Origin of the sequence: Desulfovibrio sp. ZJ369, assembly GCF_011039085.1 — a bacterium.
Taxonomy (GTDB): domain Bacteria; phylum Desulfobacterota; class Desulfovibrionia; order Desulfovibrionales; family Desulfovibrionaceae; genus Desulfovibrio.
Window position 1 is genome coordinate 1 of record NZ_JAAKEI010000013.1, and the last position, 56,083, is coordinate 56,083.

The 56,083-nt window shown below is 62.6% G+C and carries 55 protein-coding genes and 1 tRNA gene (1 of these 56 cut by a window edge); 31 read left to right on the forward strand and 25 right to left on the reverse strand.

The genetic code is table 11. The annotated features are described in order from the left end of the window. Positions 1-301 precede the first annotated feature (301 nt). From G7Y51_RS06130 to G7Y51_RS06165, 6 genes are all read right to left on the reverse strand, one after another. Entirely contained in the window at positions 302-967 is a 666-nt protein-coding gene (locus tag G7Y51_RS06130) for a methyltransferase domain-containing protein (protein WP_165175611.1), read from the reverse strand. Positions 968-1,729: 762 nt separating this feature from the next. Then, positions 1,730-2,137 carry a thioesterase gene (locus G7Y51_RS06135; RefSeq protein WP_165175613.1) on the reverse strand — a complete coding sequence of 136 codons (408 nt, stop codon included), beginning with the start codon at positions 2,135-2,137 and terminating at the stop codon, positions 1,730-1,732. Between the two features lie 972 nt (positions 2,138-3,109). Beyond that, positions 3,110-3,199 (reverse strand) — tRNA-Ser (locus G7Y51_RS06145). Between the two features lie 130 nt (positions 3,200-3,329). Further along, positions 3,330-3,605, reverse strand: coding sequence for an HU family DNA-binding protein (locus G7Y51_RS06155; protein ID WP_008682784.1), 276 nt, complete (start codon positions 3,603-3,605; stop codon positions 3,330-3,332). Positions 3,606-3,929: 324 nt separating this feature from the next. Further along, positions 3,930-4,757: a glutamate racemase gene (murI, locus tag G7Y51_RS06160; protein WP_165175618.1), complete on the reverse strand. Its 828-nt coding sequence runs from the start codon at positions 4,755-4,757 to the stop codon at positions 3,930-3,932. Positions 4,758-4,835: 78 nt separating this feature from the next. Continuing rightward, the gene (locus tag G7Y51_RS06165; protein WP_165175619.1) at positions 4,836-5,783 is read right to left on the reverse strand and encodes a sulfite exporter TauE/SafE family protein; all 948 of its coding nucleotides are present in this window, start codon (positions 5,781-5,783) and stop codon (positions 4,836-4,838) included. 269 nt (positions 5,784-6,052) lie between these two features. Between G7Y51_RS06165 and hisH the strand changes: the two genes are divergently transcribed. The 17 genes from hisH (at position 6,053) to G7Y51_RS06250 (ending at position 22,841) form a co-directional block, all read left to right on the forward strand. Continuing rightward, positions 6,053-6,694 carry an imidazole glycerol phosphate synthase subunit HisH gene (gene hisH / locus G7Y51_RS06170; RefSeq protein ID WP_165175620.1) on the forward strand — a complete coding sequence of 214 codons (642 nt, stop codon included), beginning with the start codon at positions 6,053-6,055 and terminating at the stop codon, positions 6,692-6,694. Next, positions 6,684-7,463, forward strand: a complete 780-nt coding sequence (gene hisF, locus G7Y51_RS06175; protein ID WP_165175621.1) for an imidazole glycerol phosphate synthase subunit HisF — start codon at positions 6,684-6,686, stop codon at positions 7,461-7,463. The genes hisH and hisF overlap by 11 nt, the downstream gene beginning before the upstream one ends. Beyond that, positions 7,457-8,350, forward strand: a complete 894-nt coding sequence (locus tag G7Y51_RS06180) for a PP-loop family protein (protein ID WP_241160152.1) — start codon at positions 7,457-7,459, stop codon at positions 8,348-8,350. The genes hisF and G7Y51_RS06180 overlap by 7 nt, the downstream gene beginning before the upstream one ends. 522 nt (positions 8,351-8,872) lie before the next feature. Beyond that, on the forward strand, positions 8,873-9,256 hold the full coding sequence (locus tag G7Y51_RS06185; RefSeq protein ID WP_165175623.1) for a zinc ribbon domain-containing protein: 384 nt from the start codon (positions 8,873-8,875) through the stop codon (positions 9,254-9,256). 7 nt (positions 9,257-9,263) lie between these two features. Continuing rightward, positions 9,264-10,574 (forward strand): adenylosuccinate lyase, encoded by a 1,311-nt coding sequence (gene purB, locus G7Y51_RS06190; RefSeq protein WP_165175624.1) that lies wholly within the window; start codon positions 9,264-9,266, stop codon positions 10,572-10,574. 108 nt (positions 10,575-10,682) lie between these two features. After that, positions 10,683-11,240, forward strand: coding sequence for an orotate phosphoribosyltransferase (gene pyrE / locus G7Y51_RS06195; protein ID WP_165175625.1), 558 nt, complete (start codon positions 10,683-10,685; stop codon positions 11,238-11,240). Then, positions 11,164-13,446 carry a L,D-transpeptidase family protein gene (locus G7Y51_RS06200; protein WP_241160153.1) on the forward strand — a complete coding sequence of 761 codons (2,283 nt, stop codon included), beginning with the start codon at positions 11,164-11,166 and terminating at the stop codon, positions 13,444-13,446. The genes pyrE and G7Y51_RS06200 overlap by 77 nt, the downstream gene beginning before the upstream one ends. After that, the gene (locus G7Y51_RS06205) at positions 13,443-14,204 is read left to right on the forward strand and encodes a hypothetical protein (RefSeq protein ID WP_165175627.1); all 762 of its coding nucleotides are present in this window, start codon (positions 13,443-13,445) and stop codon (positions 14,202-14,204) included. Before G7Y51_RS06200 ends, G7Y51_RS06205 begins: the two co-directional genes overlap by 4 nt. A gap of 424 nt (positions 14,205-14,628) precedes the next feature. Beyond that, complete coding sequence (locus G7Y51_RS06210; RefSeq protein ID WP_165175629.1) at positions 14,629-15,429, forward strand: cytochrome c3 family protein; 801 nt, start codon at positions 14,629-14,631, stop codon at positions 15,427-15,429. 7 nt (positions 15,430-15,436) lie between these two features. After that, positions 15,437-16,729, forward strand: coding sequence for an electron transporter RnfC (locus G7Y51_RS06215; RefSeq protein WP_241160154.1), 1,293 nt, complete (start codon positions 15,437-15,439; stop codon positions 16,727-16,729). After that, a complete protein-coding gene (locus G7Y51_RS06220; RefSeq protein WP_165175631.1) occupies positions 16,726-17,688 on the forward strand; it encodes an RnfABCDGE type electron transport complex subunit D in 963 nt (320 codons plus the stop codon). The genes G7Y51_RS06215 and G7Y51_RS06220 overlap by 4 nt, the downstream gene beginning before the upstream one ends. Then, positions 17,685-18,260 carry an RnfABCDGE type electron transport complex subunit G gene (gene rnfG / locus G7Y51_RS06225; RefSeq protein WP_165175633.1) on the forward strand — a complete coding sequence of 192 codons (576 nt, stop codon included), beginning with the start codon at positions 17,685-17,687 and terminating at the stop codon, positions 18,258-18,260. The genes G7Y51_RS06220 and rnfG overlap by 4 nt, the downstream gene beginning before the upstream one ends. 64 nt (positions 18,261-18,324) lie before the next feature. Further along, positions 18,325-19,002 carry an electron transport complex subunit E gene (locus G7Y51_RS06230; protein WP_165175635.1) on the forward strand — a complete coding sequence of 226 codons (678 nt, stop codon included), beginning with the start codon at positions 18,325-18,327 and terminating at the stop codon, positions 19,000-19,002. Positions 19,003-19,402: 400 nt separating this feature from the next. Continuing rightward, on the forward strand, positions 19,403-19,978 hold the full coding sequence (locus G7Y51_RS06235) for an electron transport complex protein RnfA (RefSeq protein ID WP_165175637.1): 576 nt from the start codon (positions 19,403-19,405) through the stop codon (positions 19,976-19,978). A gap of 260 nt (positions 19,979-20,238) precedes the next feature. Further along, positions 20,239-21,165, forward strand: coding sequence for an RnfABCDGE type electron transport complex subunit B (gene rnfB / locus G7Y51_RS06240; RefSeq protein WP_165175639.1), 927 nt, complete (start codon positions 20,239-20,241; stop codon positions 21,163-21,165). A 12-nt stretch (positions 21,166-21,177) separates the two neighbouring features. Then, entirely contained in the window at positions 21,178-21,687 is a 510-nt protein-coding gene (locus tag G7Y51_RS06245; protein WP_165175641.1) for a hypothetical protein, read from the forward strand. 101 nt (positions 21,688-21,788) lie between these two features. After that, the gene (locus G7Y51_RS06250) at positions 21,789-22,841 is read left to right on the forward strand and encodes an FAD:protein FMN transferase (protein WP_165175643.1); all 1,053 of its coding nucleotides are present in this window, start codon (positions 21,789-21,791) and stop codon (positions 22,839-22,841) included. 66 nt (positions 22,842-22,907) lie between these two features. Here the strand turns inward: G7Y51_RS06250 and G7Y51_RS06255 are convergent, their stop codons facing one another. After that, a complete protein-coding gene (locus G7Y51_RS06255) occupies positions 22,908-24,257 on the reverse strand; it encodes a sugar transferase (RefSeq protein ID WP_165175645.1) in 1,350 nt (449 codons plus the stop codon). After that, positions 24,254-25,405, reverse strand: coding sequence for a glycosyltransferase family 4 protein (locus tag G7Y51_RS06260; protein WP_165175647.1), 1,152 nt, complete (start codon positions 25,403-25,405; stop codon positions 24,254-24,256). Before G7Y51_RS06260 ends, G7Y51_RS06255 begins: the two co-directional genes overlap by 4 nt. A 337-nt stretch (positions 25,406-25,742) precedes the next feature. On the opposite strand from G7Y51_RS06260, the gene G7Y51_RS06265 reads away from it, so the two are divergent. Beyond that, positions 25,743-26,765, forward strand: coding sequence for an NAD-dependent epimerase/dehydratase family protein (locus G7Y51_RS06265; RefSeq protein WP_165175649.1), 1,023 nt, complete (start codon positions 25,743-25,745; stop codon positions 26,763-26,765). A 177-nt stretch (positions 26,766-26,942) separates the two neighbouring features. Here G7Y51_RS06265 and G7Y51_RS06270 read toward each other — a convergent pair whose 3' ends face one another. Genes G7Y51_RS06270 through G7Y51_RS06280 form a run of 3 tightly spaced genes read right to left on the reverse strand, consistent with a single transcriptional unit; the run spans position 26,943 to position 28,824 of the window. Continuing rightward, positions 26,943-27,656 (reverse strand): septal ring lytic transglycosylase RlpA family protein, encoded by a 714-nt coding sequence (locus G7Y51_RS06270; RefSeq protein ID WP_165066095.1) that lies wholly within the window; start codon positions 27,654-27,656, stop codon positions 26,943-26,945. Further along, complete coding sequence (locus G7Y51_RS06275; RefSeq protein ID WP_241160155.1) at positions 27,653-28,558, reverse strand: hypothetical protein; 906 nt, start codon at positions 28,556-28,558, stop codon at positions 27,653-27,655. The genes G7Y51_RS06270 and G7Y51_RS06275 overlap by 4 nt, the downstream gene beginning before the upstream one ends. After that, positions 28,555-28,824, reverse strand: coding sequence for a hypothetical protein (locus G7Y51_RS06280; protein ID WP_165175651.1), 270 nt, complete (start codon positions 28,822-28,824; stop codon positions 28,555-28,557). The genes G7Y51_RS06275 and G7Y51_RS06280 overlap by 4 nt, the downstream gene beginning before the upstream one ends. Positions 28,825-29,612: 788 nt before the next feature. Between G7Y51_RS06280 and dsrA the strand changes: the two genes are divergently transcribed. The 4 genes from dsrA (at position 29,613) to amrA (ending at position 33,424) form a co-directional block, all read left to right on the forward strand. Continuing rightward, positions 29,613-30,926: a dissimilatory-type sulfite reductase subunit alpha gene (gene dsrA / locus G7Y51_RS06285; RefSeq protein WP_165175653.1), complete on the forward strand. Its 1,314-nt coding sequence runs from the start codon at positions 29,613-29,615 to the stop codon at positions 30,924-30,926. A 19-nt stretch (positions 30,927-30,945) separates the two neighbouring features. Further along, a complete protein-coding gene (gene dsrB, locus G7Y51_RS06290) occupies positions 30,946-32,091 on the forward strand; it encodes a dissimilatory-type sulfite reductase subunit beta (protein ID WP_165066104.1) in 1,146 nt (381 codons plus the stop codon). Positions 32,092-32,237: 146 nt separating this feature from the next. After that, the gene (locus G7Y51_RS06295; RefSeq protein ID WP_165066107.1) at positions 32,238-32,474 is read left to right on the forward strand and encodes a dissimilatory sulfite reductase D family protein; all 237 of its coding nucleotides are present in this window, start codon (positions 32,238-32,240) and stop codon (positions 32,472-32,474) included. 359 nt (positions 32,475-32,833) lie between these two features. After that, positions 32,834-33,424, forward strand: a complete 591-nt coding sequence (gene amrA / locus G7Y51_RS06300) for an AmmeMemoRadiSam system protein A (protein WP_165175655.1) — start codon at positions 32,834-32,836, stop codon at positions 33,422-33,424. A 303-nt stretch (positions 33,425-33,727) separates the two neighbouring features. Here amrA and G7Y51_RS06305 read toward each other — a convergent pair whose 3' ends face one another. The 5 genes from G7Y51_RS06305 to G7Y51_RS06325 form a co-directional block, all read right to left on the reverse strand. Beyond that, a complete protein-coding gene (locus tag G7Y51_RS06305; RefSeq protein WP_241160156.1) occupies positions 33,728-34,441 on the reverse strand; it encodes a lysine exporter LysO family protein in 714 nt (237 codons plus the stop codon). Further along, a complete protein-coding gene (locus G7Y51_RS06310; RefSeq protein WP_165175657.1) occupies positions 34,438-34,773 on the reverse strand; it encodes a LysO family transporter in 336 nt (111 codons plus the stop codon). The genes G7Y51_RS06305 and G7Y51_RS06310 overlap by 4 nt, the downstream gene beginning before the upstream one ends. 175 nt (positions 34,774-34,948) lie before the next feature. Next, a complete protein-coding gene (locus G7Y51_RS06315) occupies positions 34,949-35,905 on the reverse strand; it encodes a hypothetical protein (protein WP_165175659.1) in 957 nt (318 codons plus the stop codon). Then, positions 35,887-37,125 carry a bifunctional phosphopantothenoylcysteine decarboxylase/phosphopantothenate--cysteine ligase CoaBC gene (gene coaBC, locus G7Y51_RS06320; RefSeq protein ID WP_165175661.1) on the reverse strand — a complete coding sequence of 413 codons (1,239 nt, stop codon included), beginning with the start codon at positions 37,123-37,125 and terminating at the stop codon, positions 35,887-35,889. Before coaBC ends, G7Y51_RS06315 begins: the two co-directional genes overlap by 19 nt. Then, positions 37,122-37,742 carry a hypothetical protein gene (locus G7Y51_RS06325; RefSeq protein ID WP_165175663.1) on the reverse strand — a complete coding sequence of 207 codons (621 nt, stop codon included), beginning with the start codon at positions 37,740-37,742 and terminating at the stop codon, positions 37,122-37,124. The genes coaBC and G7Y51_RS06325 overlap by 4 nt, the downstream gene beginning before the upstream one ends. A gap of 175 nt (positions 37,743-37,917) precedes the next feature. Here G7Y51_RS06325 and queA point away from each other — a divergent pair, with 175 nt between their 5' ends. From queA to G7Y51_RS06355, 6 genes are all read left to right on the forward strand, one after another. Further along, positions 37,918-39,027 (forward strand): tRNA preQ1(34) S-adenosylmethionine ribosyltransferase-isomerase QueA, encoded by a 1,110-nt coding sequence (queA, locus tag G7Y51_RS06330; protein ID WP_165175665.1) that lies wholly within the window; start codon positions 37,918-37,920, stop codon positions 39,025-39,027. 32 nt (positions 39,028-39,059) lie between these two features. Beyond that, entirely contained in the window at positions 39,060-39,284 is a 225-nt protein-coding gene (locus G7Y51_RS06335) for a ferredoxin family protein (RefSeq protein WP_165066017.1), read from the forward strand. Beyond that, positions 39,281-40,387: a 3-methyl-2-oxobutanoate dehydrogenase subunit VorB gene (gene vorB, locus G7Y51_RS06340; RefSeq protein ID WP_165175667.1), complete on the forward strand. Its 1,107-nt coding sequence runs from the start codon at positions 39,281-39,283 to the stop codon at positions 40,385-40,387. The genes G7Y51_RS06335 and vorB overlap by 4 nt, the downstream gene beginning before the upstream one ends. A gap of 2 nt (positions 40,388-40,389) precedes the next feature. Beyond that, positions 40,390-41,211, forward strand: coding sequence for a thiamine pyrophosphate-dependent enzyme (locus G7Y51_RS06345; RefSeq protein ID WP_165175669.1), 822 nt, complete (start codon positions 40,390-40,392; stop codon positions 41,209-41,211). After that, positions 41,204-41,743: a 2-oxoacid:acceptor oxidoreductase family protein gene (locus G7Y51_RS06350; protein WP_165175671.1), complete on the forward strand. Its 540-nt coding sequence runs from the start codon at positions 41,204-41,206 to the stop codon at positions 41,741-41,743. The genes G7Y51_RS06345 and G7Y51_RS06350 overlap by 8 nt, the downstream gene beginning before the upstream one ends. A gap of 178 nt (positions 41,744-41,921) precedes the next feature. Then, complete coding sequence (locus G7Y51_RS06355; protein WP_165175674.1) at positions 41,922-42,842, forward strand: DUF2333 family protein; 921 nt, start codon at positions 41,922-41,924, stop codon at positions 42,840-42,842. A gap of 260 nt (positions 42,843-43,102) precedes the next feature. Here G7Y51_RS06355 and gap read toward each other — a convergent pair whose 3' ends face one another. The 9 genes from gap to G7Y51_RS06400 form a co-directional block, all read right to left on the reverse strand. Then, on the reverse strand, positions 43,103-44,119 hold the full coding sequence (gap, locus tag G7Y51_RS06360) for a type I glyceraldehyde-3-phosphate dehydrogenase (RefSeq protein ID WP_165175677.1): 1,017 nt from the start codon (positions 44,117-44,119) through the stop codon (positions 43,103-43,105). Beyond that, on the reverse strand, positions 44,116-44,283 hold the full coding sequence (locus G7Y51_RS06365) for a hypothetical protein (RefSeq protein ID WP_165175680.1): 168 nt from the start codon (positions 44,281-44,283) through the stop codon (positions 44,116-44,118). Before G7Y51_RS06365 ends, gap begins: the two co-directional genes overlap by 4 nt. Before the next feature lie 73 nt (positions 44,284-44,356). Continuing rightward, positions 44,357-44,911 (reverse strand): GAF domain-containing protein, encoded by a 555-nt coding sequence (locus G7Y51_RS06370; RefSeq protein WP_165066045.1) that lies wholly within the window; start codon positions 44,909-44,911, stop codon positions 44,357-44,359. 231 nt (positions 44,912-45,142) lie between these two features. Beyond that, positions 45,143-45,505 carry a polymer-forming cytoskeletal protein gene (locus G7Y51_RS06375; protein ID WP_165066048.1) on the reverse strand — a complete coding sequence of 121 codons (363 nt, stop codon included), beginning with the start codon at positions 45,503-45,505 and terminating at the stop codon, positions 45,143-45,145. Between the two features lie 29 nt (positions 45,506-45,534). Beyond that, positions 45,535-46,641 (reverse strand): rod shape-determining protein RodA, encoded by a 1,107-nt coding sequence (gene rodA / locus G7Y51_RS06380; RefSeq protein ID WP_165175683.1) that lies wholly within the window; start codon positions 46,639-46,641, stop codon positions 45,535-45,537. A gap of 94 nt (positions 46,642-46,735) precedes the next feature. Then, positions 46,736-48,664 carry a penicillin-binding protein 2 gene (gene mrdA / locus G7Y51_RS06385; protein WP_165175686.1) on the reverse strand — a complete coding sequence of 643 codons (1,929 nt, stop codon included), beginning with the start codon at positions 48,662-48,664 and terminating at the stop codon, positions 46,736-46,738. Beyond that, positions 48,651-49,118: a hypothetical protein gene (locus tag G7Y51_RS06390; RefSeq protein ID WP_165175689.1), complete on the reverse strand. Its 468-nt coding sequence runs from the start codon at positions 49,116-49,118 to the stop codon at positions 48,651-48,653. The genes mrdA and G7Y51_RS06390 overlap by 14 nt, the downstream gene beginning before the upstream one ends. Then, positions 49,115-50,011: a rod shape-determining protein MreC gene (mreC, locus tag G7Y51_RS06395; RefSeq protein WP_165175692.1), complete on the reverse strand. Its 897-nt coding sequence runs from the start codon at positions 50,009-50,011 to the stop codon at positions 49,115-49,117. The genes G7Y51_RS06390 and mreC overlap by 4 nt, the downstream gene beginning before the upstream one ends. 100 nt (positions 50,012-50,111) lie before the next feature. Continuing rightward, positions 50,112-51,152 (reverse strand): rod shape-determining protein, encoded by a 1,041-nt coding sequence (locus tag G7Y51_RS06400; RefSeq protein ID WP_165066061.1) that lies wholly within the window; start codon positions 51,150-51,152, stop codon positions 50,112-50,114. Between the two features lie 785 nt (positions 51,153-51,937). On the opposite strand from G7Y51_RS06400, the gene G7Y51_RS06405 reads away from it, so the two are divergent. From G7Y51_RS06405 to eno, 3 genes are all read left to right on the forward strand, one after another. Next, on the forward strand, positions 51,938-53,599 hold the full coding sequence (locus G7Y51_RS06405) for a translation initiation factor 2 (protein WP_165175695.1): 1,662 nt from the start codon (positions 51,938-51,940) through the stop codon (positions 53,597-53,599). A gap of 326 nt (positions 53,600-53,925) precedes the next feature. Further along, complete coding sequence (locus G7Y51_RS06410) at positions 53,926-54,717, forward strand: type III pantothenate kinase (protein ID WP_165175730.1); 792 nt, start codon at positions 53,926-53,928, stop codon at positions 54,715-54,717. 130 nt (positions 54,718-54,847) lie between these two features. After that, positions 54,848-56,083, forward strand: partial view of a phosphopyruvate hydratase gene (eno, locus tag G7Y51_RS06415; RefSeq protein ID WP_165175698.1) — the 5' portion only. The gene runs 66 nt beyond the window's last position; 1,236 of the gene's 1,302 nt are visible here — the first part of the coding sequence; it begins with the start codon at positions 54,848-54,850; its stop codon lies off the right edge, out of view.

Genomic DNA, 56,083 nt, shown 5'->3' on the forward strand with positions numbered 1-56,083 from the left:
AAAGCAAAAACATGTGATGAACTGTATAAATCCATTGGAAAAGCATTAAGTTGTATCACACAAAAAGACGCTGAAGGATGGTTTAAATCCTGTGGATATGTAAAAAGTTAAAAGCAAAATGCTCTAGTGGCAGCCCTCATTAGAGCATTTTGCTAAGGTAACTGCTTGAGCGGCGCACAGCTGCTGGGGTCATGAGGAGTCGCAGGCAAAGGCGCCAGATCCGTCTGCGTTTTTTGGGGGGCTTGAGGCCGATCACTCTACTGCGGGGCGGCTGGGTACAGCAATCCCGCAACGATTCGTTTCAAGGTCGGAAGCGCTCAACGCGCGCCGGGGGCAGGTTGCGGAGGACCATGACGCGTGTTTCCCGTGAACAACCGGCGCGGGCCAGCGTCGAGCGCCCCCACAGCGCGTAGGTAAACTGAATTATGCAGCCCTGCCCGGCAGTCACCTTGCGCATTTGCTCCACAATGGCGTTTTGAGTGGGCGCGGGCAGGCTCAACAGCGGCAGGGAGGAGACGACCGCGGTCACCGGGCGATCCGGGGGCAGATAGTCGCAAAGGCGCGCGGCGTCGCCCTGGATGATGGCAAGCTCCGGGAAACGCGTGCGCAGCAAACGGCAGAAAGCGGGCAGACGTTCAATAATGATCAGCCGTTCAGGGGCGATGCGGGCTCGCAAAGCTCTGGTCACGGCGCCGGTGCCCGCGCCCAGTTCCACCACCAGCCCATCGCCGGGCGGAACCATGTCCGCCATGCGCCGGGCAAGGCTGATGCCGCTCGGGCATACAGCTCCCACGGCGCGGGGCGCGTGCGCCCATTGCGCCACAAACGCGCCCGCGCGTTCAAAACGGGCCAGGAAAGGGGCCTTGGACAAACAGGGGGTCACTGCGTGCAGGGCCTGTCGGCTCAGAGCCTGGGTCAGAGCCAACAGGCGGCCCTGAGTCGCCTGCGCACGAGAGAGCATTTTCATCCGTTCCCCTTCCGCTGTTTTACAACATGAGAATGTTACAGAGCGTATGGGCTGGCGCGGCGTCAGCAATGCGTCAACCGGCTGCCGGCGGTATAGAGCATTTTCTCTTTGAAAATGCTCTAATACTGTCACTGTTGCTGTACTACGCTACCATTGTTCTTGTCGAAAGCCCAATACTTATTCGTGGATATTTTCAGACCGGATAGCGGAGCAGGCCCGGAGGAGGGCAAAACCGTCAGCCGAGTGTTGCGCGTCCAGCCTGAATCTTTTGAGATAGAAGAGAGCGGCGCGTTCATAGAGCAATTTCATTTTGAAATTGCTCTATGAACGCGGGAGCATCGACAGCCTGTCTGCGAAGCAATTTCAGACTGTGACGTATGAAGTGGATGACGCCGGCAGAGAGAGGCAGAAGCGCAGTTTATGGCGCGCTTGCCTTGCCCGTCAGCGAGCCTTCGAGCTGTACGGACAAGACTGGCAGAGCTGCATGCCGGACGTCTTCAAAACTTTGAGAGTATCAACGCTCAAAGTTGCAATGCTCTAACGACAACGACGCGACAAAAGAGCCTGCCGTTGTCGTTAGAGCGCAACACGCTGCAGTGTAACGTCCGCACAATGCATCACGATGTTTTTTGCGCAAGGCTGCCGCCTCGACACGCGCGCGTATCGGGCATGTCTCGACCGCGGGCGGCGGGCGCCTGTTCAGGCACGCCCTGGCGTCTGTTGCATGGGCACGCAAACACGAGAAGCGTAAAGCCGTCCGGTTCAGGGTTGGGACGCTTTGGCCCGGGTTCTGTTTTCAAATTTTTCCTTGTCGACCACCACGCGTTCATGGATGCCTTTGCCGATAAGACCCGCCTCGTCATGGGCTTCCACCCTGAAAGTCAGGCCTTTGCCGTTGGAAGACACGGCAATCAGCTCGGCAAAGAAGCGAACTTTCATGCCGCTGGGCGTTGCCGCCAGATGGGAAACGTCAACGCGCGTGCCCACCGTGGTCTGGCCTTGCTCAAGGGCGTCCTGCACGGTGGCCACGGCCGTGCCTTCCATGCCCGCGATCATCATGGCCGTGGAATACACGGACACCAGGCCGCTGCCGATCCTGTCGGCCAGCAAGGCCTCCGTGACAATTGCCTCCGAGTTGCCTTGCAGCCCGGTTTGCAGAGTCGTCTTCATGCGCACACCTCGTTTGCGGCACAGAGTTTGGCGCGCCGCTTTGCGCGGCGTCGCACCAGGGTCAGTCCTCATTACAACACCTGCTGCAGCGCTGCATTTTTCCGTGCGTCGGCGTTGCAAAACGAAAATTGACCTTGCGGCAGTTCCATACAGCTTGCCCACTTTCCGCTTTGCGCCTTGCCGCCCGAAAAAATGCAACTTTCGCGGACGGCATTGCAATGAGAGCCGACCCTAAGCTTTCCTTGTAAGCCGGGCAGTTGTCAAGAGTAAACCGCTTGCGCGCAGGGCTGATGCATCTTATGCGGCAGCCCTGGAACGGGTTTTACCAGGTTGCGTTCCGTCGGAACCTGTAGAATTCTCTGGACGAGCTGCAAACAGACCTGGATGCCTGGCTGAATGAGGACAACACGGAGCAAACCCACTCTCCGATCACGGCGCGTTTGCTTTCCTGTACAACCAACGCCACTGACGGTTTGCCGCAGCAACTGTCGGCCTTGTTGATCTCCTGACGTCGCGAGAGCGTCAAGCCTTCAAACATTTCTTTCAGTTCCTCATGTATTCGTTCCCTTTCGTCGTCAGCAACAGACGTCATCGTGTCTGACCTCCTGCCTGTCTGCTGGAATACAATCTCTGTTTGGGAAAACCCTGCCACAGCTTTTTTCTTCGGGAAGCCCTTTGGGAATTTTGGGCAATAAATTGCGAGAAACATATCTGTCATCCATGACGTGCCCGGCTTATTCTGCATTCATGCGACGTGGCCGTTTTCCATTTCCAAACCGGAATAAAAGGAATTCCCCGCGATCCGGGAGGTGTTTCATGGCGAAGGGTGATCACATGGTACGTTTTCAGGTTTTTTTCCTTGCGGCCCTGACGGCGCTTTCTTTTCTGGGGAACGCGCCTTCGGCGTGGGCCGCCCAATCCCTTGCCAGGAAAGACTTTTTGGACTGTACCGAACCAGGATGAAATGAAATCTGGCGGAAGGGGAGGGATTTGAACCCCCGGATGCCTCACGGCATCAACGGTTTTCAAGACCGCCGCATTAAACCGCTCTGCCACCCTTCCACACGGAAAAACCGCAAATCTTCACGCGCCACAGCATGAGGCGCTTCCTGCCCGACAGTCGCAAAAGGAAGACGGCGCCTTTCCCCAAAGGCAAAGACGCCGTCGAAAATAAACATGGCTGCCGCCGTGCTTACTTGATGGCGTCTTTGAGGCCCTTGCCGGGGGTGAACTTGGCAACTTTGCTGGCCGGAATGGTAATTTCTTTGCCGGTGCGGGGATTGCGGCCTTTACGGGCGGCGCGGGCCACAACCTTGAAACTGCCGAAACCGGTGAACGTAACGGATTCGCCGTCGGCGAGGGCTTCGCGCAGCGAGGCCACAACGGCGTCAAGGGCCTCTTCCGCCTTGGCTTTGGTGGGCAAACCGGCTTTGGCATGAATTTTTTCTACAAGCTCAGCTTTCGTCATGATACTTCTCCGTAGAGGATTTTCGGGTTTCCCCGTTTTGTGCCGAGCCTGACTGAGCCGGGTCCGGTCGGCATCGTGTGCGGTTCGGATTCGTTGCTCGGCAAGCTCAGCCACGGTTCGCGCCATTGAGTATATGCAGCGTGGCCGCGGGCAGGGCCCAGCGACCGTAACATTGCTTTCTCTAAGGAATGCGGCCTGCCGTGTCAATATAAAAAGCGCGGATTTGCCCGCCCGCTCTGGTTTTCTCGGCAAAAACCCGCATGTGCCCGTGTCCGCGGCAAGGCTTGGGGAAAGCGTGCGGTGGTGTTGCAAGATTCTGTATTGTTAAATGTCAACAAGCTCAACTTCCGCTGTTTTCAGCGGCCGCTCCAGAAAGAGGCTGCCGGTGCGCGCAAAGCGACTCTGATTATCTGTGGTCAAAAAACGGCAGTGCCCGACGCCGCCGCGGCGCAGCAGGTTCAGGCGGGTGAGCTCGGCCTCCACACTTTCCGCGGTGGTGGCCGCGGAGTCGACAATGCGCACCTGGGGGCCGACTACCTGCTGGAGGGCCGTTTGCAGCAGGGGAAAGTGCGTGCAGCCCAGCAGCAGGGTGTCGGGACGCGCAGCCGTGACCGCCGGGGAAAAGATGTCCGCCAGGTAACGCCGGGCTATGCCCTCAACCAGGGGGCCGTCCATCCAGCCCTCTTCGGCCAGAGGCACAAACAGGGTGCAGGCCCTGCCCAGGACATGCGCCTCAGGCCGGATACGGGCAATAGCCCGCTGGTATGCGCCGCCGGAGATTGTCGCTTCAGTGCCGATGACCACAATTTCCCCGTTGCGGCTGGCTCTGGCCGCGGCCAGCGCGCCGGGCTCCACCACGCCCAGCACGGGCAGGGGCCAGAACCGTTCGCGCAACTGGGGCAGGGCGGCGGCCGTGGCCGTATTGCAGGCCACCACCAGCATCTTCACGCCGCTGTCCACAAGTTTTTGCGCGGCTTTCAGCGTGTAGCGGACGATAGTTGCAGCGCCCTTGGTGCCGTAGGGCAGGCGAGCCGTATCGCCCAGGTAGAGCAGATCTTCGGCCGGAAGACGGCGGGACAGGGCCTTGAGTACAGTAAGGCCGCCCATGCCCGAATCAAAAAGGGCCACAGGCAGCGTGGAAACGTCTTTCATGAGCATCCTTCAGGGCAGCCGTAAAAGGCATCCGTTTTTCAACGGCCTGATTTTCTGTGCGCCGTTGCGCCGCAGGATTCAGAAAGTTTGGCCCAAATAGCGGATGGCTGTAAAGAGCAAAATAGCCGCCAGAAGATATTTCAAGGCTGCGGCAGGCACGAATTTTTGACAGCGCGCGCCCACATACATGCCCGCCATGCCGCCCAGGCCCAGCAAAAGCCCCAGCCGCCAGTCCGGCGCAATCGTCAGGCCGGGATAGAAAGGAGCCAGCAGGGCGTAAAAGCCGACGCCCGCCACGGAGGTCAGAAAGGTGGCGAAAAGCGAGGCCCCGGCCACGGCATAGACCGGCAGGCCGAAGAAGGAGACCAGAAAGGGAGCCATTATCGCGCCGCCGCCGATGCCGTAGATGCCGCCCACCAGACCCACGATCAGGCTGAGCAGGGCAATGCCCCGGCTGGAGACCGCAAATGTTTGCTCCTGGAAGCTGAAGATCAGTTCCCGGCTGTTCCAGACCTGTACCCGGCAGGAGCTCTCCAGGCCAGTGCTGCGATCCTTGCCGTCGCGGGCGGCGTGGAAGGCCCGCTCGGCCCTTGCGGCATTGTCCCGGCCCGGAGAAAGCGCGCCCCGCCGCTTGAGCCGCAAATCCCAAAGCATTCTGCCGCCCACATAAAGCAGCACGAGACCCGCAAAGATTTTAAAGTGACGCGGGTCAGGCAAGCAGTTGATCCGGATCAGAGCCCCGGCAAAAACGCCGGGCAGGGTGCCCAGGGCCACGGTCAGGGTCAGCGGCCAGAGCAGGCGGCCTTCGCGCCAGTAGCGCCATACCCCGGCGGGGCAGGCCAGCACGTTGAAAAACTGGTTGGTGGCGCTGACGCTGGGGTTGACGTAGCCGAGAACGCTCATCTGAAAGGGCAGAAGCAAAAACGCGCCGGAAACGCCGCCCATGGAAGTCACGAACGAAACGCCCAGGGCCACGGCAAAGGGCAGAAAAGGCGAGCAGTCAATGCCTGCGGTGGGAAAATACATGGCTCCTCCCGCGAGTCGCGCCGGAAGCCCGGCCGAGCTGCGCCCGTTGATGCCGCAACGGCGGCACGCAGAGTTATAATCACGATTGTCAGCATAACCGTGATTATTGTTTTTGTCATCCGGCCGCACGCACAGGGAATGCGCCAGGCCGCTTTGGCAAAACGGAGCGCGCCCGTCTCCTCCCGCATTGCCTGCCGGGCCCGAAATCGTTATATTCCTGGCGCACGGCCCGTGTTGGCGCAGGCCGCGCTGCAAACCGAGGGAGGACCATGCTGGCCATTTTGGATTACAAGGCAGGCAACCAGACAAGCGTGCGCCGCGCCCTGGATCATCTGGAAATACCCTGCGCCATTACGGCGGATGCCGCAATTCTGGAAAGCGCCCGGGGCATCATCTTTCCGGGCGTGGGCGCGGCGGGGCAGGCCATGCGGGCGCTGCGCGCCGCCGGGCTGGACACTGTCCTGCGCCGGGCTGTGGCCGCCGGGCAACCGCTTTTGGGCATCTGCCTGGGCTGCCAGATACTGCTGGAGCACAGCGAGGAAAACGCCACGCCCTGCCTGGGCGTCGTGCCCGGCATCTGCCGCCGCTTTGAGGATGATCTCCGGCAGGAGGACGGTTCCCCGGCCCCTGTGCCGCACATGGGCTGGAACAGCCTGCGCGCGCGCGCTTCCTGCCGTCTGCTGGCGGGCATAGAACCCGCAGCCGAGTTTTATTTTGTGCACAGCTATTATGCGCAGCCCGATCCCGCCTTTGTGATCGCCACCACGCGCTATGGCCGCGAATTCTGCTCCCTCTACGGCCGCGACGGGCTCTGGGCCGCGCAATTCCACCCGGAAAAGAGCGGACGGCCGGGGCTGGCCCTGTTGCGCAATTTTTATGACTATTGTCTGGAGGCGCGCCATGCTCAGTAAACGGGTCATCCCCTGCCTGGACGTGCGCGCCGGGCGGCTGACCAAGGGCATCAGATTCTCCGGCAACGAGGACATCGGCGATCCTGTGGAAAGCGCCCGGCGCTATTATGAGCAAGGCGCGGACGAGATAGTCTTTTACGACATTACCGCCTCGGCCGAGGCGCGCGGCATTTTTCTGGACGTGGTGGAGCGCGTGGCCGCGCAGATTTTCATCCCCTTTTGCGTGGGCGGCGGCATCGGCACAGTGGAGGATATGCGCGCCGTGCTTCTGGCCGGCGCTGAAAAAATCTCGGTCAATTCCGCGGCTGTGCAAAATCCCCGCATTATCGCCGAGGGCGCGGATGCCTTTGGCTCCCAGGCCATTGTGGTGGGCATGGACGTGCTGGCCGTGCCTGCCGGCGAGAACGTCCCCTCAGGATATGAAATCGTGATCCACGGCGGGCGCAAGCGCATGGGCCTGGATGCCGTGGCCTGGGCGCGCCGCTGCGAAGAGCTGGGCGCGGGCGAGCTTTGCGTCAACTCCATTGACGCGGACGGCACCAAAAACGGGTACGAGCTTACGCTGACCAGGGCCATAGCCGATGCCGTGTCCATCCCGGTGATCGCCTCCGGCGGCGCGGGCGAGCCCAGGCACATGCTTGAGGCCGTGCGCGAAGGCGGGGCCTCGGCCGCGCTGATCGCCTCCATTGTGCATTACGGCGAGTACAGCATCCGGGATTGCAAGGAATACATGGCCGCGGCCGGGGCCAAGGTGCGGCTGACATGGTAGACGCCCGGCAGGCGCAAGCGCTGGCGGCAAAGCTGCCCGCGGCATTGACGCGATTGTTGCGCGGCGCGCAAAATGCCGACGCAGGCGGCGGGTTGGGCCAAAAGCGCAACAACGGTCCGCGTCTGGCCGTGGCTTTTTCCGGCGGTCTGGACAGCCGTTTTCTCTGCCACGCGGCGCGGCTCTGTGGCGCCGACGTGCTGGCTCTGCACGCGACCGGGCCGCATATCCCGCAGGAGGAAAGCCGCGCGGCAATCCAATGGGCGCACGAGAACGGCCTGCCCCTGGCGCTTCTGCATTTCAATCCGCTGCTTTTGCCGGAGGCGGCGGCCAACAGCCGCGAACGCTGCTATGTCTGCAAGCAGGGCCTGATCGCGGCCATGCGGGCCGTCCTGGCCGCCCGGGGCGAAACGGCCCGCCTGCTCTGCGACGGCAGCAATGCCGGCGATGTCAAAGCCTTCCGGCCCGGACTGCGGGCTCTGGCCGAGGCCGGGGTGCGCTCGCCCCTGGCTGAAGCGGGGCTTTGCAAAGCCGCAATCCGCGCGCTGGCCGCGAGCACCGGCCTGGACAATCCCGGCCAGCGGGCCCGGCCCTGCCTGCTGACCCGGTTGCAGTACGGCCTTGCGCCCGATTCCGCGCTGCTGGCGCGTCTGGCCGCGGCCGAGGCGGCCCTGGCAAGGCTGCCCTCGCAGGACAAAGAGCCCGCGCTGGGGGATTTTCGCCTGCGCCTGACCCCGGCCCCTGTTTTGCAGGTCACCCGCTTGCCCGCAAGCGCGCGGCACTTGCTGGACGCAATTCTGGCGCGCTACGGTTTCACTCCGTACACGCTGCGGGAAAGCAGCGCCGTGAGCGGCTTTTTCGACTTCAGAACGGGATCTGGACTTTATTGAAAAAACGGCATAGGAATAATTGCTTATATCGTTTGCGTAAAAGAGCCGGGGGAGCACCCCGCCAGGAGGAAAATCATGGCCCACAAGAAAGTCGAACGGAAAAAAGAACTGGATCGCCGCCGCAAGCGCCGCGCCGAGCGCCTGAAGCAGCGCGTGCGTGAAGCCAGGGCCGCCAAGGCGTAGGCGCGTTGCAGCGCCGCGCGGCCGTGGCCTGAGGGGAGCTGCCCTGCGGGCTTGCGCTATGCTTTCCCGCGCCTTTGCCTGTTCCGTCAGGGTACTGTGTGATCTTGCCCGGAAACCGGCATCTCTCCGGGGAGCTGTCGTTCGTGCGGGTTTGCAGGCAACATCCGCCTGGCTTTCCGGTTCAAGGCTTGTCAGGAATGCTCTGGCTTCCTTGCGGAAAGCGCGTTCGCTTGCCGCGAAAGATCCCCGTACGTCCCGGCGTCCGCGGCAACGGGCGCTTCATCTTCAGCATGACGGACCTGCGGCTCCTGCGAGTCAGGCCCGTTGTTGACGTCAATCATGCCTATCTATGAGTATCAATGCCCGCAATGTGGGCATCTGTTTGAGGAATGGGTCAAGGCTTCGGACGCGCATGGGCAGGAACCCTGCCCCCAATGCGGCACGCCTTCGCCCCGGCTTATTTCCCACACGTCCTTTGTGCTCAAGGGCGGCGGCTGGTATGTGAGCGATTACGGCTACCGCAAGGGCATCAAGGAAGAGGGCGAGGCTCCGGCTCCGGGCACGAGCGACAAGCCCCAGGCGGCTGACGCGCCATCGGCCGCGGCTCCGGCCGCAAGCCCCGCAAGTCCTGCCGCAGCGCCCAAAAACGACGTATCCGCAGCCCCGCCCAAAGCCCCGGCCGCCCCCGCGGGCGGCACAACCGGCGCCAATGCGGCTTCATGAGGGAATCATGATCGAACGCTACACCCGCCCGGAAATGGGCCGGATCTGGACTCTGGAAAACCGCTATCGCGCCTGGCTCGCCGTGGAGCTGGCCGTCTGCGAGGCATGGTGCGAGATGGGCCGCATTCCGGCCGAGGCCATGCAAACCATCCGGGCCAGGGCCGACATTGACGTGGAACGCATTCTGGCCATTGAGGAAACCACGCGCCACGACGTGATTGCCTTTCTGACCGCGCTGGAGGAAAAGGTAGGGCCTGAGGCCCGCTTCATCCACCTGGGCTGCACCTCGTCGGACATTGTGGATACGGCCAACGCCCTGTTGCTGGTTCAGGCCGGGGAAGTGATTCTCACGGATCTGAGCGCCCTTCTGGACGTGCTGAAAGATCTGGCTTTCCGCCACAAGGGCGTGCTCTGCATGGGGCGCACGCACGGCATCCATGCCGAGCCCACCAGCTTCGGTTTGAAAATGGCCGGTTTTTATGCGGAATTTTCGCGCCACCGTGTCCGGATCCAGGCTGCGCTTGAAAGCGTGCGGGTGGGCAAGATTTCCGGGGCCGTGGGCACCTACGCCTTTCTTTCCCCGGAGCTTGAGAGCAAGGCCCTGGCCCGGCTGGGGCTCAGGGTTGATCCGCATTCCACCCAGATCATCCAGCGCGATCGCTACGCGCACTTTTTCACCTCGCTGGCGATCATGGCCGGGGGCGTGGAACGGCTCTGCGTGGAGCTGCGCCATCTCCAGCGCACAGAAGTGCTGGAAGCGGAAGAGGGCTTCGCCAGGGGGCAGAAGGGTTCTTCCGCCATGCCCCACAAAAAGAATCCCATTTCCGCTGAAAACATGAGCGGCCTGTCGCGGCTGATCCGCTCCAACGCGCTGGCCTCCCTGGAGAATCAGGCCCTCTGGCACGAGCGCGACATCAGCCACTCCTCGGTGGAGCGGGTGATCATGCCCGATTCCACTATCCTGGCCGACTATGTTCTGGCCCGTCTTGCGCGCCTGCTCCGCGGGCTGACGGTCAAGCCTGAACGGATGCGCGAGAATATGGAGCGTTCCTTTGGCCTTTATTTTTCGCAACGCGTGCTCACGGCCCTGATTGCCGCCGGGCTTCCCCGGCAGCAGGCCTATGAGGCCGTACAGCGCCTGGCCATGCAAAGTTGGGAAAGCCGCCGCCCCTTTCCGGAACTGGTGCAGGAGAATGCGGACATGCGCGCCCGGCTGGGCGAGGCGCGCCTGGCGGAGCTTTTTGACCCCGCCTTTTATCTGCAGCATGAGGACGCCATTTTCGAGCGTGTCTTCAACTCCGGCGCGGCGGCACACTGAGTCAGACAAAAATGTCCACCCCCGCGCCGGGCAGACGCGGATGCAGACGGCCTGCCCCGATCAGGCCGGAGCCGCGCGGGCGCATACCGGCTACCCCGAGGAATCGACATGCAGGAGATCAAGCGACGTCTGGCCCGCCTCTTGGTGGAAAAATCCTACCGCGAAGGCGACTTCGTTCTGGCCTCAGGCCGCAGGAGCGACTATTATTTCGACTGCCGGGTCACCGCGCTGCAGGCCGAAGGGGCCTGGCTCATCGGCACGCTGTTCAATGATCTGCTCAAGGATCTCGACATCCGGGGCGTTGGCGGCATGACCATGGGCGCGGACCCTCTGGTCTCGGCCACCACGGTCATCTCCTATGAGCAGGGCCGCCCGCTGCACGGGCTGCTGGTGCGCAAGGAGGCCAAGGGGCACGGCACCGGCCAGTTTGTGGAGGGGCTCGGCAATTTCAGCGCCGGCGATTCCGTGGCCATGCTTGAGGATGTGGTCACCACGGGCGGATCGCTGCTCAAGGCCTGCGACAGGGTAAAGGACGCCGGGCTTTCCATTGCGGCGGTCTGCGCTATTTTGGACAGAGAGGAGGGGGGGCGTGAAAAGCTTCAGGACGCAGGCTACAACCTGTTGGCGCTTTTCACTCGCAGGGAATTGGTGGAACTGGCCCGCTGAGGCCCGGCCGCCGCTTTCCGGCCGCGCCGCCGCATTCAGGCCGGCGGCTGCCTTCGGGCCCGCGCTGCTCCTGGCGCTGGCGCTGTTCTTCTGTTTCGCCCCCATGTCCGCCCGGCGCGCGCTGGCCGAGAACTGGCAGGCATCGTTGTACAACGAGGGCCTGCCTTCTCATCTGGTGGCTGTGGATAAAAATCGCCAGACCTTCCTTTTTTTCGAGAAAAAAAGCCCCCTCAAGCTCAAATACGCCTTCCCCTGCGTGACCGGGCAATTGGCGGGCGACAAGCAGACGCTCAATGATCTGCGCACGCCCGAAGGCATCTATTTTGTGGAATATAAAATCGCCAGCGGCCTGGATTTCAAGGAATACGGCGGCATTGCCTATACTCTCAACTATCCGAACCCGGTGGACCGCCTGCGCGGCAAAACCGGCCACGGCATCTGGATTCACAGCAAGGGCTTCGGCCTTGTGCCCACGCGCGGCTGCGTGGCCATCGGTCTCAAAGAAATCGAGACGGTGGGGCCGCAGCTTCTTCCCGGCACGGCCGTGGTGCTGGCGGAAAAAGTGGATGAGCGCAACGTGCCCCGGCCGGACAACGGCACGGCCCGCGAGTTGCGCCGCCTGATGCAGCACTGGAGCAATGCCTGGGCCGCCCGCTCGCGCCGGATGTTTGAATATTACGATGCCGAGGCCTATTCCAGAGCCATGCCCGAAACCTTCGCGGCGTTCCGCGGGAATAAGGAACGCCTGTTCAAGATGCTTACCTTCATCAAAATTTACAATCGTGAAATTCATGTGCTGGAAGGGCCCGGCTACTGGGTGACCTGGTCCGAGCAGTTTTATACCGCTTCCAACCTTTCCACGGAAGGGGTGCGCCGCCTGTACTGGCAGCGCGGCAAAGACAAAAAGTTTCGCATTGTGGGCATGGAATGGACGCCGCGTGACGTGGGCATGCTGGCGGACTTTAAAAAAGGCAGGCTTGTGGCTGAAGCCCTGCCCGTGGCTACCGACGCCTCCTCGGAAGCGCCCCTGCCCCCGCGTCTGGACATGCCCGAGACGGCGTCCGAGAGCGGCGCGGCCGGTGCGCCCGCTGCCCGGCCCGCCAAAAAATTGCCGACCGTCAGCGAGCCGCTGGTTCCCCGGCGAACGCCTGCGCCGCCGCCGGCCGAGGTCAACTGGGGCGGCAAGCCCCGGCTGGAGGGCCGGGAAGAGCGCGCGGAGCAGGCGCCGGCGCAGACCGCCCCTCAGCCGCCAGAGCTGTTTGCCGAGCCCACTGCCCCGGCCGCTGCGCAGCCCATGCCGGACACGCCGCGCGGGCAAGATCCTGAAGCGCCGGATACCCCGGCAGTGACGCGTCAGGATCAGGCAGCTCCCGAAGTGGCGGCCAATCCCCCGGCAGAGGCCGGGCAGCCGCAAGCCCTGGAGCTGACTGCGGCACTGCGGGCGGATCTGGAACAGGCCGTGCAGACCTGGAATACGGCCTTTGCCGCGCGTTCCGCCTCCATTGCCCGGCTTTACGATCCGGCCCTGTACAACCGTGTCCCCGGCGTGCCGCGCGGCGCTGGATACGCAACGGCACGGCGTGAGCTTGAGCGCCTCTTCCGCGGAGCCTGGCTGACCGCCATCAATCGCCCGCCCAGGTTTGAAGTCCACGGGCAGGCGGTTGCGAGCCGCTGGGAGCAGTTGATCGCCGGGCCGGGGGGCGTGACGCAGGGTTTGCGCACGCTTTGGTGGCACCGGGGCGAGGACGGCAGCCTGCGCATTGTGGCTTCGGACTTCAGGGCCGCGGAACTGGAGCTGGATGCCGACTATCTGGAAGACGTCAGCGCCGCGGTCAGCGCCACGCTGGAATCTTGGCGAAAGGCCTGGGAAGCGGGGCGGCTGGACGACTACATGGCCTTTTACGCTGCCGACGCGGTGCAGCAGGGACGCCGCGGAGCCCAAAACATCCGCCGTCAGAAGCAAAACCTCTGGGCGCGGGTCAGGCCCACATTGGTGCAGCTTTCCGGGCTGCGGCTGGTCATGGACAGGCGCGGCATCCGCGCGGACATGAATCAGATCTATGCCGACAGCGCCGGACACGGCGATCGGGGCGTCAAGACCATGCTGTTGCGCTTTGACGGCACGCAATGGCGTATCCAGCGCGAGGATTGGGCCGCCCGGCCTGCCGCGCCCGGCGCGTCGCCCGCGCAGGAGATGGGCCGTTGAAATATAAAGAGCGGCTGTGCATCATCCTCATGCGCGATAACGGCCCCCGGCGCAGCTTTCGCGTGCATCGGGGCGGGTTTTACGCGGCCCTGGCTTTTTTTGCCTGCCTGCCTTTGCTCGCTCTGGCGCTGGGCTGGCAGACTTGGCGGCTCTGGCAGGAAAATGCCCTGCTGCGGGACAATGTTCTGCGTTTTGAAAGTGATTATCAGGAGGCGCAGGCCACTGCCGAACGTCTGCAAAATCTGGAGGAGCTGTTGCGCGAGGACGGCGTGCCGGGTCGTGAGCTGGTGCTGCGCAAGCTGGCCGGCGCGGACGAGGCCCAACGCCTGCCCGCCGCCCCGGCGCAGGGCGCTCCGGCGGACAATGCGGAAGACGGCGCGCGCCCGCTCATGGGCGAAGGGCCCGGCCATGAAGAATTTCCGGCCATTGACGCCGGCTATGTGAAGGTCGGCAATGTGCAGGCCAGAGCCCTGCACGACAGAAAGCTGCGCATTGCCTTGGATTTGCGCAATACGGACAATCAGAAGATCGCCTCCGGCACGGTGCTGGGCACGCTGATCTCCGCTGACGGGAGAAAGAGCGAGCTCGGATTCGAGCAGGAAGATGTGGGCAATTTCCGTATCAGCCGGTTCAAACGCACGGTAATGGTCGCGCGTTTGCCTGAGCAGGTGAGCCTCGTCAATGCCCAGGTCATCCTGGAAGTCCGCACCCAGGACAACAAGGTGGTCTACCGGAATATCTTTGCCGTGGAACGTTGAGCCGGGCGCGCGAGCTTCATCATCATCTTCTTCATCTTCTTCTTCCGGACGCTGGAGCAGATTCACTTTGAAAATGCTCTAACGCTGTCGCCAGAGCGTTTAGCTCATTTCATGAGCAAAACGCTCTCTGCCGCTGTGCACGACACGGGGGAGGAATCCGTATTGCATATCGCGCTTCATTGAACGCTCAAACAATTCAGCGGGCAACCAAGCGCGCTCTTTTTCTTTCACGGCAGGCGGCTCGTGAAAAATAGAGCAGCAAAAAAAGATTCTAACGTGCCTTCCCAAAAGGAAAACTATTTGATAAGAAGGCTGAGAAGTCTCAACAAAGTGCGTCCAATGCACGGCACGATCTGCATCATGCCGTATACGTTGTGCGGGCGTGAGGCATGTTTGGGGGGGCTTAGCGAAGGAGTGCAAGACGTTGCAAAAGCGGTATCTGCCCATTGCGGTGTTGACTGTGGTTCTGGCGGCGGTGGCTGCTGCGGGCTATCTGCTGCCGGAACCGCGCGAGGCGGCGCCCCGGCGCGTGCTGCTGGATAATGCCGGCGGCCCGGTGGTCTTTCAGCATGCGGATCACGCCTTCCAACTGAAGATCCCCTGTCAGAAATGCCACCATGAAAGTCCGGTGCAACGTGAAAACGTCCAACGCTGTGAATCCTGCCACGGAATCGCCGTGAACGCGGCTTTCAAAAAAAATCATATTGTCGCCTTCAATGACAATGCCGCCTGCGCCACCTGTCACCATTATGAGCTTGGCTCCAAAAAGTGGGGGCACAAAAAGCATCAGGAAGACTACGGCCTGGATTGTCGCGAATGCCACCACAAAAATACCGAAATTGAGCCTGATCCGCAAAATTGCGCCGACTGCCATGAGTCCGGCGCGCCCACCAGCAAGAAAGCCGAGGAAGGCACGCCGCCCAATCTGGCCGATGCCGTGCATGCTCGCTGCCTGACCTGCCACGAAGAGATGTTCGCGGCCAAGGCCAGGGGCTGCGCCCAATGCCACAGTCAGAAAGCCGTGCGCGACATCCTGCCCGAAGAGGGGCTCGTCAGGCTCAATCCCATGTTCACCAACTGCGCCGTCTGCCACGGCCTGCCCGCGGAAAAGCTGATCCCCGGGCGTATGGACGCCTACCACACCTTGTGCATGGGCTGCCATGAAAAGGAGAAAAAGGGGCCCTACGGCAAGGAACAGTGCGCGCAATGCCATACCAGCAAGTGAGGCGGGGATGAAAGAGTTATTCCAGATGTTGAACGACCCCCGTTTCCATTTGCTCTACGGGGTGACGCAGCGTTTCAGCACAGGGCCAGAGCCCCGGCTTGTGCGGCTCAACCGCGAAGGCTTCAAGCTGGTGGAAGGCGTCAAGAAAAAGACCCTGGTCTATCCCCGCATGCGTCTGGCCGTGCACCCCTCGCCGCAAAAGGGCGATGCCTTTTCCCCCATTTTCGGGCAGATCACGGAAATCAGCGAGCGCAGTATTTTCGTGGAGGCCGTGGAGCCCGATGAGAAACTGCGACAGGCCGCCGACGCCGTGGAAAAAGTGGATCTTGCGGCTCTGCCCGATCGCGGCGCGGATCTGGCCAAAATTCTCAAAGGATTGGGCCTGAACACCCGCTCTCTGGGCCAGGACTGCAAGACATTGATCATCAACGGTCTGAATCCCGATCCCGGCGTGGCCTGGGCCGAGCCCATGCTGCTCACCCATCTGGACAATCTCAAGGCCGGGCTGGACGTGCTGCGCCGTCTGTCTCCGGCGGAAAAGATTTTACTGGCCGTGCCCAAGGAAATGCGCCTGCACTATCACGATATTGAGGTGGTCCATGTGCCGGCCTGGTATCCGGCCAGCGTCAACGCGCTGGTGATCAAGGCCGTCACCGGCAAGGAGCATCCCGATGGCGTGGGCATCGTGGGCCTGCACAATGTCTGGAGCCTTGGGCGCGTGGCGCGCACCGGCCTGCCGCTGATCGAAACCGTGCTGACCCTGGGCAGCTACACGCATTCGGGCAATTATATCGTCAAAGAGGGCAGCACGCTCGGCGAGCTGCTGCACTTTGCCAACATTGAATTGCGCAACGGCGATACTCTGGTGCGCGGCGGCCCGTTGCGCGGAGAAAGCCTGGACAGGCTCGATCGCAGCGTCACCAAGGGCTCCACTGGCGTCTTTGTGGTGGAGGCGGGGACCATTCCGCCCATGGAGGGCCACAGCCCCTGCATCAATTGCGGCGCCTGCGTACTGATCTGCCCGGCCCGTCTGAGCCCCAGTTTTCTGAGCCGCAATGCCGAGTTCGCCCTGCACGAGCGCAACCGCGCCGAGCATATCGACTGCTGCCTTGAATGCGGGCTGTGCGGCTATGTCTGCATTGCCCGGCGACCGGTGCTGCAATATATCCGCCTTTCCAAATACAAACTGGCCCAGGCCGACGCAGCGGCCAGACTCCGGGAACTTCAGATCGCCGCGCCGCAGAGCCCGATGGCGAGCGCGGCCGCGTCCCCGGCCGCCGCCGCGCAGGGAGGTGAATGATGTCCGCCGCAACGCCGTCCGTGCTTCTGGCCATGAGCGCCCCGCCCTACTGGCATTGCGGGAGGACCATCCGCAAGACCAGTTTGTACATGCTGGCGGGCCTTGCCCCGGCCGTGCTCTCGGCCCTCTGGAACTGGGGTTTGCCCGCGGCGCGGGTTATGGCGCTGTGCGTGACAGCGGCCGTGCTCACTGAGGCCCTCTGCCAGAAAGTCATGGGCCGCGAGCTTTCCATAGACGATTTCACGGCCGTCAACTCCGGCCTGTTGCTGGCCTTTCTGCTGCCTGCCGCCGCGCCCTGGTGGCTGGTCATGCTCGGCGCGTTCGTGGCCGTGACCCTCGGCAAAATGGCCTTCGGCGGCCTGGGGGCCAACCCGGTGAACACGCCTTTGACGGGCTGGGCCGTGCTCTTCCTCTCCTTCCCTCTGCTCATGGATCCCAACGCCATGCAACTGGCCACGGATTTTGTCGATCCTCTGGCACGGCTCAAATATTTTGGCGCGTCTGCCGCGGCCGCCGTTCCTTTTCAGGATCTGCTGCCGGGCAGGCAAATCGGGGGCCTGGGCGCGAGCCAGGCAGGCGCGCTCTTTGTGGGCGGCTCCTTTCTGGCCGCGCGGGGGATTGTCCGCTGGCAGATCTCCCTGGGCTTCTTTCTGGGCGTGGCCGGTCTGGGGGCTCTCTACCATATGATGGATCCGACGCTCAATGCCTCGCCCTTTTTTCATCTCTGCACCGGCTCGGTGATGCTGGGCGGCTTCTTTCTGGCCACGGAACCGGCCAATGCTCCCTCCAGGCCGCTGCCCATGTTCATTTACGGGCTGCTCGGCGGGGCGCTGGTGATCATCATCCGCAAATACGGGAGCTATGTGGACGGCACGCCCTTCGCCATCCTGCTGATCAATCTGCTGACCCCTTATCTGGATATGATCCGTCCCAAACCTTTTGGAGCGCGCTCGTCATGATCGGTATGCTGCGAATGGTGGTGGTGCTCTCGGTCCTTTGCGGGCTGTCCGGCTTCGCCCTGTCGTATTTGAAAATGGTCACTGCGCCGCGCATTGAGGAGCAGGTGCTCACCTATGTGCAGGGTCCGGCCCTGGCGCGGGTTTTCAGCCATATCCAGAATTCCCCCATAGCCGACCGGCGCGCCTTTGACTCGCCAGACGGCAAGGTCATGGTCTTTCCGGCCTTGCGCGACGGCACTCTGGTGGGCGTGGCCCTGGAAGAAAAAGGAAAGGGCTATGGCGGCGAGATCGGGGTCATGGTGGGCTTTGATGTGGGCAGCGATGCTCTGGCCGGCATCGGCATCACAACCCTGAAGGAGACGCCGGGCCTGGGCATGCGTGTCACGGAAGCGGCCTTTGCCGGGCAGTTCTCTGGCGCGGGCCTGCCCGTGGCGCTTGCGTCGCAGGGGGGCAGCATTGATGGCGTTTCCGGCGCGACCATTTCCTCAGGCGGCGTTGTGGCTGCCGTGAACAAGGCCGCCAGGGTGTACAGCCAGCTCAAGCCGGAGATTCTCAAAGCCTGGGGCAAGTAAGCGGGCCGCGCGGGCAGGCCCCGCTCGCCGCCGTGTGCGCCGCCCTTGCCAGATGGAGGCAGTCATGACCGTGATGAAGGAATTTACCAAGGGGCTCTGGAAAGAGCTGCCCCCGTTCCGCCTGGTGCTGGGCCTCTGCCCCACCCTGGCCGTGACCAATTCGGCCGACAACGGCCTGGGCATGGGCCTTGCGGTTATTTTTGTGCTGGTGCTCTCCAATATGCTGATCTCTATGGTGCGCGGCATTATTCCGAAAAAAGTGCGCATCGCCTGCTTTATCGTCATTGCGGCCTCTCTGGTGGTGGCCGTGGAGCTGCTCATGCAGGCCTATGCGTATCCACTGTATCAGCAATTGGGCATCTTTGTGCCTTTGATCGTGGTCAACTGCATCATCCTTGGCCGGGCCGAAGCCTTTGCCGCCAAAAACGGCGTGGCCGGGTCCGTGGCCGACGGCCTGGGCATGGGCCTGGGTTTTACGCTCTCCCTGACTTTTCTGGGCTCGTTGCGCGAAATTCTGGGCAATGGCACCTGGTTCGGCCACAGCGTCATGTGGGAAAACTTTGAGCCGTTCCGTATCATGGTTCAGGCTCCGGGCGCCTTCATCTGCCTGGGCCTGATCCTCGCGGGCATGAATGTGATCAATGTCTGGCAGGCCCGACGCAAGGGCGCGCAGGCTCAGGCCATGAACCAGGGTTGCGGCGGCTGCCGGGCCTGCGGCCTGGGCGCGCGCGAGGAGCAGTAGAGCGTTTTGCTAATGGAATTAGCTAAACGCTCTGGCGACAGCGTTAGCTGGCGCCCGCGCCGAATGAGCGTCCAGACCGCGTTGCGGTAGCCGTTAGCAAGCTTTGCTTGCTTACGGATAGCGACAGCGGTTGCGTTGGCTGGCTGCCGCAGTAACCAGTTGCTGTCTTCATCCGTAGCTTCCTTCGTCGCAACGGCTGAAGCCTGGACGCGAAATGATGGCAGCGAAGTGATTGAAAATGAATATTTTCAATCAGAAAATGCTCTAAGCATGGCGGCGCGGGATCCGATCCGCAGTGCCTGTTTCCGGGTACGGCCGCGCCTGCGGCACGCGCGCTCTGAACAACGGCATCACGGCTATCTGCCCCGGGCTTGTACTCCATAGCGGCAAGGAGCGGCACATGGAAGTTTTTGCGATTTTTATTTCCGCCATTTTTGTCAATAACATCGTCCTGGCGCAGTATCTGGGCAACTGCCCGTATCTTGGCTGTTCCAGGGAAAAAGGCGTGGCTCTGGGCATGGGCGGCGCGGTGATTTTCGTGACCCTCGTCGCCACGCTGTGCACCTGGCTCATGCAGCGCCATGTGCTTGATCCGTATAATCTGGACTATTTGCAGACCATTGTCTTTATTGTGGTTATCGCCTCTCTGGTGCAGTTTGTGGAAATGTTTCTGAAAAAAGCCGTGCCCCCGCTGTATTCGGCGCTGGGCATTTTTCTGCCGCTGATCACCACCAACTGCGCGGTGATGGGTGTGGCCATTCTGGTGCAGCGCGAGGGTTTTGATCTGGTTGATTCCCTGCTCTGGGCAGCGGCCTACAGCGTGGGCTTCACTCTGGCCCTGCTGCTGATGGCCGGCATCCGCGAGCGCCTGGACACCTGTCGCCTGCCCAAAGTCATGGCCGGAACGCCCATTGCCCTGATCATGGCCGGGCTCATGTCGCTGGCCTTCATGGGCTTCAAGGGCATGGGCCAGTGACGCCCCCCGCGCGCCGTTTTTTTGTTCCGCCCGGCGGCGGGCGCGAGCCACGGCCTGAAGTTTTGGCCTGAAGCTTCGCCTGAAGTTTCGAAAGACGCTTGCGGAGAAGGAAAAGAGGACTATCTGACAAGTACGCATTGTCACGTTGCAATGAACGTCCAATGGCGTTTGCGCCCACTGAAGCAATGCGCAACGCGCTTTCGCCGATCTGGCCGGGAGCGGCGTTTTTCCGGTAATCTGTTCCAGCCGAGGATGCCGTTATGGTTGTTGTCTCCATTCTGACCCTGTTGGTCCTGGGGCTTGCGGCCTCGATCATTCTGGCCGTGGCCTCGCGGATTTTTTACGTCAGGGAGGATCCCAGGGTGGAAGCCGTGGTGGAGGCCTTGCCCGGAGCCAACTGCGGAGGCTGCGGTTTTGCCGGGTGTGAAGGGTACGCCACTGCGGTTGTGAACGATCCGGCGATTCCGGCCAATAAATGCTGCGCCGGCGGCGCGGAAACGAGCATTGCCGTGGGCGAGCTCACGGGCAAGACCGTGGCCGAGGCCGAGCCTCTCTATGCGCTGCGGCGTTGCGACAAGCTGAGCGGCAAGGTGGCCCCGCGCTATGAATATCAGGGCATGCCTTCCTGCGCGGCCGCGGCCTTGATGCGCGGCGGCACGGACGTTTGCGTGTATTCCTGTCTGGGCTTCGGCGACTGTGTGCAGGCCTGCCCCTTTGGGGCTATGCAAGTGCGCGACGGCCTGGTGCGCGTGGATCCGGGCAAATGCACGGGCTGCGGCGTCTGCGTCTCCGTCTGCCCGCGCGGGGTGCTGGAGCTTACGCCGCAACGGGCCAGAGTCGCCGTGTACTGCAATACCAGAGACAAATTGCGCGCGGTCATGGATGTCTGCAACGTGGGCTGCATCAAATGCGGCAAATGTATCAAGGCCTGCCCGGCCAGGGCCGTGCGCCTGGAAGACGACCGCATTGTCATTGATCAGCTCCAATGTCTTTCTTACGGACCCATCTGCGAACAGGCCTGCGTGAGCGCCTGCCCGCGCCACATTTTCCGGGACACCCGCGCGGCCGGCGCGTTTGAGACCGCCTCCGGCACGGGCCAGGACGCCGGAAGCGCGGTTCGCGTCGCGGCTCCCGAAACGGCGCGGGCGCCTGAGCAAAATGCGGCCCGGCCCCAGATCTATGGGTAGGAGGATTTTATTATGGCGCGTCAGAACACCACCACGGCTACGTCCACCCCGGTATACGATCCCACGACCGGCCGGCTGAATCTGCATCCGGCCGCCAATTTGGAGGAGCTGCAGGCACAGATTCAGCAGGCGCTGGACGCGGGATTTGGCGTCATTGACGCGAAGATCGCGTACGCCATTTTGCCGCAGAACCAGCGTAATGAGCCGGATTCCGTCCAGATTGCGTGCGACAATTTACAGAATGCTATCGTCGCCGTACAGGGCACGCTCGCGAACATGAAAAAACGCACCGGGGTGTCCTGTATCTATAATGTGCTGGACGGGCGCGACTGCCACCATGTGAAGTGCGAAAGGATCGCAAGGCGTCTGGAGAATTCCAAAAAATTGTCGGAGTTTATCGACACGACGATGGGGCAATGCATGACCCGTACCGGGGATGCGGGATTGGGTATCCGCGAGAGCCGCAACGGTAAGGAATACACCTGCGACCGCCGCCAATACGTCGCTGTTTCTCAGACGTAGCAGCATGATAATTGCATTGGTGTGGCTGGCACTTGTTATAACAGGAGGCATGATTTTTGCGCGATACAGAGTCTGAAATCATGTCGCAAGCCGGAGGCAGCATGTCGAAGCAGTATAGCCGTCGTTCTTTTTTGCGCGCCGCGTTTTTGGGAGGCGGCGTTCTTGCGGCCGCATCTCTGGCGCCTGCGCTGCTGCCCATGACCGCCCGCGCCGGCGCAGGCGCGGCGGACACGGGGCATGTTCCCCTGACCCGGACAAGCCTGTTCATGGGCGCCATTGTCAGCCTCAGCGTGGCCAATGCCCCGGCGGCGCAGGCTGAAGAGGGCATGGGCCGCGCCTTTGCCGTGGGCCGCGGACTGGCGGACGTGTTCAGCCGCTTTGCCGCGGGCTCGGCCCTGAGCGCGCTCAATGCCGCGGGATCTCTGGCGGATGCGCCGCCGGCGCTCATGGCCCTGCTGGAGCGCGCCCGGCGCATGGGCGTGGTGACCAACGGCGCTTTTGACGTGACCGTGCTGCCCGTGCTGCGTCTTCTGGAGGCCGGGCGTAATCCTCAAGGCGTCATGCGCCTGGACGCCGCCGAAATGCGCCAGGCCCTGGAACTGGTGGGCGCGGATCATCTGCGTTGCGGCGCGGGCCGGATCGACTTTGCCCGCGCAGGCATGGGCGTCACCCTGGACGGCATTGCCAAGGGGCATATTGCCGAGGCCATGTCCCGGGAGCTTGCGGCCGCGGGCTGCCCGGATCATCTGGTCAATGCCGGAGGGGACATTGTGGCGCGCGGCCGCAAAGCGCTGGATACGCCCTGGCGCGTGGCCGTGGAAGATCCTCAGAAGCGCGGGCGTTTTCCGCAGATCGTGGATCTTGCATCGGGCGGCGCTATGGCCACTTCCGGCGGCTATGAAGTTTTTTACGACGCCGCGCAAAGGCACAATCATCTGGTCAGCCCGGCCACGGGCCAAAGCCCGGCGCTGGCCGGAGTGACCGTGACCGCGCCCGACGGCCTCACGGCCGACGCGCTGGCCACGGCCCTGGCGGTCATGCCTGCGCGCGAAGCCCTGCAACTGGCGGATGCCCTGCCGGGCTGCGCCTGTTGCCTGTTGCGCAAGGACGGCCTCATGCACGTTTCAACGCGCTGGCCGGGCCGGGCAGCCTAGAGCGTTTTTTGATTGAAAATGGATATTTTTAATCAAAAAATGCTCTAATTTCATTAGCAAGCCGCTCTAGCGCGCGCCCTTGGGAAAGAGCACCACGCCCATTGTTTTAAAAATAATATGAATATCCAAGAGGATAGACATGTTTTTGATGTAATAGAGATCGTATTCCAGCTTGCGGCGGGCGTCCTCTTCTGACGCGCCGTAGGGGTAGCAGACCTGAGCCCAGCCCGTGAGACCCGGCTTCACGGTATGGCGCAGGCTGTAATAAGGGATATCCTGCTTGAGTTTTTCCACAAATTCCATGCGTTCGGGCCTCGGACCGATGAAGCTCATGTCGCCCTTGAGGATATTCCAGATCTGAGGCAGCTCGTCGATGCGCACTTTGCGGATGAACCTGCCGAAGCGCGTGACCCGGCTGTCATGCGCGCTGGCCCAGACCGCGCCGTTTTTCTCCGCATCTTCGCGCATGGAGCGGAATTTATAGACCGTGAATTCCTTTTCATACAGGCCCACGCGTTTTTGGCGGTAGATCACCGGCCCGGGCGATTCCAGGCGCACGATCAGGGCCGTGAGCAGCATGATCGGCGTGGCCGGGATCAGCAGCACCAGAGAGATCAGCACGTCCAAAGCCCGCTTCAGCCGCCGCAGCGAGCCGCGCGTGTTCAGCGAAAAGCCCTCGGTCTGCAACAGCCATTCGTCGTTGATCTGCGAAAGGGGCAGACGCTGCACCACATGTTCGTAAAAGGTGCGGATGTCCACCACCATGCGGCCGCACAGCTTGGCTTCCAGCAGCTCATGGGCGATGTCGTCGTCAATGGGCGCGTCGGGCAGCAGCAGAATCATGGTGGCTTTCTTTTCCCCGGCAATCTCCAGCGCCAGGAAGGGCGGCCCCAGGCAGGGCCCCGCGTCCGCGTCCTGGCCCGGTTCGCCCACATAGCCGAGGATCCTGGCCTGGGGCAGGCCTTCGGCCAGCAACTGCCGCACCTTGCCCGCGCGGTCCACGCCCACCAGAAGGATGCGCAGGGGATGGGTCAGCCGGTCCGCATTGCGGTAATACAGCCAGCGCCAGCCCAGGCTGAAGCAGAACGAGAGCGCAAAGAGCAGCAGCAGGGTTTCGCGGTCAAAGCGCCAGTGATCAAAGGCATAGGAGGCCGTGGCCGAGGAAATGATGCCCAGCACGCAGGCCACCAGCACCCTGCCCGTGGTTTCCTTGAAATCTTCCAGGCCCACGCTGTACGCGTCAAGGATGTAGAAAAAGAGCATGTAAAAAAAGATGGTGAACAGCGAGGCGCCCGTATAATCCTGAAACACGCTCAAATCCGGCGCAATGGTGGTCACGCCGGTGATGGTCAGGGCCAGCAGCAGGCAAAAAATATCCAGGGCCTGCAAAAGCCCCCTGCGATATGTGCTGATCATGGTCTGTCCTCTTGTTCGGGAGCGGGCACATGCATGTCCCGCAAGATCCGCGCCGCCACTTTTTCGGCGTCGAATTCGGCCAACGCCAGTTTGCGCCCGGCCGCGCCCATGCGGAGAATAGCCGCGGGCGTTTCTATGAATGTCCGCATGGCAGCGGCCAGGGCTTCGGGATCGCGCGGCCGCACCAGGCGGCCGTTGACGCCATCGCGCACCACTTCCCGGCAGCCCGGCACGTCCGTGACCACAGCCGCGCGGCCCATGCTCATGCCCTCCATGATCGCGGTGGGCGTGCCCTCGCGCCAGGACGGCAGCACCAGCACATGCGCGGCGGCCACAAAAGGCCGCACGTCGCGCGTTTCGCCCAGGTATTCGATGCTGCCCTCATCCTGCCAGGCTTTGACCTGCGCAAGGCTCACGCTGCCCAGGCCCTGCTCCGGCGGCCCCAGCACCTGAAAACGGGCTTCAGGATGGCGGGTTTTCAGCAGGCGCGCGGCCGCGGCGTATTCCGGCAGGCCCTTGGCCTCCAACAGGCGCCCCACCAGGAGAAAGACGGCCGGCCCGGCCGGCGGCAGCTTGGGAAAGGGCATCTCGGCAAAACGCCGGACATCCACGCCGGTGCCGCGCGCCGTGAGCACGCGCGCGCCAGACTGCAAAATGCCCGCCTCGCGGAAGGTGCGGATGTCGTCCTGATTCTGAAAGAAAACGCCTTCCGCCTTGCGGAGCGCCAGGCGGTACAGGAGCACGCTGATCCGGTTGACGCATTTTTTGAAAAGGCTGCCGCCTTCAAAGGCATAGCCCAGGCCCGTAATGGTGGCGTAAATGTGCGGCACGCCTGCCCGGCGCGCGGCCATGCAGCCGTAAATGACCGGTTTTATGGTGGAGGCAAAGAGCAGATCCGGTTTTTCCCGCTGGAAAAGCAGCCTGAGCGTCGCAAAGGTGTGCAAATCCCGCAAGGGATTAAGGCCCTTGCGATCCAGCTCATAGTGCAGCAGGCTCGCGCCCAGCGTTTCCAGATCGGCATCCGCCTGCGGATCGCCGGGCGGCGCGCAGCAGATGACCGTATGCCCGGCCCCGATCATGCGGCGGATCAGCACGCTCCAGAAGTTGGCCAGAGCGCGGGCCTGGTTGCCCAGGACAATGATTTTCATGCCTCTCTTTCTCCCTTGGGCCGGTTTTGGTTTCCGGCAAACGCAACGTACGCGCTCAAGCTATAGCACCAGAGACCGGGCCTGAAAAGAGGCGCGCCGCCTCCCCACGCGGCAGAGGGAGGGATTCGCCTTTGAGATGATTTTCGTAAAAAATTCATTGTAATTTTATATGGTTGAGAAAATAATTTTACTCTGAAAGTGAAACCTTCCGCGCCGCTCCCGACTTTACAGGCCGCGCCTTGCGGGGTACAAAAACAGGATTCGCGCCTCGCCCTGAAACATCAGGGCCCGGCCGCGTCTCCATCAACATGCAGCACACAATGAACAGGACGCAATCATGAGCGCGTATGCAGCCTTGTGCAAAACCATGGCCGCTTCCCCCAGCCGCTGGCTGGTGACGGGCGTGGCCGGTTTTATCGGTTCCAATTTGCTGGAGCATTTGCTGAATCTGGGCCAGACCGTCGTCGGGCTGGATAATTTTCTCACCGGCTACCAGAAAAATCTGGACATGGTGCGGGATCTGACGGGGCCTGAGGCCTGGAGCCGGTTCACCTTCATTGAGGGAGATATCCGGGATCCGCAAACCTGCGCCAGAGCCTGCGAGGGCGTGCAGCATGTGCTGCACGAGGCGGCCCTGGGCTCTGTGCCGCGCTCCATTGACGATCCGCTGCTGTCCAACAGTTGCAACATAGACGGCTTTTTGAACATGCTGATGGCCGCGCGCGACGCCAGGGTCGAAAGTTTCGTCTACGCGGCCTCTTCCTCCACCTACGGGGACTCGCCCGAACTGCCCAAAGTGGAGGACAATATCGGCCGCCCGCTTTCGCCGTACGCGGTGACCAAGTATGTGGATGAGCTGTACGCCGACGTCTTTGCCCGCTGTTATGGCTTCAACAGCGTGGGCCTGCGCTATTTCAACGTCTTCGGCCAACGCCAGGATCCGTACGGCGCGTATGCGGCGGTCATTCCGCAGTGGTTCGCCAGTCTGCTCAAGGCTGAAACCGTGTATGTCAACGGCGACGGCGAGACCAGCCGCGACTTCTGTTATATCGACAACGTGGTGCAGGCCAATCTGCTGGCCAGCTTTGCCGGCGAAGAAGCCCGCGGCAAAATCTATAACGTGGCTTTCGGCCGGCGCACCAGCCTCAATGAGCTTTTCGCGCTGATCCGCGAGGAGGTGGCCCGCCATCTGCCCGCCGCGGCCACGGCTCAGGCCGTGCACCGTGATTTCCGCGCCGGAGACGTGCGCCATTCTCTGGCCGACATCAGCCGGGCCCGCACGCTGCTGGGCTATGAGCCGCGCTTTGACGTGCGCCAGGGCCTGCGCCTTGCCGGGGACTGGTACGCGGCCAACTTGTAGCTGACGGATCCCGCAGGCCCGGATCATGACGCGGAGCCTGAAGTTGCTCTGGCAAACCGGCCTGCCGGCCGGATTCGCCGGGCGGCGGCTTCACGAGCCCTCCGGCCTCAGAGCATTTTTTGATTGAAAATGAATATGTTCAATCAAAAAATGCTCTACTTTCATGAGCAAAATGCTCTAGCTTCCCCCTACCACAAAGGCGCTGGGATAGAGGGCCTTGAACAGGCGCAGCATCTTTTGCGCGCCGAAAGAGTCGGTCCAGGGGCCGACCTGCACGTTCCACATGTTGTTGCTGCCGAACTGCAAGCGGCCCTTGTGCCCGGCCTGCGTCAGGATGCGGACCAGCCTGTGGGCGTTCTGCTTGTCGGCAAAGGCTCCCACCTGCACATAGAAAGGACCGCGCATGTCGCCGTCGGCGCGCAATTGCGGGATGCCGCCCAGGCTTTGCACGCGCACTCTGGCCGTGCCCGCGCCCATCATGTTCAGGCGCGTGGCCGCCCCGCGCGAGAGATCAATGACGCGATCCTCCACAAACGGGCCGCGATCATTGATCCGCACGATCACTGAGCGGCCGTTGCCCAAATGGGTGACGCGCACCTTGGTGCCCAGGGGCAAGAGCTTGTGCGCCGCGGTCATGGCATACTGATTGTAGCGCTCGCCGTTGGCGGTTTTTTTGCCGTGAAAGCCCGGCCCGTACCAGGAAGCCACGCCCACTTCCACAAAGCCGTGCGCGGATTTAAGCGGATAATAGGTTTTGCCGCGCACGGTATAGGGCTTGCTGCCCGGCACGCCGCCCTTGCGCCAGGAGCCGCGCGAGCCGCAGCCGCTCACAAGCGCCGCGCACAGCAGAAGCGACACACAGACCCAGAGCGCGCGGGCCGCTTTTTTCATGCCGCGGGTCCGGGTTTGCTGCGGGAAGCGTCAGCAGGCGCGACACAGGCCGCACAGGCCGCATCCGCCGCATCAGGCGCAAGGCTGAGGGCGTGAAGCTGAGCCAGGCCCTCGTGGTCCAGCCGCCCGAGCTTGCGCGCGCGGGAAAGCAAATCCAGCGCGGGCCGCCGCCGCCCGGCCTCCAGCAGATCCTCTGCAGCCAGCACATAGAGCCTGCCGGGCCGATCCCCGTACAGCGCATGCAGAAGGGCCGGATACTGCGCGCCGAAAACCTCGCGCGCCATATCCTCCTCGCTGGCCAGCCAGCGCGCCAGATGGCTGTTGTCTCCCTCATCGGCCAGATAGCGGGTCAGCAGAAAAAGCCCGTGCGAGAGCACATGCAGGATGCGTGAAAGCTCGCGCGCCGAGCTCTCCGCGGTTTGGGCCGCCAATTCGCGCAGGGGATCGTACAACTCGCCGCTCACTGCCGCATGACGCCCCAACTGGAGCAGGCGGCTGGCGTAATGCTGGCCCTGGAAAGCGTCTTCCTTGAGTTTGGCGCATTCGTGAAAAGCGTAACCGATGCACCAGTCGATCAGGGCTTCCACCGGTTTCTGCTCGACCATGCCGTCGGGGCAGGCGCTGCCCGCATACTGCCAAAGCCGGATGACCGGCTGCTCCCCGGCAGCCGGAGAGCCCAGGGAACTGTTGCGGAAGAGGTGGTGGGCAGTATCCTTGAGCCGCCAGAAGACGCCCTTGCGCATGGCCTCGCCCAACAGATCGCGCAGGGCCGAGTAAGAAACCGCGCCGTCCCGCTCAAAGCGGCGGCGCTGCGCCGCCAGCAACTGAAAGACCGTGCAGTAGTCGCGCACCAGATCGCGCACGAAAAAAGCCCTGTTGGCCAGCAACCAGCGGTCGCTCATGCCTCGTCCTCGGCAAGCAGGGCCCTGGCCACGGCCAGATCATAGAGCTTGAGCGGATCCGCATTGCGGTTGCGTTCCTCTTTATAGAAACGGGCCGCGTTCTGCACCACGCTCAGGTTGAGCCAGGGGTGGCGCTCCCAGACTTCAGGATGATCCGCGCGCCAGAGGCGGAATTCCACCTCGCCGTCCGGGCCGCGCCGCACATACACGCGGGAGAGGCTGTCGCCCGCATGGGGGTGGTAGTACAAGCCGCGTTCGTCTTTCATGGCATCCCTTTTTGCTGTTAGAGCATTTTGCTTTTGAAATTATTCAATTTCAAAAGCGGCGCTGCCATCATTTCCCCGCAAGCGGGACAAGCGCCTGAAAAGCGTGGTTTTCAGGCTCATTGCTTCAGCCGTTGCGACGAAGGAAGCTACGGATGAAGACAGCAACTGGTTACTGCGACAGCCAGCCAACGCAACCGCTGTCGCTATCCGTAAGCAAGCAAAGCTTGCTAACGGCTACCGCCGGCGCGGGCGTCCGCTCCCGCGGCCGCCAGAGCAATTTCAAAGTGAAATTGCTCTAAAATCGCTTGTCGGGCGAAAGCATTCTATGCGTAAAGCCGCCTCTTTGCCAAGACCGCGGGCCCGTGGAAGTATTCACATTTTCAATGAAAGCGATACACTAATAAGGCGAAATCACAGCAAAAAAGTTCAAAAATCATCAAAAAGGCGAATGTCTCGCCTCGTGTCCACAGCCCTGCCGTGTCCGGGGCGCTGTGAAAACGCGATCAATGTTCAGGCGCACCGGTTGTCATCAGCACGAAAATGAGATATGCAACTGAGAGACTGCGTTGCGGCCTGGGGGCGAGGCTTCGGCCCGTGCGCCCGTTCGCAATCCCTTGCGCGGGCCGCCTGCGGCAAGGCGGCCGTTGCGTTGGCGGGGCGCGTTCCGGATTCGGCAAATCCACGATCCTGGTTCGCGATATTCCGGGAACGGCGCGCTGGAACATGAAGCGCCGGAACGGCATGTCACGTTACTGCGTGATACAACCAAACCATGTGGAGGTATGGCAATGGCGAAATATGCAACCCCCAAGTTGGACGAGCTTGAAAGCGGCCCCTGGCCGAGCTTTGTGTCCGACATCAAACAGGAAGCGGCCGCGAGGGCCAAAAATCCCAAGGGCCTGGATTACCAGATCCCCGTGGACTGCCCCGAAGATTTGCTGGGCGTGCTGGAGCTTTCCTACAATGAGAAGGAAACCCACTGGAAGCACGGCGGCATTGTGGGCGTGTTCGGCTACGGCGGCGGCGTCATCGGCCGCTACTGCGACCAGCCCGAAATGTTCCCCGGCGTGGCGCACTTCCATACCATGCGCGTGGCCCAGCCTTCCGGCAAATACTACAGCAGCAAATTTTTGCGCGATTTGTGCGACATCTGGGATCTGCGCGGTTCCGGCCTGACCAATATGCACGGTTCCACCGGCGACATCGTGCTTTTGGGCACGCAGACCGTCCAGCTCGAAGAGGTCTTTCACGAGCTGACGCATAAGCTGAACGTGGACCTCGGCGGCTCCGGCTCCAACCTGCGCACGCCCGAAGCCTGCCTCGGCCAGTCCCGCTGCGAGTATGCATGCTACAACACGCAGGATATGTGCTATCAGTTGACCATGGACTATCAGGACGAGCTGCACCGCCCGGCCTTCCCCTACAAGTTCAAGTTCAAATTCGACGGCTGCCCCAACGGCTGCGTCTGCGCCATGGCCCGTTCCGACTTTGCCGTGGTGGGCACCTGGAAGGACGACATCAAGATCGACCAGGAAAAGGTCAAGGCCTATGTGGCCGGTGAAATCCAACCTAACGCGGGCGCGCACGCCGGACGCGACTGGGGCAAGTTCGACATCCAGAAAGAAGTCGTGGATCGCTGCCCCACGCACTGCATGAACTGGGACGGCGCCAGGCTCTCCGTGAAAACCGCGGACTGCGTGCGCTGCATGCACTGCATCAACACCATGCCCCAGGCCCTGCACATCGGCGACGAGCGGGGCGCGAGCATCCTGGTGGGCGCCAAGGCTCCGGTCGTGGACGGCGCGCAGATGGGTTCGCTGCTGATTCCCTTCATCTCCTGTGAATCCCCCTACGATGAAGTCAAGGAAGTCATCGAAAAAATCTGGGATTGGTGGATGGAAGAAGGCAAGAACCGCGAACGCGTGGGCGAGACCATGAAGCGTCTGTCCTTCCAGAAGCTCCTGGAAGTCACGGACACCCCGGCCGGCCCCTACCATGTGAAGGAACCGCGCTCCAACCCGTACATCTTCTTCAAGGAAGAAGAAGTGCCCGGCGGCTGGAACCGCGATCTCGCCGCTTACCGCAAACGCCATCAACGCTAGTCATAAGGGGGATACGAACATGGCTTTTATTTCTACCGGGTACAATCCCCAGAAACCGATGGAAAACCGGATTACCGACATCGGTCCTCACAAGTACGACGACTATTTCCCGCCGGTGATCAAAAAGAATTTCGGCAAGTGGCTGTATCATGAAATTCTGGAGCCCGGCGTGCTGCTGCATGTGGCCGAAAGCGGCGACAAAGTGTACACCGTGCGCGTGGGCGGGGCCCGCACCATGTCGATCACGCACATCCGCGAGGCCTGCGACATCGCCGATAAATACTGCGGCGGCTATCTGCGCTGGACCACCCGCAACAACATCGAATTCATGGTCACTGACGAAGAGACCATGAAGGCCCTGCGCGACGACCTGAATTCCCGCAAGTTCGATGGCGGCTCCCACAAGTTCCCCGTGGGCGGCACGGGCGCGAGCGTCAGCAACATGGTTCACACCCAGGGCTGGGTGCACTGCCATACGCCGGCCACCGACGCCTCCGGCCCGGTGAAATGCGTGATGGACACGCTCTTTGACGAATTCAGCCACATGAAAATGCCCGCGCCGGTGCGCATGGCCCTGGCCTGCTGCATCAACATGTGCGGCGCCGTGCACTGCTCGGACATCGGCCTGGTGGGCATCCACCGCAAACCGCCGATGATCGACCACCAGTGGGCCGACCAGCTCTGCGAAATCCCCCTTGCCGTTGCGGCCTGCCCCACGGCCGCCGTGCGCCCCACCAAGGTGGAGTACAACGGCGAGAAGGTGAATTCCATCGCCATCAAGGAAGATCGCTGCATGTACTGCGGCAACTGCTACACCATGTGCCCGGCCCTGCCCATTGCCGACGGCGAGGGCGACGGCATTGCGATCATGGTGGGCGGCAAGGTTTCCAACCGCCTCTCCGTGCCCAAGTTCTCCAAGGTGGTTGTGGCCTACATTCCCAATGAGCCGCCGCGCTGGCCCACCCTGACCAAGACCGTGAAGCACATTGTGGAAGTGTACGCGGCCAATGCCCAGAAATACGAGCGCCTGGGCGACTGGGCCGAACGCATCGGCTGGGAGAGCTTCTTCAAGCTTACGGGCCTGAAGTTCACCCAGCATCTGATTGACGACTTCCGTGATCACGCCTACTACACATGGCGGCAGAGCACGCAGTTCAAGTTCTAGGCCAGATATGCGCCGCGTCCGGAAAGCGGGCGCGGCGCATTACCGCCGGAGAGCATCCGGCGCGCAGAACCAGGGGACGCCTGTTTTCTCCTGGAGGCGTTTAAACCCGGCAACGCGACATGCGCCGCCGCAAGAGGAGACAGCTCATGGCAGACGATAAAGACGTTGTTGTTGATTTTCTGAAAAGCAAATCCGCGGCCAAGTCGAAATTTTATTTCAAGGATTTTGTGGATCTTTTTCCGGACAAGGGGCCCCGCGAGGTGAAGAAAATCCTCACCAAACTGGTCAATGAGGAAGTGCTGGAATTCTGGTCTTCCGGCTCCACCACCATGTACGGCCTCAAGGGCGCCGGCAAGCAGTCGCACGCCGAAGGCGAAGACTAGAGCCGTGAACCTTTAACATTGCACGGTACTCGCCGCCGGAGCAAAGGCCGGTGCGCCTGCTTTTGCAGGAGAGTTTTTACAAGTCATGCCGCAACTGTGTTGTGGCATTTCTTGTTCCGAGTCTTTCTCTTTGCGTGTACCTTCATTGTGAAATGCTCCGGCGGCTGCGGGAGCATTTCTTTCCTGAGCGCCGGGCGGCGTCGGGCTGCGACTTCCGGAATGCTCGCCGGCCACGGCAGGGGACAAAGATATCTCTTGTGCTGTCGGTTGCGTCACTGCTGCCTGGAGCCTGTTGCGAATGGATTTCCCGATATCGGCAGAACCCGCAAGGAGGCCGTTGAGCCCGACAAGGAGGGGAGATGGCGCTTTCCTTTCGCTTGAGCGATGCTGAGCAGGCATATCTGGCCCGGCTGGCCCGCCTCTCCATTGAAAGCGGGTTGGCGGGCCGGTGGGCAACGCTGCCGCCGGAGCCGGAATGCCAAGAAGCCACAGCCGGAAGCGAAGCAACGCCCGGCACGTTGCGGCGCACGCTGGGTTCTTTTGTAACGCTTGCCTTGCAGGGGCAGTTGCGCGGCTGCATCGGTACCGTTCAAGGCCGGGAGCCCCTGTATCAGAATGTGTGGCGCATGGCGCGGGCCGCCGCTTTTGAGGACCCGCGCTTTCCCCCGCTCACGCTGCATGAATGGGGCCGCGCGGCTCTGCAAATCTCCGTGCTGGATGAGCTCGCGCCCTGCCCTGATCCAACAGCGATTGAAGTAGGGAGGCACGGCCTGGCGTTGCAGTATAGGGGGCGCGGCGGCGTCTTCCTGCCCCAGGTTCCGGTGGAGCAGGGCTGGGATCAAAGCGCGTATCTGGACAATCTCTGCCGTAAGGCGGGCGTGCCGCGCGGGAGCTGGAGCGCGCCGGACGCGCGGCTTTTCTGGTTTGAGGCCCTGGTTCTTCCGACATAGCGGGCCGCCGCCCGCGTATTCTTCGGCGAAGCCCGCATCTTTAGAGCAGATTACCTTTGACTTTTTATGAAAGTCAAAGGTGGCATTCAGGCGAAAAACGCGGTTTTCGCCTGAATGTACGCCGCGTTGCGGCGGCTGCCGCTTTCGCGTCAGCAGAGCATTTTCAAAGTGAAAATGCTCTAAATAAAATAAAAGTGAAAATGCTCTAATGCTGGCCGCGAAAAACCCGCGTCCGGGCAGTGGCTGCGCAGGCAATCCGCGCCCTGCAGAAAAGGCGGGAAGATGAACGCCGGCGTCACAGGATCAGAGAGTGCAGAAAAAAACCACCCAGAAGGGCACGCTGAAATCCAGAATCAGGGCGTGCACAATGGAGACGAAAATCCATTGCCGACCCGCGTAGCGGGTGATGATCGGCAAGGTTGTATCCATGGTCGAGGCGCCGCCGCAGGAGATGGCGGCCAGCGGCCCAAGAAAGCGGACCAGCAACGGCGTGAGCAAAAGGGTCAGAATTTCGCGCATGATGTTGCTGATCAGCGCCACGGTGCCCAGTTCCGCGCCCTTGTACTGGGTGATGACGATGGACGAGAGCGAATAATAGGCGAAACCCGCGCCCACGGCCAGACAGTCCGCAAGACTGTATGCCAGAAAAATGCCGGCCAGGGTCACGCCCGCAAACGTGCCCACAGTGGTGGCAAGCGGGGCAAGCAGCACGCGCGGGCGCAAGGTGCGCAGGATTTCGCCCAGCCGCCGATCCGAGCCGATGGACAGACCTACCAGAAACATCAGCAGCCAGAGTACATACAGCGTGGCGTCATGCTCCACAAAATACCGTGGAATCAGGCCCAGCCAGGCCAGGGCCATGCCCGCCCCGAAAAAAGCCAGAATCAGCAGGCTGCCGGACATACGGAACTTCGCCCCCAATACGGTAGTGCGCCCCAGGGGCGCGGTTGCCCTGCCCTGGCTGCAGGCCGCGCGCACGCGGCAAAGTTGTTGCGGCAGACGCGGGCGGCGCGTCATTGGCCGCGCTGCGGCCGGGGTTTTTTGCCGTCGCTTTTCCGCCCTGCCCGCGGGCAGGGCGTTGCCGGCAAATCGCAGAACCAGCGGCGGATCACGGCCACGCAGACCAGAGATCCGGCAACGCCCGCCAAGGTCAGAAGCAGAGCCTTGCCGCCCAGCAGAGGCAGATTGCGCATCAGGGTCTCATTGCCGCCCACGGCCACGCCCAGGGAAAAAAGCAAAAGCATGATCGCGGGCGTGACGCAGCGCGTGAGCGCGGTGAGAAGGCGTTGGCCGCGCAACAGAAAACCGAGCAAAAGGCCCAGGAACATGATGCCGATGGCGATGAACACGTTTTGTCCACTCCCCCGCGTCGGCGTTTAGAGCGTTTTGCTAATGAAATTAGCTAAACGCTCTGGCGACAGCATTAGCTGGCGCCCGCGCCGAATGAGCGTCCAGACCGCGTTCTGGACGCGAAATGATGGCAGCGAAGTGATTGAAAATGGATATTTTCAATCAAAAAATGTTCTAGCCGCGCGTCACCTGCCGCAAGGCCCGGCGCAAAAAGGCCAGCATGGCCGCATAACGCTGCTCCTCATGCAGAAGATAATCCACGTCCCAGAGCACCCAGACCAGATGCCCGCGGTGGCGGGTCTGCTGCAAGGGGCGCAGCGTGCCGGGCAAGGCCAGGGCCTTGACCGCCGCCGAACCCATGACCACCACGCCGCGCGCGCCGAGCCTGCTCACGCCGGACCAGAAGACGTCGGGGTTGGCCGCGGCGTCGTCGCAGGGGGCCGAACCTTCCATGTCGTGAGGGGCCGCCGCCCCACTGCTTGCGGGGGATGCCGCAAGCGCATCCCGCGCGGCTGTGGGAGGCCCTGGGCGCAATGCGGATGCCGTGGGCAGGCAGGCGGGCCAGAATGTGTGCGTGCCGCCGGGATGGCCCAGGTCGGCCAGCAAACGCTGCAAAAAAGCGCGCCGCGCGGCCTGGCCTTCGTCCCGCAGGCCTTCAAGATCCTGGCCCAGCTTCCAATAGGTCCAGAGCACCAGACCCGGCCGCGTGGCCGCCAGGCGCTGCTGCCAGGGCGCGGGCCAGGCATGAGGCGGCAAAGGCCGCCAGGCGTCTTCGTTTCGGGCAGGGGCAGATCTGTCCAACGCAGGCTGAACAGCGCCGGTGATCCGCTCCGCGCGTTCTTTCTGTTCGCTCCGTTCCCCGCGCGCCCGCTGGCGCGCCTCATTTTCTGCCGCCCGGGCGGCGTAGCTCTGGGCTGTCCGCATGCCGCGCGGCGGCGCGGCGCCGGCAGGGGGCAGACGGACATGGGGCGCAGCCGCCGGGGCCGGTTTTTTTTTCGGCGCAGGCGGCGCGCCCGGCGTGGGCTCCCGGCAAAGGGAGCAGGACGCGGGCGCGTCCTGGGGCAGCAACAGACAGTGCAGGCCGCGGCCTTGCCAGAGTGCGCCCAGCGGGTTCAGATCCGCAAAAGCCATGAGCACAACTCCCAGGCCACGTCAGCCTTGCTTTGCGAGGGCCAGATTTCCTCGCGGCCGTGAGCGTCCACCACCGCCATGCTGTTGGTAGGGGAACAAAAACCGCAGGCGGGCGCGTTGATTTGATTGGCGGCCAGCAGATCCGCCTTTTTGCGGGCCAGTTTGGCGCGTGCCAAAGGCAGGAGCGCCTCTGTGCTGGGCGCGCATTCCGCGGCGAAGCCGAGAATTTTTTGCGCGTCCGGGCCGTTGCGGCGCGCGGCGGCCAGGGTCTGCAAAATATCGGGGTTGGGCGTAAACGCTATGCTGAAGCCCTCCGGCGCCTCGGATTTTTTGAATTTGCGCGCGCCCAGCGGGATGGGTGAAAAATCCGCCACAGCCGCGGCGAACATGCCCATGTTCATGCCCGGCCAGAGGTCGCGCGCGGCCTCGAACATGTCCCGCGCGCCGCAAACCTCGCAGCGATGCACGCCTTGCGGCAAAAGCGCCGCGCCGCCAGGGCCGCAGACGGCCGTCACCTCGGCCCCGCGCAGCCAGGCGCAGATCGCCAGCGCCGCGCCCATCAGGCCGCTGGAGGGATTGGACCAGAAACGCACGCCGTCCCAGGCTTCACGGGTTGGCCCCAAGGTGACCAGCACCTTTTTTCCGGCCATATCCTGCGGGGCCAGGGCCTGCAAGACCGCGAGAAAAATTTCCGGCAGCTCGGCCAGCCTGCCCTCGCCCTGGTCGCCGCAGGCCGTGCCGCCGCAAGCGGGCGCCACCAGCCGCGCGCCGCGCTCCCGCAGCAAGGCCGTATTGGCCCGTGTGGCCGGGTGGGCCCACATGCGCGGATTCATGGCCGGAGCCAGGATCAGGGGGCCGTCAAAAGCCAGGGCCTGCGCCGAGAGCAGATCCGAAGCCGCGCCGGCCGCCAGACGCGAGAGCGCGTCGGCCGAGGCCGGAGCCAGCACCAGAGCCTGGGCGTGCTGACCCGGCTCCAGATGCGCGAATACTTCCTGGCCGGGCGCGAACATGTCCGTGTAGACCGGGGCCGCGCCCAGGGATTCAAAGAGCAGCGGCGTCACAAAACGCCGCGCCCCGGCGGTGAGCGTCACCGAAACATGGATGCCGAGCGCGCGCCAGGCCCGCAACAGTTCCGGGGCCTTGCAGCAGGCCACGGAGCCGCAGACGCCCAAATGCAGGCGGCTGTTGGCAAAATGCGTGCTTTGCCCGAAAGGGGTCACAGGTTGCGCTCCTGCAGGCCGCCGGAACCCGTGGCGCCGTCGCCCCAATGCTCGGTGGCGCCGGGCGCGGGCTGCGGGCTTGCGGCAGGCTCTGCCGCGCCGGCAGTGTCCAGCGGGGGATACGCCTCGCCGGGCAGTTCCGCCGTGGGGCTTTCCGAACCGGGCAGGCTCAGGCTCGCGCCGTCGGGCAGGCGGCTGCCGGACCAGATTTCCAGGATGGTCAGGACCGTCTGGCGGCGAAAGGCCAGGACTGCCAGCGTCGTGCCTTTTTCATAGACGTACACGGCGCGATCCCCTTTGCGCAGGGAAAGACGCAACTGCCAGCCCTGGCTCTGCAAGGTTGTGAACAGGCTTTGCGCCGCCCGTGAGGCGTCCACATTGCCGCGCAGGGTTTCCAGGCCTTCGCGGCCGCCGTCCACGCCGTGGGTCAGATAGCCGTGCGAGGCATAGCGTTCCATGCCCATGGGCAGGGGCACGTCCAGCAATTGACTGACCCCGGCCGCCGTGCCGCCGGTCAGCGGGTCATTGCTGAAGGGGTTGCCGACCCCAAGGGAGGCGCAGCCCGTGGCCGCGGCAAAAAGCAGCCCCAGAGCGAGGGTGACAAGCGTGCGTCGCATGGCTATACTCCTTCCTCCCCGGACAGCGCGGATCGTTCAGGCCGGGGGGCCGGGGGCCGGGGGTTATGGCCGCCGGGTTTGGGCCGCCCGGATTATCGAACCCATCCTAGCCGCTCCGCGGCGTGCTGACAAGCCCGGTCGCGCGCCGGACATATTGATGGGGCTTAGGACTGTCATGATCACCGAAGAAGCGGATTTTTTTCTGAGCAGCTATGATTTCGAGCTGCCGCCGGAGCAGATTGCCCAGTTCCCGCCGGAAGAGCGGGGAGCGTCCCGGCTGCTGGTCATGCCCCGGACGGGCGATCTCGATCTGCGCCATGCGCGCTTTAGCGATCTGCCCGGCCTGTTGCCGGAAAAGGCGCTGATCGTGGTCAACAATTCGCGCGTGCTTCAGGCCCGCCTGTTGGGCTCGCGGGCCACGGGCGGCAAGGTGGAATTTCTGCTGCTCACGCCCCTGCCGCTGGTGCTGGCGCAGGCCGGGCCTGATGCGCCGGCCGGAGCGGAGGGCGCTTTCAGCGCCGAGGCTGAAGGCCTGGTGCGCGCGGGCGGCCGCGTGCGCGAAGGCGAAACCTTTGACTTTGGCGCGGGCATCAGGGTGACCGTATTGCAGTCCGGCCCCTTTGGCCGTCGCCGGGTGCGCCTGCGCTGGCAGGGAGATCTGGCCAAAGCCTTTGCCGCCACCGGGCACATTCCCCTGCCGCCCTATATCAAACGGGCCGACGGCGAGGAGGATCTCAACCGCTATCAGACAGTCTACGCCAGGGACGACAAGACCGGCTCCGTGGCCGCGCCCACGGCCGGGCTGCATTTCACGCCTGAGCTGCGCCGGGAGCTGAGGCAGGCGGGCTTTCAGTGGGCCGAAGTAACGCTGTATGTGGGGTACGGCACGTTCAGCCCGGTGCGCAGCGAGGATATCCGCGGCCACCGTATGCACCGGGAATATGTGGAAATTCCCGAGGCAACCGCCGAGGCTGTGGCCAGAGCCAGGGCCGAGAAGCGCCCGGTGGTCGCGGTGGGCACCACCAGCGTGCGCGCCCTGGAAGGCGTGGCCGAGTTGTGCGGCCGGGTGCAGCCCTATACGGGCTGGACCGACATCTTCCTGTATCCCGGCCGGGGCTTCCGCGTGGTGGATGCCGTGCTGACCAACTTCCATCTGCCCGAATCATCCCTGCTCATGCTGATCTCGGCCTTTGCCGGGCGCAAGCGCGTGCTGGCCGCCTATGCCGAGGCCGTGGCGCGGGGCTACAGATTTTTTTCTTATGGGGACGCCATGTTGATCCGCTGATGCGGACGGCTGGCGCTTCCCAGGGAGCGCACATGTCACGAGTCGTTTTTCTGGAGGAGCGCTGCAAAGGCTGCAAGCTCTGCGTGGAGGTCTGCCCTGTGGGCATCCTGCGCCCGTCGGGCCGCTACAACCGGCAGGGGTACGAAGTCATGGAGATGGCCGGCGTATGCACCGGCTGCGCTTCCTGCGCGATTATCTGTCCGGACGTGGCCATCCGCGTGTTTAAAAGCGGCAAACACAAGGGAGGCGCGGCATGAGCGCGGCGCACGCCGAAAACGCGCCCGGGCGCGTGCTGATCAAGGGCAATGAGGCTGTGGCCTTCGGCGCGGTGGATGCGGGTTGCCGCTGCTATTTCGGCTATCCGATCACGCCGCAGAACGAAATCCCCGAGACGCTTTCCTGGTTGCTGCCGGAAAACGGGGGGCAGTTCGTGCAGGCCGAAAGTGAGGTGGCCGCCTCCAACATGCTTCTGGGCGCGGCGGCCTGCGGCATCCCGGCCATGACCTCCTCATCGGGCTGCGGCATCTCACTGATGCAGGAAGCCATTTCCTATATGGCGGGCAGCCGGATCCCCGGCGTGATCGTCAATATGCAGCGCGGCGGCCCGGGTCTCGGAGATATCGGCCCTTCCCAGGGGGATTATTTCCAGGCGGTCAAGGGCGGCGGCCACGGCGATCACCGCAACCTGGCGCTGGCTCCGGCCACGGCGCAGGAGTGCTATGACTTCATGTTCCGGGCCTTTGCCCTGGCCTTCAGGTACGCCAATCCGGTCATGGTGCTGGGCGACGCCATGGTTGGCCAGATCAAGGAGCCGGTGCGCCGCGTGCCACCCGCGGGCGCGCTGCGCCCCGATCAGATCCGGGCCCTGGCCGCTGACTGGCGGCTGGAGGGCTATGGCGCGCGCGGCAGGGACGCGGCGCCGCGTCTGCTCAAATCCGTGTATCTGGCCGAAGGCGCGCTGGCCGAGCGCAATCGTATGCTGATGCGCTCCTATGAGGCCATGCGCGCGGAAACCGTCTGGGAGCAATCGGACGTGGACGACGCGCAACTGGTTGTGGTGGCATTCGGCTCCATGGCCCGCATCGCGCGCAGCGCCATCCGGCATTTGCGCGGCCAGGGGCACAAGCTGGGGCTGTTCAGACCCGTGACGCTCTACCCCTTCCCGGATGAGGCGCTGCGCGCCCTGGCGCCGGGGCGGCGTTTTCTGGTCATTGAGCAGAACATTGGCCAGATGGTCGAGGATGTGCGCCTGGCCCTGAACGGCACGGCCGAAACGCGCTGGCACGGGGTGATGCCCGGCCTGTTTATCGGCGCGGAAGAGCTTGTGGACCCCATGCTCCAGGCCCTCAAGGAGAAGTGATCATGCAAGACCCGCAAACGGCAGCGCTCCTGCGCCCGCGCGAGGGCGAACGCCTTGTTTTCGACGGCAATCCCGTGCTCAACGAGCGCGTCACGCATTACTGCCCCGGCTGCCATCACGGCATTGCGCACCGTCTGGTCAGCGAGGCGCTGCACGAGCTGGGTGTGGCCGGGAGGACCATCCTGGTGGCCTCGGTGGGCTGCGCCACCTTCACCTATGATTATTTCAACGTGGACGGTCTGGAAGCCCCGCACGGCCGGGCCTGCGCCGTGGCCACGGGCGTGCGTCGCGCGCGGCCCGATGCCGTGGTCTTCACCTATCAGGGCGACGGCGACATGGCGGCCATCGGTCTGGCCGAATCCCTGCACGCGGCCAACCGGGGCGAAAAGATCACCACGATCTTCATCAACAATACGGTGTACGGCATGACCGGCGGCCAGATGGCCCCCACCACCCTGGTGGGGCAGAAAACCACCACCACCCGCCAGGGCCGCTCCCTGAGCAACGAGGGCGGGCCGGTGCGCCTCACGGAAATCATGGCCCAGTTGCAGGGCGTGGCCTATGCCGAGCGCTGCGCTCTGGATTCGGTCAAACATGTGCTGGCGGCCAAAAGGGCGGTGCGCAAAGCCTTTGAGGTACAGATCGCGGGCCTGGGCTTCGGCTTTGTGGAACTGCTCGCCGGCTGCCCGACCAACTGGCATCTGGACCCGGTGGCGGCCAACAGGCGCATTGCCGAAGTCATGATCCCGGTCTTTCCCCTGGGCGTGTTCAAGGATGCGAGCGGCACGGACGGCGCAAAAGCCAGGGAGGTTCCCCGTGACTGAGTACCGGGACGTGATTATTGCCGGTTTCGGCGGCCAGGGCGTGATGCTGATCGGCAATCTGCTGGCGCAGGCGGGCATGGAGCAGGGCCTGGAAGTGAGCTTCATTCCGGTCTACGGCGCGGAAATGCGCGGGGGCACGGCCAACTGCACTGTTGTGCTGGATACGCATCCCATCGGCTCCCCTCTGGTGCGGGAGCCGCTTTCCACCATTATGCTCAACGAGCCCTCGCTGCGCAAATTCCAGGCGCGCCTTCGCCCCGAAGGCGTGCAGATCGTCAATGCCTCGCTGATCGACAAAACCCTGCTGGACGCCGGGCTGCGCAGCGTTTACATTCCGCTCAACGACATGGCGCACGCGCTGGGCAATGTGAAGCTGGCCAATATGGTGGCCCTGGGAGCCTGGCTCAAGGCCACGGGCGCGTTGCCGCTCGCGGCCGTGCAGGACGCGCTCAGGCGCGTGATCAGCGCGCATTACGCCGCGTTGCTCCCGATCAATGCCAGGGCTCTGGAAGAAGGCTATCATTTCGTGTGACTGGAAAGCGCAGTGTGCGGACATTCCAGAGCAGATCGGCTTTGAAAAGCCGTATGTGCCAAGATGAGAGTTTTTTTCAGCCCTGCCCCTTCCGCCGGGCCGATACGTTCCTATTATAAGTCGATGCCGTTCAGCCGGAACGGCGCAGCTCACCGTCTCTCAAGCGAGGATTTTTTTCATGAAACTGCCTGAACTTCCCCCGGTGTTGAAAATGCGCGTTGTGCTGAAAACCCTGGCCGTGCAGGCCAGCCTTCTGGTGGGCATTCTGGTTGTGATCTGGGGCCTGCAACGCGTTTATGGCATAGTGGACGCCACCACCTTTCCGGATCCCGTAGCCGTGCCCGAAAATGCCGACCAGCTTGCCGACAATGAAAAAGGCAAAATCCTGCTGGACGCCATTACCCATCAACTGCGCTATGAGCTGGATTCCCCCTTCGGCTGGAGCTTCAACGACATCATCTTCAACCGTTTCGCGCTGGATAACCGCGCCTACCGCCAATATGGCGTCTACCACGCCACAAAATTCCTGCTGGATCTCTATTCCAGCCAGATCGCCAAACTGGGCTCCAGCGACCGCGAAAGCGAATTTCTCTATAAAGCGCGCATCAACAGCTTTGCCCTGGATCCGCGCAGCTTCATGTTCCCTTCGGCCGAGGGCTCTTACAAAAAGGGCCTCAAGCTGCTGGAGCAGTATAAAGACTCTCTGGACAAGGGCACGGGCGTCTATAATTGCCGCACCGATGATCTGTACGCCTCCTTTGTCACTGTCACCGGCGAAAACCTGCTGGGCTACGCCCTGGGCCTGTTGGAAAATGCCCAGGACATGTCTTTCCATGAGCTGGATAATCGCATCTACGAAGTGCAGGGCATCGTGCTGGTGCTGCGGGACTTCATCAATACCCTGTATGTTCTGTATCCTGAGATCCGGGCCAAAAACAATGAGGACAACATGGCCGCGGTCATGGAGTACCTGAACCGCATCTGCACCTATGACCCGCTTTACATCACCTCGTCTTTTAACTCCGGGGAGCTGGTTCTGTCCTATCTGATGTTCGCCAAGGCCCGTTTGGAAGACATCCGCGACAGCATCCGCATTTAGAGCGGTTTGCTGTTGAAAGCGGCAACCGCTCTGGCGGCCGCGGGAGCGGACGCCCGCGCCGAATGAGCCTGAAAACCACGCTTTTCAGGCGAAATGATGGCAGCGCCGCTTTTGAAATTGAATAATTTCAAAAGCAAAATGCTCTAGGGCCTGCCCCTGCCTGACGCGCAAGGGCGCGCCCCTCATCGTGAAGACGGGGGCGCGCCCTGCGCGTTTGTGGCGCTGTGCAGCGCCGGACGAGCGTTTCAAAAAAATATGCTCTAAAGACCTTTGTCCTGCATCAGGCAGACCAGATCGCAGACCCGGTTGGAATAGCCCCATTCATTGTCGTACCAGGCCACGGCCTTGATCAAATGCCCGTCCTGCACCGTGGTGTAGGAAGCCTCCAGGATGGAGGAAGCCGGATTGCCCTTGAAATCCATGGAAACCAGGGCCTTGTCATTGTATTCCAGAATGCCCTTGAGGTAGGTTTCCGAGGCCTGTTTGAGCTTGCCCAGCACGGTTTCGGTATCGGTCTGCTTTTCCAGCATGCCGGAAAAATCCACCACCGAGACCGTGGGCGTGGGCACGCGCAGCGAGTAGCCGCTGAACTTGCCCTTGAGTTCGGGAATGACTTTGGCCACGGCCTGGGCCGCGCCCGTGGATGTGGGGATGATGTTGCAGGCCGCGGCGCGCGCCCGGCGCAGATCCTTATGCGCCATGTCCAGAATGCGCTGATCGTTGGTGTAGGAGTGGATGGTGACCATATTGCCGATCTGGATGCCGAACTCGCGTTGCAGCACCAGGGCCACCGGGGCCAGACAGTTGGTGGTGCAGGAGGCGTTGGACACGATATGGTGTTTGTCCGGATCGTACTGCTCCTGATTCACGCCCATGACAATGGTGAGGTCTTCCTCTTTGGCGGGCGCGGTGATGATCACCTTTTTCGCGCCGTTGTCCCGGTGCACGGCGGCCTGCGGCGCAGTGCGGAAAATGCCCGTGCTTTCAATGACCACATCCACGCCGTACTCGCCCCAGGTCAGTTGCTTGGGGTCGCGCTCGGCAAAGCAGTGGATGTTCCAGTCGCCCACAGTCACGTTCTGGCCGTCGACCCTGGCGTCCAAAAAAGCCCGGCCGTAGACCGAGTCATATTCGGCCAGATGGAAGTTGGTCTCCGCGTCGAAGAGATCGTTGACGGCCACCACTTCCACGCGCTCCCTGTAACTTTTGTGCAGGGCGCGGAAAACCTGGCGGCCGATGCGGCCGAAGCCGTTGATGCCCACTTTGACTTTTTTCATATTGCTATCCTCAGCATAAAAAAGGGAAAATTCGGGATTGCCGCGCCGTATGCGCGATGTTTTGCCGGCAGCACGGCAAACGGGTTTTTCAGGCAGGAGGGATTCTTTGCGTCCATGCCCGAAAAAAAACCAGGTTCCACGCCGCCGGCGGCGAAAAAGGCCACATGCGATTCAGGCATACATGACCGGCGCGCGCGGCGAGGCCTGACGCTCCGGCGGGCAAGGGGCCGGGCCTGTTCAGTCTTCGTAGACCGAATAGGCATGTTTGGCCATCAGCTCGTAATTGTTGCGCAGGGCCTCATGCAGACGCGCGTTTTCAATGGCCAGGGCCGAAACGGCGGCCACGGCTTCCATGAAGGTCTCCTCATCCGGGGTGAACTCGCGCTCCACAGCGGAATAGACGCGGATCAGGCCGATGGCCTTGCCGTCAACCATCAGCGGCGCGGAAAGCACGGAAACCAGGCCTTCGGCCTTGGCCGAAGCCGGGTACTGAAAGCGGCCGTCGGCCGCTGCATCCTTGAGATGGATGGTCTTGCCGGCCAGGACCTCGCCGTCCATGCCGCTGCGTTTGATCTCCACCGGGCCTTTGCGCAGGTACGAATCCGAAAGGCCGTAGGCCGCGCTGGGCAGGAGAAAACGCCCGGTGCTGTCCAGCAGCCGGATGGTGCTGGCCTTGCAGCCCATGGTGGCTGCGGTTTGCTCGGTGATTTTATGCAGGACATCCCTGGGTTCCAGGCTGGAATTGATCACCAGCGCCACGTCCCTGAGCGCGCGGAAATAATCTTGTGCCATAAATGTCTCCTTGGGAAAGAGCTGTATGCCGCGCCCGACGCCGACGCCGGACGCGCAGTGTTGTCAGCGGGGCAGGGCGGTTACCCGGCCGCCTGCGCCGTGGGCGCGAAGCTCAATCGGCAAGGGAGGCGTCAGGGCCGCAGTCGCTGTATCCAAGAATACATATACGCTATTTTTTCCAGCCCGGCAATCCGGGGCCAGGCGGACTCCAGGGCTGCCGCACAAGCTGCGTCAGCTCTGTTTCATCCCGGCCGGGCTCTTGGCCTTGCCGGGGTTTTTCATAGTGATTTGCCCGTCAATGACGCCGCCTTCCTCGGTGAGCAGATTGGGCGTCTGCAGGATGCCTTCCAGCACGCCGGAAGAATAGACAACCACCCGGCGCTTGGCCGTGATTTCGCCGGAAAAATGGCCGGAAAGCAGCAGCTCGCCTACTTCGAGCGTCCCATCCACCTGGGCGTCCTTGCCCACGTTCAGGGTGCCGTCGCTCTGAATTTCACCGCTGTATTTGCCTTCAATGCGCACCGTGCCCTTGAAGGTGAGTTTGCCCTCATACACGGTATCGGAACCGAGATATGCGATTTCATCCTTGCCCACAATGCTTCTCCGTTGTACGCGTGTTTTTTTCAACTTTTAAACATGAAGCGCCGCATGGACACATTAAGCACAATGCCCAGCAGGGTAAAGTTGACCACAGTGGCGCTGCCGCCATAGCTGATGAAGGGCAGCGGAATGCCCACCACCGGCATCAGCCCGATCACCATGCCCATATTGATGAAAATTTGCCAGAAAAAATAAAAGAAGACTCCCACCACCAGCATGCTGCCAAAGCGATCCTTGGCCTGCACGGCCGTGGAAAAAATGGAGAGCAGAAAAAGACAGAACAGGGTGACCAGGGCCACGCAGCCCACAAAGCCCCATTCCTCGCCGAATACGGCCACCGCGAAGTCGGAATGGCGTTCGGGCAGAAAGCGCAGCTGGCTTTGGGTTCCTTCCCTGAAGCCCTTGCCCCAGAGCTGGCCCGAACCGATGGCAATGCGCGACTGAAGGATATGGTAGCCGGTTCCGCGCGGATCGTTGCCCGGATCCAGAAAGGTCAGGATGCGCTGGCGCTGGTAATCGTGCATGCCCACAAACCACATCACGGTCGCCGCGCAAGGCACGGCCAGCAGACAGGTTTTCAGCACATAGCCCCTGATCCCGTGAAAGAGGATCATGCCCCCCAGGATCAGCAGGATCATCAGCGTGGTGCCCAAATCCGGCTGTATAATGATCAAAGCGCAGGGGATCAGGCCCACGCAGAGCACGGCGCTGAAGTCCTTCCAGCCCAGGGGGCGGCCGTCGCGCGCCAGCAGACGCGCGGCCAGCACCAGCACGGCCAGCTTGGCCAGCTCCGAGGGCTGGATGCTCATAAAGCCCAGAGAGATCCAGCGCTTGGCTCCGTACACGGTTTTGCCCGCCAGGGGCACCAGCAGAAGCAGGGCCACGGCCAGCAGAAAAAAAGGCCAGGCCAGATTGCGCAACTGGCGGTAATCGAAACTCATGGCAAGCAGCATACAGCCCAGGCCGCAGACGCCCCAAATCAACTGACGCTGATAAAAGCCGGAAAAGGCCAGGCCGTCCTCCAGCCGCGTGCCGCTGGCCGAGTAAAGGTTGCCCACGCCCAGCAAATAGAGCAGCAGCATGCAGGCCAGCAAGCCCCAGTTGAGATAGCTGAAAAGACGTTTGTCCATGAAGATGCTTCCGCGGCAGGGCCGCAAAGAATGTTCCCCGATGCTGTGCCGGTGTAGGTTGCCGTTGCAAACGCTCTTGCCCCGCGGCCGCCCGCTACCCGGTCGGGATCCGGTTTGCCCGGGCGGCCGGCGTGGCGGCAGGCTGCGCCACAGGCGGGCCGGCGTCCGGCCCGAACAGATGCTCGAAAATCTTTTTGGCTATGGGCCCGGCAACGCTTGAGCCGCCGCCGCCGTGCTCCACCATGACCACCACCACATAGGCTTTGCCGTTTTTTGATCCCCAGGTGGCGATCCAGGCATGGTCGCGCTGGTTGTATTCCATTTCAGAGGAGCGCAGGCGGCGGTCTCCGGCTGCCAGTTTCAGTTTGACCACCTGCGCCGTGCCGGTTTTGCCCCCCATGTCCGCATCCTTGCGGCCCACCACGCGCGCCGTGCCGATGCCGGCCGTTTTGCGCATGGCATTCACCACGAATTGCAAGGTCTCGGGCCTGGCCGGGACACGGCCCCTGACCTCGCGCGGGGCGTCGTTCAAAAGCTGGGGCTTGAGCAGGTCCCCGCCGTTGAGCAGGGCCGAAACATAGACCGCGATCTGCACCGGCGTGACTTGCGTGTAGCCCTGCCCGATAGAGACGTTATAGGTTTCGCCGCGCACCCAGTCCCTGCCGAAGCGTTGTTTTTTCCACCGGCGGGAAGGCACAAGGCCGGATCTCTCGTGCGGCAGATCAATGCCCGTGGGCTTGCCAAAGCCGGAAGCCCTGGCGAATTCTTCAAGCTTGTCGATGCCGAGCCGCTCGGCCATGAGATAAAAATAGACGTCGCACGAGTTGACCAGCGCGTTTTCGAGGTTCATGGCCCCGTGGCCGCCGCGCTTCCAGCAGCGGAAAATCTGGTTGCCCAATTTGATCTGGCCGGGGCAGAACACGGTTTCGCGGGAGCTGATGCCGCGTTCCAGGAACAACGCGGCCATGACCAGTTTCCAGACCGAGCCCGGCGGATACGCGCTCTGGATCACCCGGTTCTGCATGGGAAAGCGGTTGCTGGTGCGCAGCGCGTCCCAGTCGCGCCGGGAAATGCCGGCCGCGAAAAGATTATTGTCATAGGCCGGGGACGTCACCAGGGCGCGCAGCTTGCCCGTATCCGGCTCCATGACCACCACGCAGGCCGCTTCGCCGCCCAGGGCGTCCCAGGCGGCCTGTTGCAGGTCGCGATCCAGCGAAAGATTCACTTCCCGGCCGCTGTGGGGCTCCTCGCGCAGCATTTTGCCGAGCACCCGGGCGTGCGCGTCCACTTCCACGTCATACAGACCCTTGCGGCCGCGCAGCGTTTTTTCCAGTTCCAGCTCCAGGCCCTGCTTGCCCACCAGATCGCCCATGGCCAGGGCCTCGTCCCTGGCCATTTCCTGCTCGTTGACCTCGGCCACATAGCCCAGAACATGCGCGAAAAGATCTTTTTCCGGATAGCTGCGCTTGGTGCGCACCACGATTTCCAGGCCGGGCCAGGCGTAAATTTCCGATTCAATGCGGGCCACCAGATCAAAGTCGATGTCCGTGATCATCAGGAGCGGTTCAAAGGATTTTACCTTGAAGCGATCCTGCTGGTATTTCTCCCGGATTTGCGCGAGAGGAATGCCGGACCAGGCGCTGATCTGGGCCAGTGCGGCCGGGATGTCGCGGCAGTCCTCGCGTACCAGGGAGAGGCCGTAGGCGGTGCGGTTGTCGGCCAGAACCTTGTCGCGATCATCCAGAATACGGCCGCGCGGGGCGAAAATACGCTCCTGACGCAGGCGGTTTTCCTGAGCCTGCCGGGCGAATTCCTCGCCGCGGTGGACCTGAAGGTACCAGAAACGGACCACAAAGAGAAAGAAAAGCAGGCCCACCAGCACCTGCAGCAAAATCACGCCCCCGCGCGGGGGCTGGTAGCCCTCGCTTTCCACCTGGATTTTCAGCCAGGAGCGGATGCCCTGTTTGCGTTCGGGCGCAGCGTCGCCGGAATCGGGCGGGAGCGGTTGCTTATTGTTCCTCATTATTCGTCCACTGCCGGGTCAGGACCAGAAAACGCCAGGCAAAGGGCAGGAAAAGCGCCTGGATCAGGCTTTTGTCCAGGGTGTCCTGCACGTTGAAGGTCAGATTCTGCAAGGGAGCCATGAGCCAGGCCACGGCGTAACAGGCCGCGCCCAGACAGGCGGAAAGCAGAAAGACGAAGATGAAATTTTCCACTTCAAACAGCCAGCGCCCCAGTTTGAAAAGCGCGATCACGGCCGCGTACCAGACGATGGCCGCGCCGAAAACCCGCGTGCCCATGCCCTCCTGCAAGAGCACAAAGAGCGGCAGCAGCCAGAGCATGTTTTTATAGTCCCGCTCCTGCAGGAGGATGATCAGCCCGGCCGCCAGCACGTCCAGGCCGGGCGCCAGCGCCTGCAAGCCGATGGCCAGGACTATGAAGCCAAACCACCAGACGGTGTTGCGGAATTTGCTCATGGCGTCACGGCGGTTCGGGGCGCGGGCGGTCCCACAAAGGGAGGCGGCGGCCCGGAGGGCTCCGCAGCCGCGGGAACAATACCTGTTGGCTCCAGCAGGAGCACTTCTTCAAGGTGCTGCAAATCCACCAGAGGCTCGGCATAGACGGCCATGAACTGGGTGTAGTCCGAGGGGGCCACGCTGAGCACGCGGGCCACGGGAATGCCCTTGGGATACTTGCCATCCAGGCCCGAGGTGATCAGCACCTCATTCTTTGTGACATCCGCGTCGCGCTGCACGAAATTCACTTCCAGATTCCGTCCCGTGCCCCGGCCCGCCAGAATGCCGGGCGCGCGGCCATCCTGCGAGAAAACCGCAATGCGGCTGCCCGGATCCGTGAGCAGCAGGGCTGTGGCCGTATGGGCGCTGGCCCTGAGCACCCGCCCCACCAGCCCCAGGTGAGTGACCAGCGGCGTGCCCGGGCGCGCGCCCGTGGCATAGCCGCGGCTGATGGTGATGCTGTCCAGCACGGCGTTGGGGCCCATGCGCCCGGCCAGGACGCGCGCGCCCAGCGGCCGCCAGCTTTCGTCCACCGGCAGTTGGAGCAGGGCGCGCAGGCGCTTGAGTTCCGCCAGATCCTCGCCGTGCGCCAGAAGGCGGGATTCCAGCTCCGCCACCCGGACTTTGAGGCGCTGATTTTCCTCGCGCACGCCCACCAGGTCAAAATAGCGATCCCAGAAGCCCACGCTCACATCCTGAAGAGAGCGCATGGGCTTGAGCACCGCGCCGGTCAGTTCCAGACCGAGGCCGGCCGCGAGATCGTCAAGCGTGCGGGTGCGCTGGTTCCAGGAATACATGCCCAGAAAAAGAATCAGCAGAATGCCCGCAAAGATCAGAATGCGCCGCAATGTCACAGGCGTGTGCCCTCAGGGATCAAAAGCGCGGTATGCGGATAGGGACGACGCCGCGGCGGAATCGGCGCCAACGCAACGTCAGGGGTCGCTTGCAGCACAGCTAATCAATACACACTTCTTTGAGTATGGGCAGATTATCAAGCGCTTTGCCCGTGCCCACCACCACGGTGGAAAGCGGATCGTCAACAACAGTGATGGGCAGGGACGTTTCTTCGCGCAAGAGTTGATCCAGGCCCTTGAGCAGCGCACCGCCGCCGGTGAGCACAATGCCGCGATCCACGATGTCCGCGGCCAGTTCCGGCGGGGTCTGCTCCAGGGCGATGCGCACGGCCTGCACAATGCTGTCCACCTGCTCGGAAATGGCCTTGCGCACTTCCTCGGAGGTGATGATGATGTTCTGCGGGATGCCGGTGACCAGATCCCGGCCCTTGACCTCGATCTGCTGTTCCGGGTCCAGGGGATAGGCCGAGGCGATCTTGATCTTGATCTCTTCAGCCGAGGACTCGCCGATCAACATATTGTACTTGCGCTTGACGTGGGTCATGATCGCTTCGTCCATCTTGTCCCCGCCCACGCGCACCGAACGCGAGTACACGATGCCGGAAAGGGAGATCACCGCCACTTCCGTGGTGCCGCCGCCGATATCCACCACCATGTTGGAGGTGGGCTCCTGAATGGGCAAATCCGCGCCGATGGCCGCGGCCATAGGCTCCTCAATGAGATAGACCTCGCGCGCTCCGGCGGACTGGGCCGATTCCTTGACTGCGCGCTTTTCCACCTGGGTGATGCCCGTGGGCACGCAAATCATGATTCTGGGGCGCACCAGGCGGCGGGAATTGTGCACTTTGGAAATAAAGTGGCGCAGCATGGCCTCGGTGATTTCAAAATCGGCAATGACGCCGTCTTTCATGGGCCGGATGGCCCAGATGTTGCCCGGCGTCCTGCCGAGCATGCGCTTGGCGTCCTGGCCCACAGCCAGAACCACGTTGTTGCCGCGGGGGTCTTTTTTGACCGCCACCACCGAGGGCTCGCGCAGCACGATGCCCTGCCCCTTGACATAGACGCAGGTATTGGCCGTGCCCAGGTCAATGGCCAGATCGTTGGAAAACATCCCCAATGCGAAATCCAGAATTTTGGACATTACTCTTGTTTGCCTCGCTGTGCTGGTGTGCGGCTGTTTCCGGCCTGTTCAAACAAGGGCCGGAACAGACGCCTGCGCATCCCGATCCGCGCGTTGCGGACAAATTCGCGGCGGCGCTCCGTTGCTGCATCCGTGCTTTGTCTGGTCCGCCACACGGACGGCCCCGCCGGCGTGCGGCGCGCCATCGGCGTGAACCGGCATTGGCGACGCCGGCGCGGAATCGTTATTGGTGCTTGACTGAAAACTGTTGGGCCAAAACGTGGTTGAAGTCAAGGTATTGGGCGAGGGGTTCAAAATCTTTGTCCCGGCCCCTTCCGCCGCCGTGGGCCTGAAAGGCGCGGAATCATGCCGCGCCGGCATGTTCGGGACGCCTGTTTTCCGCGCATGTGCGGCCTGCGCGTGCAAAAAATTCCACATGACGCGGCCGCGGCGCGCGCGGGCTTTCCCTTGCTGCGCAGTGCAAGGCCCGGCGGCGAAAATACAGGGCTGCCGCCCCTTGCCGCCGGTACATGGCTACCCGCAAGCCTTTTTCTATACCTATGGCTCACCTGTCCGTCTGCAAATTTCGCTCCAAAGCGTGAGGCGTCTGCCGGAGCGCCGGAGCATTGCCGTGGGCAGCAGGCCGCACTGCCCCCAGCGCAGATTACTTTTAGAGCATATTGCCTTAAGGTCTGTGGTTGGCTCATGCGCCGCAGCGCGGGCGAGAAATGCCCCGGCTTTACTTTTGCACGCGCACGGGCTAAACAGCCGACTTCCGCCATTGCGGCAGTACTGGTGATCCCGATATGATTGACTTGCCCCCTTCCCCGGCAGCGCAGGAAAGAGCTGCGCGCTTGCGCCGCCTGGCGGATCTCCTGTTTCTGCTTCTTGTTGCCCTCTATGCCGGGGCTGTTTTGCGGGGCATTGTGCCCCTGTCCGCCGGGGGCGCTTTTCTGGACAGCGATCTGGCCACCTATGCCCAGGGCATGGCCGGGGAAGCGCATCCCGAGCTCTTTGCCCTGGATCCCGTGCTGCGCGAGGCGACGCCGGCCAACAGCATCTGGAACCTGGAACGCTTTGTCGCCACCCGGCTGGCCCCGGGGGACGACTATACCCTGGGTTTGTTCCGCGCCGGCGCAGCGTGCATCTTCGTTTTCTACGCGGGCTTTTACCTGCTGGGCCGCCGACTGTTCACAAGCCCGATCCTGGCCGCCATGCTGGCGCTGGTCTCGGGCGTGTTCGTTTGGATAGGCTGGGGCACATTCTGGGGCATTGCCCATTCCGATCCGGTGCCCCGCGTCTTTTTTGCCGCCGTATGGCCCTTTTTGCTGCTGGCGGCGCTTGCGGCCCTGACAAGGCCCTGGTTGCGGCCTCTGGCCATGCTGGCCACGGGTCTGTGCATGTGGGTGCACGGCATCAGCGCCCTGGCCACGGGCGCCATGTTCTTTATGGCCTTTGCCCTGCGCAGGCCGCCGGGCCTGAGCCCGGCCGGGCATCTGGGCAACCTCGTTCTCTGTCTGGCAGCCTATTTTATCCCGGTGCTGGCCTTTCTTTGGCCCTCGCTGACCCAGACGCAGGCCTTCAGCGCGGCTGAGCTCAATGTCTTTCAGGAGCTTTTCGCCCGGCGCTGGCGGAAGGATTACGGGCAGTTCTGGTCGCAGCTTGCCGGCCTGGCGCGGGTGGGCAACCCGGTGCTGCTGCTTTTCTGCGGCGGTCTGGCAGGCTGGCTGATCACCCTGCGCCGGGGCGGAGCCATGACCCGCAGGCTGGCCGGCATGTACCCGGCCTTTCTGCTGGCGCTGGTGCTGGTGGCGCTTTTTTCCTGGGTGGAATCGCTGCTTGCGCCGCATTTCGGGCGTCTGCCCCTGGGGCATGAGCTTGTGCGCGGTGTGCGCTTTTTGGCCCCGCTTTCCTGGCTGATGATCATTTCCGGCCTGGCCTGCTTCTGGCCCCGCTTCAGCAGGCCCGTCAAAGGGCTGTTGTTTGCCGTAACGCTGCTGGCGACCTTCAGCCTGAGCCGGGATCGGCAGCATATGGCCGCAATGTATGCCCTGACCCGGCAGATCCCCGTTCTGTCCCTGCCGCTGCAGGAGAGAGCGCGTGAGGAGATGCGCCGGGCCGCTGTGTACCGCGAGGCCCTTGAAGCCCTGCAACGGCTTGTCCCGGCCGGGCAGGCGGTGTTCAGCGATGGCGAGGACATGGCCGTGCGCTACCTGGCCCTGCGCGGGCTGGTGCATACGTTCAAGGACGGCTATGTCTTTTTTTACAACAAGGATGTGCGGGGCTGCCGCGACTGGCTGCGCTATACGGCCATGAAAGAAAGCGGCCCCACAGGCTATGTGCAGGCCTGGCTGGCTTCGGGCGCGCCCTGGCTGTTCAGCGGACGCCGGCAGGACAGACCGGAGCTTGAACGCTACGGCGACGTGCTGTGGGAAAATGCGGGCTGGCTGATCGTGCGGCGGCGTTAGCGCCTGCTGGAGCGGTTTAGCTAATTTCATGAGCAAAACGCTCTACTTTCATGAGCAAAACGCGCTGCTGTTATGCGTTACATGGAATCCGCCTGCGCAAACGGCCGCTCCGATCCGGTCGGGACAGGAGAGCCGCTTCGGCGGCGGAGCCGCACTTCGCTCCCACGAAGCCTGCGGCTTCGGGCGATGCTGCAGCATCGCCGTCAGGGCTGCCGCACAAGATGCGTCAGCCCTGACGGTCGGGAAAGCCGCGCTTGCTTCCATGCCGCGAATCCGGCATACTTTTGCGGCGAGCCAAGATCTTTCTGGCCATTGCGGAGCGTGGTATGCAGCCGGAACTCCTGCTCTTCGATATAGGAAATACCTCCATCAAGATTGGCCTTGCCAATGAACGGCATGTGCTGACCTCATATACGTTGCGCACCGATCCCGGTCAGACAGCGGACGGTCTGGGGCTCATGCTGCTGTCCATATTGCGGCATGCCAGGGTGAAGCCTGCCTCTCTCAAGGCCTGCGTGGCCTCCTCCGTGGTGCCGGGTTTTGACCCCTTGTTGCGCGAGGCCGTGCCCCGCTATATGGATTGCCCCCTGTACTGCGTCGGGGAGGATCTTCCCATCCCCCTGGAGAATCGTTACGAGCGGCCCTCGGAAGTGGGGGCCGACCGCCTGGTGGGAGCCTTTGCCGCGCGCAGACTCTGCCCGGAGGCCGACTCGCTGATCGTGGTGGATTTCGGCACGGCCGTCACCTTTGACTGCGTGAGCGGCGAGGCCTACCTGGGGGGCCTGATTTTTCCCGGTCCTCTTACGGCTCTGGCCGCGCTTTCGCGCGAGGCGGCCAAGCTGCCCAGGGTCAACCTGGACATCCGCGCGCAGGAGCCGTCGCCGGGGCGCGACACGGTCACCAGCATCCAGCACGGCCTGGTTTTCGGCTTTGTCTGCATGGTGGAGGGCCTGACGCAGCGCTTGCGGCGGCAGTTGCAGGGCCGGACCAAGGTGCTGGCCACAGGCGGTTTCGCCCCGGCCATCGCCAGAGTGAGCTCTGTTTTTGATCAGGTGCTGCCCGCCCTGCTTCTGGAAGGGCTGCGTCGTCTGTACTACGAGAGACGTGACAGCCTTTGAATTTTTTGGGGCGGCACAGCCGCCGGAAATGAGCCAGAAACCGCGTTTTTTGGCGAAGTGATTGAAAATGGATATTTTCAATCAAAAAATGCTTCAGAAACAAAAAAACACTCAAGGCAAAGGAGCCCACATGAGCATCATCGCCTCTGTATTCGGCCGTGAAATATTGGATTCGCGCGGCAATCCCACCGTGGAAGTGGAAGTGAGCCTGGAGTCCGGGCAGTGCGCGCGCGCCGCCGTGCCTTCCGGGGCCTCCACCGGCAGCCGCGAAGCTCTGGAAATGCGCGACGGCGACAAAAAACGCTACGGCGGCAAGGGCGTGACCAAGGCCGTGGAGCATGTCAACGGCGAGATCGCCGACGCGCTCGTGGGCCTGGACGTGCTGCGCCAGGTCCAGATCGACAATACCCTCATCGATCTGGACGGCACGGACAACAAGTCCCGCCTGGGCGCCAACGCCATGCTGGGCGCTTCCATGGCCTGCGCGCGCGCGGCGGCCTCCTGCCTGGGCCTGCCCCTTTACAACTATCTGGGGGGCGTCAACGCCAAGGTGCTGCCCGCGCCCATGATGAACATCATCAACGGCGGCGCGCACGCGCCCAACAATCTGGATATCCAGGAATTCATGATCATGCCCGTGGGCGCCATGACCTTTCGCGATTCCCTGCGCATGGGCGCGGAAATTTTTCATACCCTGCAGGCCATCCTGAAAGCCGACGGTCTTGTGACCAGCGTGGGCGACGAGGGCGGTTTCGCCCCCAACCTCAAAAATCATGATCAGGCCTTTGCCTATATCATCAGGGCCATTGAAGAGGCGGGCTACAATCCCGGCGGCGAAGTGGCTCTGGCCATTGACGCGGCGGCCTCGGAATTTTACGAGGACGGCAAATATGTGCTCAAGGGCGAGGGCAAAACCTTCAGCAATGCGGAGATGGTCGAATGGCTCGCCGGGTTCACCCGCAAATATCCCCTGATCTCCATTGAGGACGGCATGGCCGAAGGCGACTGGGACGGCTGGGGCATGCTCACTGCCAGCCTCGGGGAGAGCACCCAGCTTGTGGGCGACGATGTTTTTGTGACCAATCCGTCGATCCTGGCCGAAGGCATTGCCGAAGGCGTGGGCAACTCCATTCTGATCAAGTTGAATCAGATCGGCACGGTCACCGAAACCCTGGATACCATTGAAATGGCCAAGGAAGCGGCCTACACCACCGTGATTTCGCACCGTTCCGGCGAGACGGAAGACAGCTTCATCGCGGATCTGGCCGTGGGCGTCAATGCCGGACAGATTAAAACCGGTTCGCTCTGCCGTTCCGAGCGCATGGCCAAGTATAATCAGCTGCTGCGCATTGAGGAGGAACTGGGC

Bases quoted from the DNA above. Each gene is read 5' to 3' on its own strand.
- G7Y51_RS06185 (WP_165175623.1), top strand. From the start codon at position 8,873: ATGCCTATCTATGAGTATCAATGCCCGCAATGTGGGCATCTGTTTGAG.
- hisF (WP_165175621.1), top strand. From the start codon at position 6,684: ATGCTCAGTAAACGGGTCATCCCCTGCCTGGACGTGCGCGCCGGGCGG.
- G7Y51_RS06165 (WP_165175619.1), bottom strand. From the start codon at position 5,783: ATGTATTTTCCCACCGCAGGCATTGACTGCTCGCCTTTTCTGCCCTTT.
- G7Y51_RS06155 (WP_008682784.1), bottom strand. From the start codon at position 3,605: ATGACGAAAGCTGAGCTTGTAGAAAAAATTCATGCCAAAGCCGGTTTG.
- G7Y51_RS06335 (WP_165066017.1), top strand. From the start codon at position 39,060: ATGTCACGAGTCGTTTTTCTGGAGGAGCGCTGCAAAGGCTGCAAGCTC.
- mrdA (WP_165175686.1), bottom strand. From the start codon at position 48,664: ATGAGGAACAATAAGCAACCGCTCCCGCCCGATTCCGGCGACGCTGCG.
- queA (WP_165175665.1), top strand. From the start codon at position 37,918: ATGATCACCGAAGAAGCGGATTTTTTTCTGAGCAGCTATGATTTCGAG.
- G7Y51_RS06325 (WP_165175663.1), bottom strand. From the start codon at position 37,742: ATGCGACGCACGCTTGTCACCCTCGCTCTGGGGCTGCTTTTTGCCGCG.
- pyrE (WP_165175625.1), top strand. From the start codon at position 10,683: ATGCAGGAGATCAAGCGACGTCTGGCCCGCCTCTTGGTGGAAAAATCC.
- rnfB (WP_165175639.1), top strand. From the start codon at position 20,239: ATGGTTGTTGTCTCCATTCTGACCCTGTTGGTCCTGGGGCTTGCGGCC.
- G7Y51_RS06180 (WP_241160152.1), top strand. From the start codon at position 7,457: ATGGTAGACGCCCGGCAGGCGCAAGCGCTGGCGGCAAAGCTGCCCGCG.
- dsrA (WP_165175653.1), top strand. From the start codon at position 29,613: ATGGCGAAATATGCAACCCCCAAGTTGGACGAGCTTGAAAGCGGCCCC.
- gap (WP_165175677.1), bottom strand. From the start codon at position 44,119: ATGAAAAAAGTCAAAGTGGGCATCAACGGCTTCGGCCGCATCGGCCGC.
- G7Y51_RS06295 (WP_165066107.1), top strand. From the start codon at position 32,238: ATGGCAGACGATAAAGACGTTGTTGTTGATTTTCTGAAAAGCAAATCC.
- G7Y51_RS06405 (WP_165175695.1), top strand. From the start codon at position 51,938: ATGATTGACTTGCCCCCTTCCCCGGCAGCGCAGGAAAGAGCTGCGCGC.
- rodA (WP_165175683.1), bottom strand. From the start codon at position 46,641: ATGGACAAACGTCTTTTCAGCTATCTCAACTGGGGCTTGCTGGCCTGC.
- G7Y51_RS06130 (WP_165175611.1), bottom strand. From the start codon at position 967: ATGAAAATGCTCTCTCGTGCGCAGGCGACTCAGGGCCGCCTGTTGGCT.
- G7Y51_RS06220 (WP_165175631.1), top strand. From the start codon at position 16,726: ATGATGTCCGCCGCAACGCCGTCCGTGCTTCTGGCCATGAGCGCCCCG.
- G7Y51_RS06370 (WP_165066045.1), bottom strand. From the start codon at position 44,911: ATGGCACAAGATTATTTCCGCGCGCTCAGGGACGTGGCGCTGGTGATC.
- murI (WP_165175618.1), bottom strand. From the start codon at position 4,757: ATGAAAGACGTTTCCACGCTGCCTGTGGCCCTTTTTGATTCGGGCATG.
- G7Y51_RS06355 (WP_165175674.1), top strand. From the start codon at position 41,922: ATGAAACTGCCTGAACTTCCCCCGGTGTTGAAAATGCGCGTTGTGCTG.
- G7Y51_RS06265 (WP_165175649.1), top strand. From the start codon at position 25,743: ATGAGCGCGTATGCAGCCTTGTGCAAAACCATGGCCGCTTCCCCCAGC.
- G7Y51_RS06410 (WP_165175730.1), top strand. From the start codon at position 53,926: ATGCAGCCGGAACTCCTGCTCTTCGATATAGGAAATACCTCCATCAAG.
- G7Y51_RS06270 (WP_165066095.1), bottom strand. From the start codon at position 27,656: ATGAAAAAAGCGGCCCGCGCGCTCTGGGTCTGTGTGTCGCTTCTGCTG.
- G7Y51_RS06135 (WP_165175613.1), bottom strand. From the start codon at position 2,137: ATGAAGACGACTCTGCAAACCGGGCTGCAAGGCAACTCGGAGGCAATT.
- G7Y51_RS06315 (WP_165175659.1), bottom strand. From the start codon at position 35,905: ATGGCTTTTGCGGATCTGAACCCGCTGGGCGCACTCTGGCAAGGCCGC.
- purB (WP_165175624.1), top strand. From the start codon at position 9,264: ATGATCGAACGCTACACCCGCCCGGAAATGGGCCGGATCTGGACTCTG.
- rnfG (WP_165175633.1), top strand. From the start codon at position 17,685: ATGATCGGTATGCTGCGAATGGTGGTGGTGCTCTCGGTCCTTTGCGGG.
- dsrB (WP_165066104.1), top strand. From the start codon at position 30,946: ATGGCTTTTATTTCTACCGGGTACAATCCCCAGAAACCGATGGAAAAC.
- vorB (WP_165175667.1), top strand. From the start codon at position 39,281: ATGAGCGCGGCGCACGCCGAAAACGCGCCCGGGCGCGTGCTGATCAAG.
- G7Y51_RS06390 (WP_165175689.1), bottom strand. From the start codon at position 49,118: ATGAGCAAATTCCGCAACACCGTCTGGTGGTTTGGCTTCATAGTCCTG.
- G7Y51_RS06230 (WP_165175635.1), top strand. From the start codon at position 18,325: ATGACCGTGATGAAGGAATTTACCAAGGGGCTCTGGAAAGAGCTGCCC.
- G7Y51_RS06215 (WP_241160154.1), top strand. From the start codon at position 15,437: ATGAAAGAGTTATTCCAGATGTTGAACGACCCCCGTTTCCATTTGCTC.
- G7Y51_RS06345 (WP_165175669.1), top strand. From the start codon at position 40,390: ATGCAAGACCCGCAAACGGCAGCGCTCCTGCGCCCGCGCGAGGGCGAA.
- G7Y51_RS06275 (WP_241160155.1), bottom strand. From the start codon at position 28,558: ATGAGCGACCGCTGGTTGCTGGCCAACAGGGCTTTTTTCGTGCGCGAT.
- G7Y51_RS06400 (WP_165066061.1), bottom strand. From the start codon at position 51,152: ATGTCCAAAATTCTGGATTTCGCATTGGGGATGTTTTCCAACGATCTG.
- G7Y51_RS06245 (WP_165175641.1), top strand. From the start codon at position 21,178: ATGGCGCGTCAGAACACCACCACGGCTACGTCCACCCCGGTATACGAT.
- G7Y51_RS06255 (WP_165175645.1), bottom strand. From the start codon at position 24,257: ATGATCAGCACATATCGCAGGGGGCTTTTGCAGGCCCTGGATATTTTT.
- G7Y51_RS06250 (WP_165175643.1), top strand. From the start codon at position 21,789: ATGTCGAAGCAGTATAGCCGTCGTTCTTTTTTGCGCGCCGCGTTTTTG.
- G7Y51_RS06235 (WP_165175637.1), top strand. From the start codon at position 19,403: ATGGAAGTTTTTGCGATTTTTATTTCCGCCATTTTTGTCAATAACATC.
- amrA (WP_165175655.1), top strand. From the start codon at position 32,834: ATGGCGCTTTCCTTTCGCTTGAGCGATGCTGAGCAGGCATATCTGGCC.
- G7Y51_RS06280 (WP_165175651.1), bottom strand. From the start codon at position 28,824: ATGAAAGACGAACGCGGCTTGTACTACCACCCCCATGCGGGCGACAGC.
- G7Y51_RS06260 (WP_165175647.1), bottom strand. From the start codon at position 25,405: ATGAAAATCATTGTCCTGGGCAACCAGGCCCGCGCTCTGGCCAACTTC.
- G7Y51_RS06305 (WP_241160156.1), bottom strand. From the start codon at position 34,441: ATGACGCGCCGCCCGCGTCTGCCGCAACAACTTTGCCGCGTGCGCGCG.
- hisH (WP_165175620.1), top strand. From the start codon at position 6,053: ATGCTGGCCATTTTGGATTACAAGGCAGGCAACCAGACAAGCGTGCGC.